Origin of the sequence: Vineibacter terrae (genome assembly GCF_008039615.1) — a bacterium.
Lineage (GTDB): Bacteria > Pseudomonadota > Alphaproteobacteria > Reyranellales > Reyranellaceae > Vineibacter > Vineibacter terrae.
Genome location: NZ_VDUZ01000025.1, coordinates 1 through 55054 on the forward strand (window position 1 = coordinate 1; position 55054 = coordinate 55054).

Sequence of the window (55054 nt, forward strand, 5' to 3'; positions counted from 1 at the left end):
CTCAACATGGTCGAGATCGAGATCGGCGTGCTGCGCGGCCAGTGCCTCGACCGCCGCATCGCAGACCGCCACACGCTCAACGCCGAAATCGCCGCCTGGGAGCGCCAGCGAAACGCGACAGCCGCTCGCATCAAATGGATGTTCACCACCCAACGCGCTCGCACAAAGCTCGCTCGCGCCTATCCAGACGCAGCCAAAGAGTCATAATCTCTGGGCACAGGTACTAGCCGCGGTTCACGTTGTCGACATAGCCCCGGTCGGGGCGGGTTGACAGCAGCCAAGGTTGCACCTTTGATCGCGGCTGGTGCATTCGGGGCAGCAACGAGCAGCTGGTCGGATTTGACTGGGATGCCCTGGTGCACCTGGAAGCCGCTGCATCCTCGCGGACCATCCGGCGCTCACGCTGATCATGATCGCCGATGGGCTGCCGCTGGGCGAAGGCATCTTGGGAGTTCCGGCACATGCCGTACGTCAATCGGGAAGCGCGAGATCGGCTGGATGCCGGCGGGTCGCCCAAGACCCCCGGCGAGTTGAACTACAAGATCACACGCCTCGTGGATGAATACCTGAGCCGCCAAGAGCTCAGCTACGCACGCCTCAACGAGGTCGTCGGCGTCCTGGAGTGCGCGAAGCTGGAGCTGTACCGGCGCGTGACGGCGCCATACGAGGACATCAAGATCGCCGAGGACGGAGACGTGTACGGCATCCTCAACTCGCCGAAGCTGCAGGCCAGGCCGAAATCCAGGGGCTGATCCGCCTTGAGCGCGACGCCGGAGCGGGATCAGCCGGCTGTCCGTGACGTGAGGTGTCACCCGCGGCGTGCCGCGAGCAGCCTGAGCGTCCGGTCGAGACTCTCCTGTGCCTTCTCGCGCTCCAGCGGCATCCGCTCGCGGGTCATTTCCTCCAGCGCCGCGCGGCAGGCCGCGGCCGCATCCTCCAGGCGTGCCATGTCGCGCTCCCGCTCGCCCAGCATCATCAGCGCGAGGCCGAGACTGGCCTGCGTCGTCGCCCATCGCAGCGGCACACGCTCGCGGCTGCTCTCCTGCAGCGCCGCGCGGTGGGCGGCCACCGCTTCCTCCAGGCGCGACACCCCTGTCTCGCGCTCGCCCAGCCGCGCCAGCGCAAGGCCGAGGCTGGCCTGGGTCATCGCCCAGTCCAGCGGCACGCGCGCGCGGGTGTACTCCTGCAGCGCGGCGCGGTAGGCCGCCACCGCGTCCTCGAGGTGTGTCGTCTCGCGCTCCCGTTCGCCCAGCAACATCAGCGCAAGGCCCAGATTGGCCTGGGTCATCGCCCAATCCAGCGGCGCCCGCTCGCGGGTCACCTCCTCGAGCGCGGCGCGGTGGACGGCGACGGCTGCCTCCAGCCGCGCCGTGCCACGCTCCCTCTCGCCCAGCCTGACCAGGACATTGCCGAGGCTGGCCTTCGTCGTGGCCCATTGCATTGGCACGCGCCGACGCCTGTGCTCCTCCAGCGCCGCGCGATAGGCCGCGGCCGCCTCCTCCAGGCGTGCCGTGCCGCTCTCGCGTGACCCCAGCATCATCAGCACGAGTCCAAGGTTGTTCTGTGTCTTCGCCCAGTCCAGGGGCACACGCTCTCGTGTGTGCTCCTCCAGCGCCGCGCGAAAGGCGACAACCGCTTCCTCCAGACGTGCGGTCCCGCTCTCCCGCATCCCCTGCAGTACCAGCGCGGTGGCAAGGTTGGTCTGCGTCCTCGCCCAGTCCAGCGGCAGGCGCTCGCGGTTGAACAGCTCCAGTGCCGCGCGATAGGCCGTAACCGCCTCTTCCACACGTGCCGTCCCGGTCTCCCGTTCCGCCAGCCGCATCAGGGCGGCACCGAGATTGGTCTGTGTTGCCGCCCACATCCGCGGCGCGTGCTCGCGGGTCAGCTCCTCCAGCGCCGCCCGGTAGGCCGCGATCGCCTCTTCCAGGCGTTCGGTCGCGCTTTCGCGCTCGCCCAGCCGCATCAGCGCGAGGCCAAGGTTGCTCTGTGTCATCGCCCAATCCAGCGGCACGCGCTTGCGGGTCAGCTCCTCCATTGCCGCGCGGAAGGCGACAACCGCGCCCAGCAGCCGCGCCGTTGCGGCGCGACCGCTGCGCCGGAGCGCGGCTGGCCGGCGATCAGGCCGATTCTGCCGCAGCGATCGCCATGCGGGACACGGCAATGGCGATCGGCGGAGGAGGCGCAGTAGGATGCCGGCGATGGAGCACATGGCGCACAGCGGAGCGCGACGGCAAACTGCCATGGCGCCCGATGCGCAGCCGCTGACAATGACGACGGCGACATCGATGCAGGGAGTAGCTCTGTCGTGATGTTCCGCCTGGGAGGGTCTTTTGCGCATGAACGCCTTGCGACCACGTCCGCGGAGCGGCAGATGAACCTGGATTTTTCTGAAGAGCAGAAGGCGTTGAAGGACCAGGTCCGGCGCTTTCTCGAGGCGCGCTGCACACCTTCCACGGTGCGCGCTGTGCTGGAAGGGCCGCTTTCGTTCGACCGCGCCCTCTACGAGGGCCTCGCCGAGCTCGGCGTGCTGGGCGCCGCGATCCCCGAGGAATATGGCGGGGTCGGCCTCTCCCATCTCGAGCTGTGCGTCGTGGCCGAGGAGCTCGGCCGGGCGCTGGCGCCGGTGCCGGCGGCGTCCTCCATCTATCTCGCCGCCGAGTTCCTGCTGCAGGCCGGCACCGAGGCGCAGAAGCGCGCCTGGCTGCCGCGGCTTGCCGCCGGCAAGGCGGTGGCGACCTTCGCCTTCGCCGAGGGGCAGGGCCGCATGACGCCCGACAAGGTGCAGGCGGTGGTGGCGGACGGGCGCCTGTCGGGCGTGAAGTCGCCGGTGCCCGACGGTGACGCGGCCGACATGGCTATCGTGCTGGCGCGCTCAGGCGGCGGCAGCGGCGCCGGCGCGCTCTCGCTGTTCGTCGTCGACCTGGCCGGTCCCGGTGTCAGCCGCGAGACGCTGAGCACCATCGACCCGACGCGCAGCCAGGCGCGCATCACCTTCGATGGCGCGCCGGCCGAGCCTCTGGGCGGATCGGGCGATGGCTGGCACATCACCACCCAGGTGATGGACCGCGCCGCCATCCTGATGGCCTTCGAGCAGGTCGGCGGCGCCGACCGGGCGCTGGAGATGGCGCGCGACTACGCGCTCGACCGCATGGCCTTCGGCCGTCCCATCGGCTCGTTCCAGGCGATCAAGCACATGCTGGCCGACATGTACGTCTCGGCCACGCTGGCGCGCTCGAACTGCTACTACGCCGCCTGGGCGCTGGCCTCTGGCGCCGTCGAGCTGCCCGTGGCCGCGGCGACGGCGCGGGTCTCGGCCACCACCGCCTTCCAGCACTGCGCCAAGAACAACATCCAGGTGCACGGCGGCATGGGCTTCACCTGGGCCTTCGACTGCCATCTCTTCTACCGCCGCTCCAACGCGCTGGCGCTGGCGCTGGGCTCGCTCTCGACCTGGGAGAGCCTGCTGATCGAGCGCATGAGCGCCGGCAACATCAACGCCGCGGCCTGACGGAGGCGGACATGGATTTCGACGACACCCCCGAGGAAGCCGCGTTCCGCGCCCAGGCCCGCGCCTTCATCGACGCCAACGCGCCCAGGCACCTGGCGCCCGAGCTGAAGCGCGCCAGCTTCGGCTCCAGCGCCGTGCAGAGCGAGGACCCGCTGCGCGCTGCCAAGGCCTGGCAGAAGAAGAAGGCCGAGGCGGGCTGGGCCTGCCTGCACTGGCCGAAGGAATATGGCGGCGGCGGCCGCTCACCCATCGAGCGCGTGATCTGGAGCCAGGAGGAGGGGATCTACAGCGCCCTCTCCGGACCCTTCGTGATCGGCCACGGCATGTGCGGCCCCACGGTCATGGCCTGGGCCGGCGAGGAGCAGAAGCAGCGTCTGCTGCCGCCGCTGGCCTCGGGCGAGGAGATCTGGTGCCAGCTGTTCTCGGAGCCGGCCGGCGGCTCCGACCTGGCCGGGCTGCGCACGCGCGCCATGCCTGCCGAGGACGGCTCCGGCGACTGGATCGTGAACGGCCAGAAGATCTGGACCAGCGGCGCCCAGCATTCCGACTGGGGCCTGCTGATCACCCGCACTGCCCCCGACGTGCCCAAGCACAAGGGGCTGACCATGTTCTTCCTGTCGATGCGCACGCCGGGCGTCGAGGTGCGGCCGATCAAGCAGGCCAACGGTCAGTCGGGCTTCAACGAGGTCTACTTCAAGGACGTGCGCGTCCCCGATGCGCAGCGCCTGGGCGCCGTCGGGCAGGGCTGGCAGGTCTCGCTGACCACGCTGATGAACGAGCGGCTGTCGATCGGCACCGGCATGTCGACCTATTTCCCCGAGCTGTTCCGCTTCTGCCTCGAGGCCGAGGTCGACGGCGAGCCGGCGGTGAACGATGCCGCGGTGCGCTCGCGGCTGGCCCAGTTCGCGGTGCGCCAGAGCGGGCTGAGGTACACCGGCATGCGCGCCATCACGGCCCTGAGCAAGGGCCAGACGCCGGGGCCGGAAAGCTCGATCGGCAAGCTCGTGGCCGGCGCCACGATGCAGGAGCTGGCGATGTTCGCGCTCGACCTGCAGGGCCAGGCTGGCGTCGTGTGGGACAAGGCGAGCCCGCAGGAGGGCCGCTTCCAGGCGCTGCTGATGCGCTCGCCGGCCACCCGCATCGAGGGCGGCTCGGACGAGATCCTGCGCAATATCATCGGCGAGCGCGTGCTGGGGCTGCCCGGCGACATCCGCGTCGACAAGGACGTGCCCTTCAAGGACATCCCCACCAGCGGCGGGGCCAAGTCATGAGCAGCGTCGCAAGCTATCCGTTGCCCAACAATTCCGTCGACCTGACCGGGCAGACCGCGCTGGTCACCGGCGCGTCGTCGGGGCTCGGGCTGCGCTTCGCCAAGGTGCTGGCAAGCTGCGGCGCCAAGGTGGCGCTGGCGGCGCGGCGCGTCGAGCGGCTGGAGGCGGTGGCGGCGGAGATCCGCGCATCGGGCGGGCAGGCCGAGCCGGTGGCGATGGACGCCACGGACGCCGGCCAGCTGGTGGCCGCCGTGGCCAGGGCCGAGCAGGCGCTGGGCCTGGTCACCATCCTGGTGAACAACGCCGGCATTCCCGACGCCCAGCGCGCGCACAAGATGCCGCTGGAGCTGATCGACCGGGTGATCGACATCAACATCCGCGCCCCCTACGTGCTCTCCTGCGAGGTGGCGCGCCGCCTGATCGCGGCCGGCAAGCCCGGGCGTATCGTCAACATTGCCTCGTCGGCGGCCTACAACTACCGCGGCAACGGCGCCGCGCTCTACTCGGTGAGCAAGGCCGCCGTCGTGCGCATCACCGAGGCGCTGGCGGTCGAGTGGGCCGCCTACGGCATCAACGTCAACGCCATCGCGCCGGGCGCCTTCGCTTCGGAGATGATGGACGGCATGCTGAGCCGCATGGGCGACATCACCGCCCACTTCCCGCGCAAGCGCCTGGGCGATCCGGCGCAGCTCGACTCGACCTTGCTGTTCCTGGTGAGCCCGGCCTCCGACGCCGTCACCGGCACCAGCGTCCGCGTCGACGACGGCCAGCAGGGCCGGTGAACGGCAACGGAGGATCAGCATGAGCGCATTCAAGGACAACCTTCTGGCCGGCAAGGTCGCGTTCGTGGCCGGCGGCACCAGCGGCATCAACCTCGGCATCGCGCGCCGCTATGCCGAGCTCGGCGCCAAGGTGGCGGTGGCCGGGCGCAATCCGCAGAAGGCCGCTGCCGCCGCCGGGTCGATCGGGGCGGGCGCGCTGGGCCTGTCATGCGACGTGCGCGACTACGGCGCCATCCGCGCCGCCCTGGAGCAGGCGGCCGGCACGCTCGGGCCGCTCGACATCGTGATCTCGGGCGCCGCCGGCAATTTCGTGGCGCCCGCGATGGGCATGTCGGCCAACGGCTTCCGCACGGTCGTCGATATCGACCTCAACGGCACCTTCAACGTGTTCCGCGCCAGCTTCGACCTGCTGCGCCGGCCGGGCGCGGCGCTGATCGCGATCACCGCCGGGCAGGCGATCAACCCGGCGCCGCTGCAGGCCCATGTCTGCGCCGCCAAGGCCGGCATCAACCAGCTGATCCGCGTGCTGGCGATGGAGTGGGGTCCGTCGGGCGTGCGCGTCAACGGCATCTCGCCCGGGCCGATCGCCGGCACCGAGGGCATGGCGCGCCTCACGCCCACCGACGAGGCGGCGCAGGCGCTGGCCGGCCGCATCCCGCTGCGCCGCTACGGCGAGATCGCCGAGGTGGCCGAGAGCGCCGTGTTCCTGGTGAGCGAGTCGGCCCGCTACGTCACCGGCGCGATCCTCGACTGCGACGGCGGCTCCCAGCTCGGCGACGCCAGCGAGCGCCGTGGCGTCGGCCTGATGTAGAAAATCCCCTCGCCCCGCGACAGCGGGGAGAGGAAGGGGCCCATCGCGAAGCGATGGGAAGGTGAGGGGTAGGAACGGCCAAAGCATGCGCGTGTAATTGACGTGCCATGTTGAGCTGCGCGCCACATGCCGGGATCGGGCAAGCCCTTTCCTCTTTGCCAGCCATTCGAAGGAGACCCGACGTGCCGCACAACTACGAAACCTTCCTGGTCGAGCCGCGCGGCGCCGTCCACTGGCTGACATTGAACCGGCCCGAGACGCTCAACGCCATCAACACGCGCATGGCCGGCGAGCTGGCCGACTATTTCGGCGGGCTCTATCACGACCGTTCCTGCCGCATCGTGGTGATGCGCGGCGCCGGCCGCGCTTTCTGCGCCGGCCTGGACATCAAGGCGGCGGCCGGCGAGGGCGAGAAGCCTTTCGGCGGCGGCTTCGGCTTCCAGGGCTACCTGGCGGACGTCTACCAGAAGATGCGCCGCTGCCCGCAGCCTATCGTCACGCTGGTTCATGGCGCCGCCTGCGGCGGCGGCTTCGCCTTCGCGCTGGCGTCCGATATCCGCATCGCCGGCGAGAGCGCGCGCATGAACGCCGCCTTCATCCGGCTCGGCCTGTCGTCCTGCGACATGGGCGTGAGCTACTTCCTGCCGCGGCTGGTGGGCCTCTCGGTCGCGTCGGAGCTGATGCTGACCGGCCGCTTCATCAACGCCCAGCGCGCGCTGGCGACGGGGCTGGTCAGCGAGGTCGTTCCCGACGCGCAGCTGGAAGCGGCGGCGCAGTCCTATGTCGACGAGATGCTGGCAGCCGCCCCGATGGGCCTGCGCCTGACCAAGGAAGGGCTGAACCTCGCCGTCGACGCGCCCGGCCTCGAGGCCGCCATGGCCATCGAGAACCGCAACCAGGTGCTGTGCGCCCGCAGCGCCGACTTCGCCGAAGGCATGCGCGCCTTCATCGAGAAGCGCCCGCCCGTCTACAAGGACGCATGACCCGCGGCGGCGGGTGGCGAGGGAACCCTTGCGGCTGGAGCCTTGATCCTCGAAGGATCCCTCGGTTCGTTCGGATCGAGGGAGATCGTTCCATGCTGACAGGCTCCTGCCATTGCGGCGCGTGCCAGTGGACCTTTGACGGCGATCCCGGTTCGGTCACGGCGTGCAACTGCACGCTCTGCCGCCGCTATGGCGCTCTGTGGGCCTACGACTACGAGAACGAGCGCATCCGCGTTTCCGGGCCCAGCGTGGCCTACACGCGCGCCGACAGTGCCGATCCGTCGCTCGAGATCCGCTTCTGCCCGACATGCGGTTGCGTGCTGTGCTGGCGGGGCCTGCGCCTGCAGCCGGACGGGCGCCGCCGCATCGCCGTCAATCTCCGTCTGGCGTTGCCGGAAGCGGTTGCCGATCTTCCCATCGACCATTTCGATGGACTCGACACGTTCGACGACCTCCCGCGCGATGGACGCTGCGTTCGCGACTTCTGGTTCTAGCGTGCCCGCTTCGCGCGGGAGCGGCCCGCTCGTCGCGCACAGGGAGCGGTGCGGCGCCGACATGAAGTCGTAACCATAGAGACACAGCGGCCGTTGGCTGCACAACCCAAATGGCGAAGAAAGTGCTTCATGGTGAGCTTGTCGAACCATGAAGCGCCGCACCACTGCCCGTTCCACGCCTTCATGGTTCGACAAGCTCACCATGAAGGCTACTCAAATCGCCGCGGCTAGCGAACATTCTCGAGGTCAGTAGTACAGAGCCTTACAGAGAGGCTGCATTTTTTCCTCTGTGCTCCTCTGTGCCTCTGCATCGGCACACGTGCACCGCACCTTTCTGCGACCTGCCTGCTTTAATCACTTGTCGGGCGCGCCTTGACATAAGTGAGCGCTTTCACTAGTTACGCCTGGGGGCATTGGAAACGGTATTCATTCATGCATCCGATTGGTGCACTTGATGGCAGCAAGGTACGCCCCGCCGGCCGACTGGAAGCAAACATCGCTGGGTAGCCTTCTCGACGGCACGGGCCGTGGTCTGCAGCCCGCCTCGGGACGAAAGACGCGAGCCGGTGAAAGAACCGTCTTTGTCGCCGGTGATGTTGCGCTGTTGCGGCTCGCATGCGTCTCGGTGATCGGATCGCGCCGGGTTTCCGCGGCCGGCGAGGAGACGGCGCGCACCCTGGCGCGAGCGCTTGTCGCAGACGGAATTGTCGTGATGTCGGGCCTGGCCGACGGCGTCGACAGCGCCGCGATGAAAGCTGCGATCGAGGCCGGCGGCCGCACGGTCGGCGTCATCGGCACGCCGCTCGACAAGGCCTATCCCGCCGCCAATGCGCGCCTGCAGGAACGTGTCTATCGCGAGCACCTGCTGGTCAGCCAGTTCGCATCGGGAGCGCAGGTCCGGCCCGGCAACTTCCCGGCGCGCAACAAGCTGATGTGCGCTCTGTCCGATGCCAGCGTGATCGTCGAGGCGGCGGACGGATCGGGCACGCTGCACCAGGCCGACGAATGCGTGCGGCTCGGGCGCTGGCTGTTCGTGGCGCGGGCCGTGCTCGACGATCGCACGCTGACCTGGCCCGCCAAATACGCCGCGTACGAGCGCTTTGTCGCTCTGGAGAACGCTTCACAGATCCTCGAGCATGTGAGGACCCGATGACGCTCATTGTTCATGCCTTCGGCGCCTATCGCACCGTTCTGACCGGTGGCCGCAACCGTGAAGAGCTGCAGATGTCCAGCGTCGTGAAGATCATCAAGAAGGACACGACCACGATCCGCGCCACCGACATGGTCGACCTCGACGGCCTGCCGGTGAAGCTCAGCTCCGGCAATCGCGCCGACGTGCTGCGCATGTTCGGCAAGTGGGGCGCCCGGCGCGTGCGATCGCTCGGTATCGCCGATGCCATCATCGTCGGCGTCCCCGGTTCCTCGCACACGATCGCGGACGGCAACTTCACGGCCGGCCGCATGGCGGCGGCAGTGGCGCAGTACGGTGGCGGCCGGGCGCGGCCCATCCTCCACTTCACCGAAGCCATGAAGCCGGCCCACCAGGGGAACAAGAAGGCGCGCGACATCGACTATCTCGGCACCGTGCTGGCCTGCACCGAGCAGCAGGTCGCGGGCAACGTGGTTCTCGTCGACGATGTCGTGACCACGGGCGCGCATATGGTGGCCTGCGCCAAGAAGCTGCGGGCGCTGGGCGCCACGGTCACGATCGCGTTGTGCGCCGCCCAGACCGTCAAGCTGGCGGTGCCGGAACCGCTCAACCTGCCGCCGTTCACGATCGGCAGCTGACCCTGGCAATCGCAGCGCCGTGGTGGCCTTGCCGCGGTTTCGCCACAAAGCCCCGCTGTCTTTTCCCAATCCGTGCCGGCGCCGACCATAATCGGCGACAACGCTGCGGCCAGGTCAAGAAAGATACGCAGCTGCGTTCCGCAGATTGCGAAGGGGAGGCGTTCATGCCGCGCTGGTTCGTTGCCGTGTTGGTTATCCTCGAAGTTGACGCAAGTATTGGTGCAGCCTGAGCTCAACCCTGCCCGGATGACCGTCCGGGTGGGCTATTGGCTTGCGCCACGTTGCAGGCGAGCGAGCCCGTGGAAGACTGGCATGGACCGCCGTCCACCTTGCATGTATTGCCGCGCGCCCACGAGTCTCGTGCGCGCCGAGCCGCATCCGGTGCTGGATCAGGGCTGGGAGCTGGTGAGCTTCCGATGCACGGCGTGCGGAAAGACAACCACGCGGACGAAAGCGCCGCCGTCACCGGTCGAGCCGGCGAGGAATGAGTGACGTGCCGCAGTTCGGACGAGGTGCGCGCAGCGACGCGCCGATGGTGCTTTTCCGGTCAATCTATGCGGTCAGGACCCGTGGGTGCGCCGCTCCAGCTCCGCGATCAGCCCGTCGAGGCCGTTCTTCTGGATGTAGGCGTTGAAGTCCGAGCGCCGCGTCGCGGCCATGCTCACCCCTTCGACGATCACGTCGGTGATCTTGCCGTTCTGCACTTCCCAGACGATCCGGACCGGCTGCGGATCGTTCGGCGTGATGATCTCGCTGTTGACCAGCTGCACGGCGCCATTGGTCGTCGTCTTGCCGACCTTGAGCGTCTGGCCGCTATACTCCTTGAAGCGATCGGCGTAGGCGGCGACCTCGGCCTTCTCCAGGGCCGCCAGGAAGCGCCGCTGCTGCTCCGGCGTGGCGCCTTTCCAATGCCGGCCCAGGACGGTGCGCCCGAATGCTTGCAGGTCGAAGGACTGGTTGAGCACCTCCTTCAGGGTCGCCCTGCGCTCGGCATCGGACGCGCCTGATTTGAGCACCTGCAGCATGCGGTTGGCGCCATTCCTGACGACATCGGCCGGATCGCTGCCGAGAGCTGGCGTTGCGGCCGCGAGGCTCACGAGCGCGACGCTGAGGACGCAAATGGTTGTACGCCGCGTCAACAGAGGGATGGACATACGCGACCTCCGGTGGAACGGGCATGATCCCGTTCAGCGCCGCGTCAACGCAGGCGATACGGCAACAGTTCCCCAGTCACCTAAACGTCACGCCCGACTGATTGCCGGCTCAGGTGCACGCATCCGCCCACGAGGGGCCGCGGCCGGGCTTTGGCGTTCCGCCGCTGCGGTCGCGTTTCCGTGGCTCCTCTCATCCGATTGGATGACGCGACCGGATTTTCCCGGTCTTAGAATGCGCCAACCATCGCAACGATGCTGACGACCTTCCTGCAGGCGCGAGGGAATGCTGGCACCCATGCGTGCCGCGTGTCGTCCGGGAACACGTGAGCATCTCACGCCCGGCTTGGGAAGTGTCCGGAAAGCCTGGTCAAGAGTGGCGGACTTCACCCGATACGGAAGATCGGACAGGAGGGACGCTCCATGGCAAGAGATGTGATCCTCGTCCCGCGTGGCGGCAGCCCCACGACCGACGCTGCCGTGAGGCGCAATCCCGCGCCAAGCAACAGAAACGAGCTGGCCCGTGAGTGGGCCGACCAGTATGTCGCAGCGATTCCCGACGTGCGGGGCTCTGCCGACGTGGGCGGCTCGAGCAGCTGGCAGGGGCTTGCTTCGGCCCTGACGACGCGGATCATCTCCGATCTGGCCCCGTCAGCCACCCTTTGCTTCCTCGGTGGCCCGCAGATGTCCTGCACGCCGGTCCCGGGGGTCAGCCTGGTCACCCGGACGGTTGCGCTCTGCAGCCCGAATATCACCCTCGACCCGGAGATCGTGTTCTACAACACGCGCGCCGCGTCTGGCCCGCAGCAAGGCAAGTCGCTGAGGGAGGTGGACGACGACGCCATCGCCAGAGGCAGCGCCGGACCGGCCCAGCTCCGGCGGGACAAGCGCAAGGCATATGACGACATCGGCGCTGCGCTTGCCGGAAAAATCCTGGCGGTCGAGCTGCTGCCGATCGAAGCTGTCGTTGAAATGTCCATCGCCAGGCAGCTGTGCGCGGACTGGCGGGTCATGGTCGGCGGGTACAAGAAGCCCCTGGCGCTGGATCGCATCGACGGAAGAACCCGTCTCTTCTTCCAGGGGGATGCTCCGGACAATTTCCAGTCCAGGACTCCCGGCACCGGCAGGCCGGGCTTTCTCGGCTCCAACAGCACCAAGGCCGAGACGGATGTTCCACCCTTCGATCAGAGCTCGGCCTTTCTTCTTCGCCTCGATCCCAACGGCACCGTCACCCAGATTGTCGGATGAGCAATCGCGGGACATGCTGGCAGGTGTGCGCCGGCAGACCGCAATGCCCTGCCCATCGGGCCCTGTCGTTCACGGCTCGATCCCGCCGAACACGCGCCAGCGGCGCAGCATTATCTTCTCGACTTCCAGGACGAGCATCAGCAGGACGCCTGAAGCGACGACCACCATGCCGTCGCCGATGGCGACCGGCCGGGTGTCGAACAGCTCGTGCATGATGGGCGCGTAGGTGAAGGCGAATTGCGCCACGACGACGGCCACGAGCGCGATCAGCACCGCGGGCGTGCCGAGCGCGCCGCGCAGCGTGATCGAGGTCATGTGCAGGTAGCGCACGTTGAACAGGTAGAAGATCTCGAACACCACGATGACGTTGACCACCATCGTGCGGGCCGTCTCGACGCCGAGGCCGCGCTGCAGCGCATAGAAGAAGATGGCCAGGCCGCCGGCCGTGAAGAGGGCCGACACGAAGAAGACCCGCCAGACCAGGAACGGCGAGAGCAGGGGCGCGTCGGCGGCGCGCGGCGGCCGGCGCATGACGCCGGGCTCGGACGGCTCGAAGGCCAGCACCAGGCCCAGCGTCACCGTCAGGATCAGGTTGATCCACAGGATCTGGGTCGGCGTCATGGGCATGGTGAAGCCGAACAGGATCGCCGCGATCACGGTGAGGGCTTCGCCGCCGTTGGTCGGCACCGTCCAGGCGATCACCTTGCGGATGTTGTCGTAGACCGTGCGCCCCTCATGCACGGCCGCCACGATGGAGACGAAGTTCTCGTCGAGCAGCACCATCTCGGAGGCTTCCTTGGCGGCCTCCGTGCCTTTGCGACCCATCGCGATGCCGACATCGGCCTGCTTGAGCGCCGGGGCGTCGTTGACGCCGTCGCCGGTCATGGCCACGACCGCGCCCGTCGACTGCAGCGCCCGCACGATGCGCAGCTTGTGCTCCGGGTTCGTGCGGGCGAACACGTCGGCCCGCGCGGCCAGCGGCGCCAGCGCCGTGTCCGATGTCTTGTCCAGGTCGGCCCCGGTGACGACATCGGGCGCCGTCATGAGGCCGAGCTGGCGCGCGATGGCCGCGGCCGTCGCGCCGTGGTCGCCGGTGATCATCTTGACGGCGATGCCGGCGGAGCGGCATTCGGCGATGGCCTGGATGGCCTCATCGCGCGGCGGGTCGATGAAGCCGACGATGCCGAGGAAGATCAGGCCCTGGTCCAGGTCGGCCATCGACAGCCGCCCGTCGCCGGCAGGCAGGGACTTCATCGCGAACCCCAGCACCCGCTCGCCGTGCGATGCCGCCTGCGCGATCTGCTCGGTCCAGTAGGCCTGATACAGCGGGCGGCCGCCCGAGACTGCCGCCTGGGTTGCGCACATGGCCAGCAGCCGTTCGGGCGCGCCCTTGACGAAGATCGCATGCTTGCCTCCGCCGGCAGCATGACGCGTCGCCATGAAGCGGTGCTGGGCGTCGAAGGGGATCTCGTCGCAGCGCGGCCATTCCGCGCGCACATGCCCGGGATTGAGGCCGGCCTTCATCGCCAGCGCGACCAGGGCGCCCTCCATCGGATCGCCCTCGACGCGCCACTGGCCGTCCGCCTGCCGCAGATGCCCGTCATTGCACAGCAGCCCCGACCGGATCAGCGACGCGGCGGCTTCGAGGGCAGCAACATCCTCGTCTCCCTCCTGTGCCGTCAGGTCGCCGACCGGCGTGTAGCCGGAGCCGCTGACCATGACGACGTGGTCGCTGGTGACGATGCGCCGCGCCGTCATCTCGTTGCGCGTCAGCGTTCCGGTCTTGTCGGAGCAGATCACCGAAGTCGCCCCGAGCGTCTCGACAGCGGGAAGGCGGCGGATGATGGCGTTGCGGGCGGCCATGCGCTGGACGCCGATCGCCAGCGTGATGGTGATCACGGCCGGCAGCCCCTCCGGCACGACGCCCACGGCCAGCGCGACCACCGCGATCAGCGCGTCCGGCCAGGGATAGCCGCGGGCCAGGGTTGCGAACGCGAACAGCAGGCCGGCGGCGGCGATCGCGACCCAAGTGAAGCGCTGCCCGAACCGGTTGATCTGGCGCAGCAGCGGCGTGGTGAGCGGCTCGACACCCTCGATCAGGGCGCTGATGCGGCCGATCTCGGTGTGGCGGCCGGTCGCCACCACGACGCCGGTGCCCTGCCCGCCGACCACGAGCGTGCCCGAGTATGCCATGCAGAGCCTGTCGCCCAGCGGCGCGTCCGCGGCGGCCGGCGCCTCCTGCTTCTCGGCGGCGACGGACTCGCCTGTCAGCATCGCCTCGTCGATCAGCATGCCGCGCGCCCGGATCAGACGCATGTCGGCGGGCACGCGGTCGCCGGCCTCGATGACGACGACGTCGCCGGGGACGAGATCGGCGACCGGGATGCTCGTGCGCTGGCCGTCGCGCCAGACGTTGGCGCGCGGCGAGATCATCTTCCTGATGGCGCTGAGCGCCTTCTCCGCCTTGTCCTCCTGGATGTAGCCGACGATCGCATTGATCGTCACCACGGCGATGATCACGGCCGCGTCGATGCGATGGCCCAGGATCCAGGCGGCGACGGACGCGGCCAGGAGGAAATAGATCAGCGTGTTGTTGAACTGCGCCAGGAAGCGCAGGACCGGATGCCGGCGCGGCGGCTCGGGAAGGGCATTGGGGCCGTGCGCGGCGCGGCGCGCGACGACCTCGCCGGCGGACAGCCCGCCAGGCACCGTCGCCAGCATGGCCAGCAGTTGATCGACGGTGACGGCGTGCCAGGCCCGCTCGGGGGTTTCGTCGCCTGTGGCCGATGGCGTCGTGCGCGTCAGCGTGCTCATGCGGATCAACTCGGTATCTCTGTGGCGGAGGCGATTTCTCGACGCGCTCCTGTCGAGCGCGCGCGTCATTTCGGCGGCCACCGGCACGGAACCAGGCTGCGGCTATGCGACGGCAGGTGGGCGTGATGGCAGTCGCTAGGAAGCCTGCAGGCTTCTCGGGGGACGGCGCAAGGGCGGGACCGTCTGGTCACGGCCCGACGGCGGCAGGTGCGCCAGGACGCGATCGTGCGGCGGATCGAGCCGGAGTCCGGCTGCCACCGGCGCCAATGCTTCCCCGCACGTTTCGCTGCTGTCTCCTCTCCCCGCAAGCGGGGAGAGGAAGGGGCCCATGCCGAAGGCATGGGAAGGTGAGGGGTAGGAACGATCAAGCCATGCGGCAAGAACAGGGACTGATCGCGCGTACCCCTCACCCTCCCATTGCTTCGCAACGGGCCCCTCCCTCTCCCCGCTGTCGCGGGGCGAGGGGTGATCGGCAGCGTATGCGACCGTGCCGGCGGTCGGTGGGCTCGACGTGACCGCGGCCATGGCCAGGGGCGATGCGGCCTGCTCCAGCAGGGCCAGCAGCACGGCAAGCACGCAGCCGATCAGCCGCAGGCGGCCAACCCGGCCCGCGTATTTGCGCTGTTCGCGACTGTTGGGGCGTGACCGCATGCTTCGACTGTCGCCCGGTGACCGTCCGATCGGTTGTCTTGCCGTGTGCGCCGGAAGCCTAGCGCATCGTGGTCGGCCGACCTTGATCCAGCTCAAGCCGAGGCCGGCCACCTCAGGTGTCGAACGTCGTGCCGTCCGAGCTCAGCTTCACCATGTCGCCGTCCAGCAGCACGTGACCGCTCGTCTCGAGTCCGGCCAGCGCCTTGTTCATGCGATCGACAGGCAGGTGTGTCTTGTTGAGGACGTCCTGGCGCGGAACGCGCCTGCCGCGCGGGAAGCTTCGCATCGCATCCAGGACCGCGGCTTCATCATACGTCATGTTCATCCCCCAATCGCCTGTCTGTCCCGACATCTCTCCCGCGCCGCCGGCCCGGTGATCTCGGCTGTCCTACTTGATGACCTCGTCGGCGGCGGCCAGCAGCGTCGGCGGCAGGGCGAGGCCCAGCGCCGTCGCCGCCTTCTGGTTGATGGCGAATTCGAAGCGGGTCGGCGCCTGCACGGGGAGCGTGGCCGGGTCTGCCCCCTTGAGGATGCGGTCGACATAGCCTGCCGACCCGCGGAAGATCTCGAGCGTATCCGGACCGTACGACATCAACCCGCCGTCGACGGCGAATTGCCGATAGACCGAGATGCCCGGCAGCCGGTTCGCCGCGGCGACTGCCGCGAGCTGCTGAAAATGGCCGCGCACGAACGCCTCGGGTCCGATGATCAGGCCCGCGCCAGGCGTGCTGGCCAGCACCGGTATGCGTATTGCAAGATCGTCGAGCGTTCCAACGACCATCGGCACGAGCTTCATGGCGACCGACCGCGGCACGGCGATGGCCTTCCGCAGGAAGCTCTCGTACCAAGGGTTGCGCTCGGGATTGTACAGCAGCGCGGCGCGATGGACGCCCGGGGCCGCCTCTCTGAGCAGCGCCGTCCATTTGTCGATCAGCTCGGGATTGACGAAGGTGAATCCGGTGATGTTGCCGCCCGGGCGCGACAGGCTCTCGGCGAACTCGAGGCCAACCGGATCGATGACCATGGCGCAGACGATCGGGATGGAACGGGTCAGCGTCGCCAGCGCGGCGACGGCCGGGGTGCCGCTGGCGACGATCACATCAGGCGCCAGCGCGACCAGTGCCTGTGCGTGCTGGCGGATCAGCGCCCGCCGGCCGGCGCCCCAGCGATAGTCGACATGGATGTTCTCGCCATCCTTCCATCCGAGGTCCTGAAGTCCTTGCCGGAAGGCCGCGATGCGCGCCGCGCTGTCGGTGTCATCCTGGGCACCCGACATCAGCACGCCCAACCTGCGCATGCCCTGCCGGTGCTGGGCGCGCGCCGCCAGCGGCATGACAAGCGACGCACCTCCAACCACGCTGATGAATTCGCGCCGCCGCATTGCCTTCTGCCCACAAGGAACTCGCGGTGAGCATATCTCTTTCGGCTTGCCGGGCATAGCCGGCACCGGCCGCCTTTCGCGGCAGCAGCGCCCGGGCGTGATGGCGGGCCGCCGGGATAGTGGCGCAGCGCGGTGCGATCGTCCAGGTGCGCGCCCCACGTAGCGCGATGCCCGTACGGGTGTATGATGCATGCGGGCGTAGCAAAGGGAACGGAACAGACCGGATCACCCGTCATCCCGACGCCGCTGCCGATGCGCGCGCCGTGCGGGAGGGAGAAACCACCATGAACCGCCGACTCGCGTGTCTCGCTCTGCTCAGCGTGGTGACATCGGTGGCCGCGATGGCTGGCCCCGCCCAGGCTGAGAAGCACGGCGGCGTTCTCAGGATCCAGCACATGGACACGCCGCCCAGCCCGTCGATCCACGAGGAGGCGACCGTCTCGGTGGCGGTGCCGTTCATGGCGGTGTTCAACAACCTGGTGATCTACGACCAGCACGTGGCCCGCAACAGCTTCGAATCGATCGTGCCCGATCTCGCCACCAGCTGGTCCTGGAACGCCGATGGCACGCAGCTCGCCTTCAAGCTGCGGCAGGGCGTGAAATGGCACGACGGCAAGCCGTTCACGGCCCAGGACGTGCGCTGCACGTTCGAGCTGCTGCTCGGCGCCGGCGAGCAGAAGCTGCGCCGCAACCCGCGCTCGGCCTGGTACACCAATGTCGAGAAAGTGACGGCGGACGGCGACTTCGACGTCACGTTCCATGTCAGGCACCGGCAGCCCTCGCTGCTGGCGCTGCTCGCATCGGGCTACACGCCGATCTATCCCTGCCATGTCTCGCCCGCCGAGATGCGGCGCAAGCCGATCGGCACCGGGCCCTTCAGGTTCGTCGAGCTGAAGATGAACGAGGGCGTGAAGCTCACGAAGAACACCGACTACTGGAAGCCGGGCCGGCCGTTCCTCGACGGCATCGAGTACACCATCATCCCGGACCGCTCGACCCGCATGCTGGCCTTCATCAGCGGCCGCTTCGACATGACCTTCCCCACCGACGTCACGGTGCCGCTGCTGGCCAACATCCGCAAGGATGCGCCGCAGGCGCAGTGCACCATGCGCGCCAGCGGCGTCAGCACCAACCTCATCGTCAACCGTGACGTGGCGCCGTTCGATGATCCGCGCATCCGCCGCGCCATGGCGCTGGCGCTGGATCGTCAGTCCTTCATCGACATCCTGAGCGAGGGCAAGAACGCGATGGGCGGCACCATGCTGCCGCCGCCGGACGGCGTCTGGGGGCTGCCGCCCGAGATGCTCAAGACCATTGTCGGCTACGGCGACGTCGCGAAGAACCGCGAGGAAGCGCAGGCGCTGATGGCGCAGGCGGGCTACGGTCCCGACAAGCGGCTGAAGATCAAGATCAGCACCCGCAACATCGCCACCTTCCGCGATCCGGCGGTGATCCTGATCGACCAGCTGCGGCATATCTGGATCGACGGTGAGCTCGAGATCATCGACACCGCGGTCTACTACAATCGCGTCTTCAAGAAGGACTACACCGTGGCGCTGAACCTCAGCGGCGCCGCCGTCGACGATCCCGACCAGAACCTGTTCGAGAACTACGCCTGCGGCTCGCTGCGCAACTACAACAACTACTGCAGCCCCGAGATGACCAGGCTGTTCGAGGCCCAGTCGCGCGAGACGGATTTCAGGAAGCGCCAGCAGATGGTGTGGGACATCGACCGCAAGCTGCAGGAGGACATCGCGCGCCCGATCATCTTCCATGGCACGGCCGCCGGCTGCTGGCAGCCGCACGTCAAGGGCGTCACCCTGATGGTCAACAGCATCTACAACGGCTGGCGCTTCGAGGACGTGTGGCTGGACAAGTAGCCAACACCTCGCCCCGCTAGGTTGGGCGTCATCCCTGGTGCAGCAACGGATCTCCCGAGGATAGGCTCCGTTCGCGGAAGATCTCTCGCTGCGTTCGGGATGACGGTAAGCGTGTGACTCGCTGATCTGCAATGGCGGATACTCGAGCAGTTCTGACCCGCTTCAGGACGCCAGAGCCGCAAGACCGTCCCAGAAGCTGCGCCTCAGAGGCGCTTCCGGTTCCTCTCGTCCGGCGCGTTGCGCTTCCTCTGGTGCGCCAGTTCGGCGGCCGGCGCGAGCCGGTACAGCGCGCCAGCGGGACCATCGGTGATGAAGTAGACAAGACCGGCGGCGTCGATGCGCACGTCGCGAATGCGACCAAGCTCGCCTTGTAGCAGGCGCTGGTCGGCAGTGATTCGCCCATTCTCGATCTCAAGTCTCACCAGCGCCTGTCCGGCAAGAGCGCCAATCCAGAGCCCTGTGACATCGTCAAGCCCTTCGAGAGCCAATCCCGACGGCGCAATCGCGGGCGTCCAGTGATGAACGGGCTGCTCCATGCCATCCTTGGCGGTTCCCTCGCCGATCGGCTCGTCGTCATACCCGACGCCATGCGTGATGACCGGCCATCCGTAGTTGCGGCGGGAGATGATCAGATTGAGCTCGTCGCCGCCTTTCGGTCCATGCTCGTGCGACCACAACTGACCGCTGGGCGCATGATAGGCGAGCCCTTGCGGGTTGCGATGACCATAGCTCCAGATCTCCGGCCTGGCTCCCGGCACCGAAACAAAGGGATTGTCCTCAGGCACCGAGCCGTCGGTGCGGATGCGAATGATTGATCCGGCATGATCGGCAAGATCCTGCGCACGCTCACCCTCCCAGCGATCACCTAGCGTCAGGAAGAGGTACCCGTCTTTCGTGACGGCGATCCGGCCTCCGAGCTGGGCGTTGCTTGGAGCGGGTGGCGAGCTTTCAAAGATGACCTGTTTTTTCCTGAGCCTCTGGCGCTGCTCATCGAGCTTGGCGCGCAGCACGCGGATCGTGGAGGACGCCTCGGTTCCATGCACATAGGACAGATAAACAATGCCGTTGTCGTGGAATCCTGGATCAACGGAAACATCGAGCAGGCCGGATTGTCCGCCAAACAGGACGGCAGGGACGCCGGCTACTTCGCGAACGTTCGACTCCGGCTCAAGCAGTTGAAGCCGGCCACGCCGTTCGGTGAGGAGAAGGGAGCCGTCTGAAAGAAAAGCGATAGACCAGGGAAACTCGAACGGGCCCGCGATCGGCACTGCCTCGAATTCCGGAGAAACATCCGGAACCGCGGGCACTCCTTCCTCGGTCACGCGGGCGAGGGAACCACCAAGCGGGATGGCGGCACAAATGAGGAATGCCGCCACATGGGATAGCCAATCGCGGCGAGCGCCAGGACAGTTCCCGTTCCGGGTCATTCCAGGCATCCCTCCATCTCGAATGTGGCGCAGCGACGAGAGACGGCGGGAGTTTGGCAGATCCGGCGATCACGACATTTGACAATTCCTTGACTGCCCGCAGGAAACGTCTCGTGGAAGGTGCGCGGTCCGTCTGCGCAATCGTGCGTCAAAGTTGGCGCCTGTGTGCGCAACAACCGGGACACCCTGCCTTTCGACTTCGCCCCGTCGGCTTGCTACATAACCATCGACCGGCCGCAACGATGCCGGGGGAGACACGCCATGACAGGCACCTTGCCGCCCGACATGACGGCGATCGCGGTCCGCGCGCCCGGCGGCCCGGAGATGCTCGAGCCGCGGCGGTTGCCGATGCCGGTGCCCGGCGCCGGCGAGGTGCTGATCAAGGTCGCGGCCGCGGGTGTCAACCGCGGCGACATGGTGCAGCGCCAGGGGCATTATCCGCCGCCGCCCGGCGCGCCCGACACGCCCGGCCTGGAGGTCGCGGGCGAGGTCGTGGCGCTGGGTGCCGGCGTGGCGCGCTGGCGCCCGGGCGATCGCGTTTGCGCCCTGGTCGCCGGCGGCGGCTATGCCGAATATTGCCTCGCGCATGCCAGCCACACCCTGCCGCAGCCCAAGGGGCTCTCGGCCGTCGAGGCGGCGTCGATGCCCGAGACGGTGATGACGGTGTGGACCAACGTCTTCGACGCCGGCCGGCTGCAGGCGGGGGAGACCCTGCTGGTGCATGGCGGCGCCAGCGGCATCGGCACGACGGCGATCCAGATGGCCAGGGCGCTGGGCGCGCGGGTCTTCGCCACGGCCGGCAGCGTCGAGAAATGCGCCACCTGCGAGAAGCTGGGCGCCGACCGCGCCATCAACTACCGCACCCAGGACTTCGTGGCCGCCGTCAATGCCTTCACCGACGGGCACGGTGTCGACGTCATCCTCGACATGGTGGGCGGCGACTATATCGAGCGCAACCTGGCCGCGGCGGCGCCGCTGGGCCGCATCGTCTGGATCGCCTTCCTCAAGGGCTCGCGGGCTGAGATCAACCTCGCGCCCATGATGCTCAAGCGCCTGACGCTGACCGGCTCGACCCTGCGCGGGCGGCGCATCGAGGAGAAGGCGGCGATCGCCTCGGCGGTCGAGGCGCGGATCTGGCCCCTGATCGAGGCCGGCCAGGTGAAGCCGGTGATCGAGGCCACCTTCCCCCTGGCCGACGCAGCGAAGGCGCACGTCCTGATGGAAGCCGGCACCCACACCGGCAAGATCATCCTGACGGCGTGACAGCCGCGGTCAGGACTTCCGATCATCGAGGGTGTTGAGCATCAGCGTCGAATGCGCGAACGCGCCTCCCGCTCTCATCTCCGCTGCCACCCAGACCGCTTCCATCAACTCCTGGGCCGACGCTCCCGCGCGCTGGGCTGCTTTGGTGTGCCCGGTTATGCAGTACGGACATTGCGTGACGTGCGCGACCGCTACTGCGATCAACTGCTTGGTCTTGGCCGATAGCGCGCCTTCCGAGAACACGGCCTTGCTGAAGGCTTGAAACGCGGCCTCCGTTTCCGGTGCGAGGCTTCGCCGCAGGTCAGCCAGCTCGCGTGTGGATTTCGGATAGATCTCTGCGCTCATGATGCATCTCCGATATGAGTGGCGCGGTGATGTCCTATGCCGCCGGCCGAAGGCCAAAGTCGTCCGGGTTGAGAATGAGGTCGGCAAGCGTGTAGCGGTCGAGCGTCGCGGTGAAGGCCGCCAAGGCTTCGCGAAGCGCGCCGCGCAAGCGGCAGCGCGGTGAGAGGATGCAGCGATTTCCCTCCGTGAAGCATTCGACCAGCGCAAAGTCCGGCTCCGTCATGCGCAGCACGTCGCCGAGCTTGATGCGCTCGGGGCGTTTGGCAAGCGCCAGTCCGCCCGACCGGCCGCGAACGGCCTTCAGGAAACCGCCGCGCGTCAGCTGATTGGCAACCTTCATCAGATGGGCGCGCGAAATCCCGTAAACGTCTGCCGTTTCCTCGATGGTGATCAGGCGATCACCCTGCGCCGCCGCGTACATCAGCACGCGCAGGGCGTAGTCGGAGAAATTGGTCAATCGCATCCGGTCGCTTCCTCGGCGCTGTGGTCGCATCGGCAATCGCGTAAAGATGCGCCGTCGAGATATCTTTTGCAAGAATGCGGCGCATGCAGGCGCAAGCTGTCGCATCCGTACGCCCGCTATAAAAGATATATTGACAATATATGTTTTTGGCTCGACCGTGAAGCGAAGGCGCGTCCTCCGTGCGCGGCCTCGGACCGGATCCGGTCGCGATCCCGGTCCCGCCGACCGCGCCAGATGCGACCCCAAAGGAGCTATCGCATCATGCCCCAGACCCAGCACGCATCAGCCGCAAGCGAGATCGACGTTCGAAGCCTTCCGCCGGCGCAGCGGCACGAGAAGATCTTCGAACGCGTGGACCAGCTCGTGCCGGGCGGTTCGTTCGTCCTCGTCAATGATCACGATCCGAAGCCGCTCTACTACCAGCTCGAGGCCGAACGCCCCCGGCAGTTTTCCTGGACCTATCTGGAACGAGGTCCGGCGGTATGGCGGGTGGAGATCGGACGCCTGCAGAAGGTGGCGTGAGTCTTCTGAGCGCCGATGCCGGCCGACCCGTCGGCCGGCACCGGTTCTACACGGAAGGAAGCAGCCGTGCCCGGCGTCACACTTTCCCGCTGGACGATGTCCTATTTCGCGACGGCGCTGGTCTCGCTGATCATCGCCGAATTGCTGATGACAGTCGGCTACGGCTATCCGAACGCGCCGATCCGATCCGCCGAATCACTGGTGCTGGTGCATCTCACCGCGCTTGGCTGGCTGAGCCTCCTGATGTGCGGCGCTCTGCACCAGTTCGTCCCTGTGCTCGTCGCGCGGCCATTGCACAGTGATGTCTTGCCGCTGCCGGCGCTGGCATGCCTCGTCGCTGGGCTTGCGGCGCTGGTTCTTGGCTTCCTGCAGATGGGGGGCCTGCTGTCCGCGGAAATGATCGGCTTTCCGGTGGCCGCGGTCCTGCTCGCCGTCGGCTTTGCCCTCGTCTTGTGGAATCTCGCCCGCACGCTGTGGGCCGCCCGGCCATTGCCGCTGCCGGCGCGCTTCGTGGCCATCGGTCTTTGCAGCATCGCGGCCACGGTCACGCTCGGGATCATCTTCGCCCTGGTGCTCGGCGGCGTGGCCGTCAATCCGCATCTTGTCGATATCACCGCCGAGGGCGTGCCCCTGCACGCGATCGGCGGCCTTGGCGGCTGGCTGACATTCACGGCGATGGGCGTGAGCTACCGTCTCCTCGCGATGTTCATGCTGGCACCTGAGCTCGACGGCCCGCGCACGCATATCGGCTTCTATTGTGGAGCAGCGGCGCTTGCGGTGGCCATCGTCGGCGGCGTCACGGCAATCTGCATCGGCGCAAGCCTGCCGGTGATCCTGGGCGCGTCCGGACTGCTCGGACTGTGCGCGCTCGTCCTTTATGGCGCCGACATTCTGCGTCTCTATCGTGCGCGGAAGCGCCGCGTGATCGAGCTGAACAGCCGGATGGCGGCGTTTGCCCTGGCCAGTCTCGCAGCCGCAGCGGTCGCGACCGCTGTGTTCGTCAGCCTCGGCGCTCTGGCCCGGCACATCGCCCCTGTCGTCTTTCTCGTCGTCTTCGGCTGGCTGTCGGGATTGGGGCTCGCCAAGCTGTACAAGATCGTGGCCTTCCTGACCTGGCTGGAGTGCTACGGCCCGATGCTTGGCAAGGCGCCAACGCCGCGCGTGCAGGATCTGGTGGTCGAAGCCCGCGCCGTCAGATGGTTCGTTCTCTATTTTCTCGCGACATGGGCCGCCACGGTCGCGCTGTTCTTCCAGAACCCGACCGCGTTCCAGGTTTGCACGGGTCTGATGCTGATCGCGAGCCTGTGCATCATTGGTCAGCTGGGGCGCATCCGCCGCCTGCTGGATGTGAACCCCACGATGCGCCTTCCGACGGGTGCGCGGCTGCCGCAGCTGCTGCGCTGCTCGGTCCAACAGAGGTAAGTCAAAGGAGACGGCCATATGACACGTTTTGTCGATGTCGACGTACGTCCGATCCTGCGCGCAGGCGGTGAGCCGTTCGACAAGATCATGGAGGCTGTGAACGCACTTCAGCCGGGAGAGGGGTTGCGTCTGTTCGCGACATTCAAGCCCACGCCCCTGCTGCATGTCCTGGGCGCCAAGGGCTTCGAGCACGAAGCGCGGGCGCTGGACGGTGGCGACTGGGAGGTTCTGTTCTCGCCATCGACCGCTCAGCGCCCGGATGCCGCGACGGATACCCTTGCCGGCGGCGATGATACCCCGTGGCCCGAGCCTCGCCAGCACATGGACAACCGGGATCTCGATCCGCCGGAGCCGATGGTCAGGATCCTGGTTGTGACGGAGAAGATGGCACCGGGCGATGTCCTCTCGGCGCTTCTTTGCCGCGAGCCGATTTTCCTCTTTCCCGAGCTCGCCAAGCGGGGTCATGCCTGGCGTGGTGGCTTCGAGCCGGACGGCGTGACCTACAAGGTCCTGATCCGGGTCGGGGCTGGCCGGGAGCCGGCGAAATGACGACGGCCACCGTCGCGCTCGACGAGCAGGTGAAGGAAGCGCTTCGCCTCGTGATCGATCCGGAGCTCGGCTACAACATCGTCGACCTCGGTCTCGTCTACGACGTTGCGATTGCGGACAGCGGTGTTGCCAACATCACGATGACGACGACGACGCGCGGTTGTCCCGCGACGAGCTACCTCCAGGCGGGCGCCCGCGACGCGGCGCGGTCTGTGCAGGGGATCGAATCCGTCGATGTGACGCTCACCTATGAACCGCCATGGACGCCGCAAATGATGAGCGTCGAGGCGAAGCGTCATCTCGGCATCGCCGATGGGGGCGGCTGGTGACGCAGGGTGAGCATCCGAAGTCCGATTGCAATTCCGCATCGCCGGTGGCCGAACTATGCGAGATCTTGCGGGCAAGCCTCAAAGCGCTTGCTGCGGCAGGGCAGGCCGACACGGCCTGCCGCCTCGCAGCACGCGCTTGCGCCGTATGGCGCAAGGAAGATCCGATGCAATGGGGCGAGTTCAACAGGTTGTTGCATCGGCTGAGCCCCATGACGGACGACGTCGGCACTCCGCCGCATGCGACGAGCAGGCAGAGCCGGCATGAAACCGAGCCGGCCTCACGGGACGGCAAGATGAGGTCGCCCCATGGTTGACGACAACGATGACAAGCGGGACCAGCACGGAGGAGATCAGGATCCCGCTGGTTCGCCGTCCTCGCTCCTGCCCATGCTGATCGCCGGTCTCTTGCTGATTGTCATCGGCATGGTCGTTGTCATGATCTCTGCATCAAGCGCCAGACAGACGATCGCCGAGGCGGCTTCTGCTTCTTGCCCGCTGGACAGGGAAGCTCGAGGGCAAGCAACGACTGCAGCAGTCGGCTGAGCTTCATGGGGGCCGGCTTATCGGCGCGTGAGATATCGGGCCGTCACGGACGCGACGAGGCCGAGCGACAGGAGCTTCACGCCTTCGATCGCGATATAGGCCTCGTGAAGGTTCGATGCCGGTGGCTGCTGACCGGCGATGATCAACCCGACTCGCTGATCGAGCACCGGAAGCAACCATGCTGCCTCCACCGCGACGAGGACGGCAGCGAGGCCGCCGCCAAGAATGGCGAGGCTGCTCCTGCGACCGGCGAGCAAGATGACGAGCAGCGATGCCGCCAGCAGCCACTCGGCTTTGCTGAAGATCGCGAATGTGTGGCGGCCGACATCGAGGGCCACCGGGAGGGACAGGCTCGGCGCCAGGAATTTCGCGGGCGTCGCCAGAAAGGAAACGCCCACGAGAAGGCCAATCCAGAACATGGTGAGCGCGAAGCCGATGCAGTCGATGCTCGGGTTTCGGAGCGGCTCACCATTGCTGTCTTTTGTGTGGCGCATCGGTCCCTCAGCGAGTCCGGGGCAGGGGCAGGCGTCCCTCGGGGTGCAATCGCAGGGGCGCCTTTTCCAGAAGGCCCAGCACGACCTGCAGGGCCATCGCAAGCGCACCGTAGATGAACACCACGTCACCGAAGGTGCGCACCCAGCGCAGGGTCTGCAGGATGTCCTGCTGCATGAAGGCCTCGCTGCGCGCGTACCATAGGCCCTGGGTGGCGCTGGCATGGAACTGCATGAAGCCGATCGGCAGCAGGCTGGTGAAGATCATCAGCACCAGGCCGGCATTGAGCCCCCAGAAGGCCGATCTCATCAGGCCCTCGCTGAAGACGACATGCGGCCGGATATAGCGCAGCACCAGCAGCGTGAAGCCCAGCGCGAGGAAGCCGTAGACCCCGAAGAGCGCGGAGTGCGCGTGCACTGGCGTGGTGTTCAGGCCCTGCACATAGTACAGCGAGATCGGCGGGTTGATCATGAAGCCGAAGACGCCGGCGCCCAGCATGTTCCAGAACGCTACCGCGACGAAGCACAATAGGGGCCACTTGAGATTGGCCATCCACGGCGCCCGCTCCTTCAGCCGCCAGTTCTCAAAGGCCTCGTAGCCGAGCACGATCAGCGGCACGACCTCGAGCGCGCTGAAGCTCGCGCCCACCGCCATCACCGGCGTCGTGGTGCCTGCGAAGTACAGGTGGTGGAAGGTGCCGGGGATCCCGCCCAGCATGAAGAGGGAGGCGGAGACCAGGCTGGCCGCCGTCGCCATCGGACGCGACACCAGACCCAGGGTCGAGAAGATGAAGGCCAGCGCTGTGGTCGCGAACACCTCGAAGAAGCCTTCGACCCACAGGTGAACCACCCACCAGCGCCAATACTCCATCATCGACAGATGCGTGCGTTCGCCGTAGAAGAAGCCAGCGCCGTAGAACAGGCCGATGGCCACGACCGAAGCCGTGAGCAGCGCCAGCAGGTTCTTGTCGCTGCCCGGCGCCTTGAGCGCAGGCACCATACCGCGCAGCATCAGCACGAGCCAGAAGGCGATGCCCGCGAACTTGCCGATCTGCCACAGGCGGCCGAGATCGACGTACTCGTAGCCCTGGTGGCCGAGCCAGAAGTTCAGCTCCTTGGGCATGACCTGGGCTATCGCCAGGTAGTTGCCCGCGAAGGAGCCGACAACCACGATCACCAGTGCCCAGAACAGGATGTCGACGCCGAGCTTCTGGTGCCTGGGATCCTTGCCGCCGTTGATCAGCGGCGCCAGGAACAGGCCCGCGGCCAGGAAGCCGGTGGCGATCCAGAACAGGGCGCTTTGGATGTGCCAGGTGCGCACCAGCGCATACGGAAACCACTGCGACACGTCGATGCCGTAGAATTTCTGCCCCTCGACCGTGTAGTGCGCCGTGAAGCCGCCGATGAAGACCTGGAACACGAACAGCGCGACGACAAGGAACAGATATTTGCCCAATGCGCGCTGCGAGGGCGTCAGCGCGAAGGTCGTCAACGGGTCGCTGGCGGCCGCGGCCGGCGGCGGTTCGTCGTGTCGGCGCAGGAATGCCCAGCCCCAGATCAGGAAGCCGACGCCGGCGAGCAGGACCACGACGCTGGCGATCGACCAGACGATGTTCTCGCCGCTGGGCTGGTTGCCGATCAACGGCTCATGCGGCCAGTTGTTGGTGTAGGTGACATGCAGGCCGGGACGTTCCGTCGCCGCGGCCCAGGCGGTCCAGAAGAAGAAGCGCGTCAGCTGCGTGCGCCGCTCGGCGCTGGGCAGGGTGTTCTCCTTCATCGCAAAGTGCTCGCGGCTCTGGCGCAATTCCGGCGCGTCGGAGAACAGACGCTCGTAGTAGGCCCCGGTCTGCGTGACTGCTTGCGCGCGCCGTTTGGAGATCCTGAGCACACCCGCTTCGTCGGTGCGATTGGCGCGGTACTCGGCGCGCAGCTGTTCGCGCAGCGCAGCCTGCTCGGGCGTGTCCAGCGCGGCATAGGGACGGCCATATGCCTCTTGCGCCGCCAGATCGAGCCAGGCCGTCAGCTCACGGTGCAGCCAGTCTGCGGTCCAGTCGGGCGCCTGATAGGCGCCGTGTCCCCAGATCGAGCCCAGCTGCATGCCACCCACGGACTGCCAGGCGGTCTGGCCATCGAGAATGTCGTCCTTGGTGAACAGCTCTGCGCCATCGACCGTCACCACCTGCTGTGGGATCGGTGGAGCCTCTCGATAGACCTCGCTGCCGTAATAGCCGAGCAACGAGAAGGTGACCACCAGCACAGCGATCAATGCGAACCAGGGTTTGCGATACGGGCCCATGGCGAGTTCTCACTTTCCCACACTGGATGCGTCAGGCGTTTGCGGGCTTGGTCCCGCGTTGCGGATTTGATGCTGTTTTGCAGGAGAACGGTGTTTCACCTGGTCTATGGCGGAAGCAGGAGCAGCGTCGGCCCGTCCCGAGCCCTCTGTTCACACTCAACTCCCGCCACCTGTGCGCATTTGCATTCTTTCATCCTGTGCAACCTGCAGGCGACCAGGTCAGTCGTCACGCTGCTGCAATAAGATATATAGAGAATATATCTTATCATCCTGGACTCGGCAATTCTCCTCGAAGGAGGCCATTTGACGCAGAACAGCGGGTGATGCCGTCGCGATGCGGCGCGCGCAGCTCGCCATCAAGGCAGTCTCCATGGGAAGAGGGCGCGGCGCCTCGATTGTGTAGCCGTTGCGACGGGATCAGTCGATGCTGGTGCGGGTCAGTCGTTGGACACACGGCCTGATCGGCGTGTGCGTGCGATGGCGGTCCAGGACGAACCACCGTCGTGGAGGTGTCGTCGATCTCTCAGACCCAGTTTTCCACGCGTACGCCGGGCATGCGGGCGAATTCGCGCATATTGTTGGTGACGACGATCAAGCCTTCGCTGCGGGCATGGCCGCCGATCTGCATGTCATGCGGGCCGCGGGGCGTTCCCATGCGTTCGAGCTCGGCCCGCAGCTGACCTTAATGCGCCGCCGCCTTTTCGCCGAACGGGAGCACCTCCAGGCGCGCCGCAAAATACTCGATGGCGGTCAGGTTCGCGGCGCGGCGGGCCGATTTCTCGGCGCCATAATGCAACTCGCCCAACGTAATGCTCGAGATGCACAGCTGATCGGCAAGCATGTTGAACTTTTCTCGCAAGGCCGGCGGATAAGCTTTCAGCACGTAGATACAGATGTTGGTGTCGAGCATGTAGGCGAGCATCAGAACCGCTCGCGCGGCTCGGGCTCCGGCTGCCGGCGCCCGGTCATGAAATCCTCGCTGGCCCGGGGGCCGTTGAGGAACAGATCATCCCACCGCCTGCCCTTGGGTACGATCACACGGCTTTGGCCGATCTTCAGGATGTCGACGTGATGCACGTCGTCGGGGAAAGCGACGGCCTTGGGCAGGCGCACGGCCTGAGTGCGGTTGCTGATGAACACCGTCGAACTGGTCACAGTTAGGCCGCCGTTTGTATATCCCTTAGGGATATACAACCTGGTGCCTCCGTGAGCCTGATGCAACCGAGTGCTGAACGGTCCACGCCAAAAATCCATTGGGCGGTCGGTCGGACCTATGATATGTCGATATCTCTGGACGAATAGACAGAACATATGGAAGATATCGCTATCGACCGCTTGGCATCGCTTGCGCAGCCCACGCGGCTGAGTGCGTTTCGACATCTGCTCGCTGCCCATCCCGGCTCGGTGCCGGCGGGCGAGCTGGCCCGTGCCTGCGATGCGCCCCACAACACCATGTCGACGCATCTGGGCGTGCTGATGCGCGCCGGACTGATCAGTGTCGAGCGCAGCGGGCGTTTGATGAACTACCGGGCGGACGTGAAAGCGTATCGCCGGCTGGTCACCTTTCTCGCCAGCGACTGTTGCAACGGTCGACCGGACCTGTGTGGCGATATCGCACGAGTCATCCTGCGCGATGACGAGAGCAGGGAGCCGTTCATGATGCCGGCCTTCAACGTCCTTTTCCTGTGCACGCGAAACGCCGCGCGCTCGATCATCGCCGAGGCGCTGCTTGAGAAGATCGGCGGCGGCCGCTTCAACGCCTATTCCGCCGGGTCGGAGCCGGCCGACCGGCCGATGCGGGAAGTCGTGGAGCGATTGAAGACTCTCGGCCACGACATCTCGAAACTGCGCTGCAAGTCCTGGAACGAGTTCAGCGGGCCCACCGCGCCGCGCATGGATTTCGTTATCGCGCTTTGCGACACGCCGCAGGGTCAGAAATGCCCGGACCTCGGCGAGAAGTTCGTGACCGCCGCCTGGCCGCTGCCCGATCCGGCCGACTTCAATGGGTCGCCGACCGAGCGCGCGATCTTGCTCAACGAGCTCTACGGGATGGTGCGCCGCCGCCTGGAGGCTTTCACGAGCCTGCCGTTCGCCTCGCTCGATCGGATGGCGCTGAAGAAGCGACTGGACGAAATCGGCGACACCGTTCGTGCCGCGCCATAGGGAGAGAGCGATGCGTGTCGGCATCAATGGCATGGGACGCATGGGCAGGCTCGCCTTGCGCGCGGCGCTGGGCGGCGTGCGCCGAGCGGATGGCGATCCGCGTGCGGCCAACCGGCTCGACGTCGTGCATCTGAACGAAATCAAAGGCGGCGCTGAAGCCACCGCACACCTGCTGGAGTTCGACAGCATCCATGGACGCTGGCGCGCGGACTTCGGTGTCGAGGACGACAGCTCCATCCGCATCGACGACAAATCCCTTGGCTTCACCTCTGCAATGCAGCCGGGTGACGTGCCGTGGGGCGACCTTGGCTGCGACATGGTGCTGGAATGCACCGGCAAGTTCCTCAAGCCGTCCGAGCTCGAATCCTATTTCCGGCGCGGCGTGAAGCGCGTGATCGTGGCCGCTCCGGTGAAGGATGACGCAGCGCTCAATGTCGTGGTTGGCGTCAATCATGGGCTTTACGATCCCGCCCGCCACCGGTTGCTGACCGCGGCGTCGTGCACGACCAACTGCCTCGCGCCCGTGGTCAAGGTCGTGCACGAGGCGATCGGCATCCGGCATGGCCAGATCACCACCATCCACGATCCCACCAACACCAATGTCGTGGTCGATGCGCCGCACAAGGATCTGCGCCGCGCCCGTTCGGCCATGACCTCGCTGTCGCCGACCACCACCGGCAGCGCCAGCGCCATCGCGCTGATCTATCCCGAACTCAAGGGCAAGCTGAACGGCCACGCCGTGCGTGCGCCGGTGCTGAATGCGAGCCTCACCGACTGCGTCTTCGAATTGCAGCAGCCCACCAGCGAAGAAGAGGTCAACACGCTGTTCGACAATGCCACACGCGATGGGCTGGCGGGCATCCTGGGCTTCGAGGGGCGGCCGCTGGTTTCAGCCGACTACTGCAACGATACGCGCAGCTCGATCGTCGATGGACCCAGCACGCTGGTGACGGATGGCACGCTCCTGAAGGTGTACGCCTGGTACGACAACGAGATGGGCTATGTCTGCCGCATGGTCGATCTCGCCAACCTCGTGATCGACGCGCAGGCGTGATGGCCGCCGCAATACGCCACTACCTGATCGTGACGGCCTCATACTGGGGCTTCACCCTGGTCGATGGCGCGTTGCGCATGCTCGTGCTGCTGCACTTCTTCAGGCTGGGCTATTCGCCTTTCACGCTGGCCTTCCTGTTCCTGCTGTACGAGCTCGCGGGCATCGTCGCGAATCTCTTGGGCGGCTGGCTGGCGACGCGTTTCGGCATACCGCGCATGCTGGCGGCCGGGCAGGGACTGCAGATTGCCGGCCTCGTCATGCTGTCGGCGCTTGATCCCGGCTGGACGGCGGCGGCGTCGGTGGCGTGGGTCGTCGCAGCCCAGGGCATCGCGGGGCTGGCCAAGGATTTCACCAAGACCGCCTCCAAGTCGGCCATCAAGGCGACGTCCGCCGAAGGCTCCGGTCAGCTTTTCAAGTGGGTGGCGTGGTTCACGGGTTCGAAGAACGCCATGAAGGGGATCGGCTTCTTCGTCGGCGGCCTGCTGCTGGATCTTGTCGGCTTCAAGCCGGCGCTGTGGCTGATGGGCGCCCTCATCGGGCTGATCTTCGTCGCGGGCCTGCTTTCCCTGCCGCGCCAATTGGGCAAGGCCAGGTCGTCGACGACAGTGCGTGAGTTCCTGTCGAAGTCGCGCGGCGTCAACCTGCTGGCGGCTGCCCGCATCTTCATGTTCGGCGCGCGCGAAGTCTGGTTCGTCGTTGGCCTGCCGGTGTTCCTGTACGCCGCCGGTTGGAGGTTTGTCGAAGTCGGCGCCTTTCTCGCCGCCTGGACGATCGGCTATGGCGTGATCCAGGCGGCGGCGCCAGCCGTCGTCGCGCGCAGCGCCGATGGCCTCAGCCGCGAAGTGCCCAATGCCCGGCTATGGGCGGGCCTGCTCGCCGTCGTGCCCCTGGCATTGGCGCTGCTGTTGCGCGACCCGGGCCTGTGGCATCCCGACATCGTGGTGATCGCGGGTCTTGCCCTGTTCGGGGTACCGTTCGCCATCAACTCTTCGCTGCACTCGTACCTGATCCTGGCCTATGCCGGCTCGAAGAAGGCGGCCGAGGATGTCGGCTTCTACTATGCAGCGAACGCGACCGGGCGTCTGATCGGCATTCTCCTGTCCGGCGCGCTCTATCAGGCCGGCGGCATGTCGGCCTGCCTGTTCGGCTCGGCCGCGATGCTGATCGCGTGCTGGCTTGTCACTTTCCTTTTGCCGGTGCGGATAGAGGGCGGACCTCAGGGACGCGGGCGCGACGCTGCGCCCGCCGATGCCCTTTGACCAGTCATCGACAATTCGATAGTTAGTGAACTATGAAAGCAACTGAAGTCGTCCCTGCCTTGGCGGCGCTGGCTCAGGAAAACCGCCTCGACGTGTTCCGGTTGCTGGTGCAGGCGGGTCCCGATGGCATGGCGGCGGGCCACATCGCCGACAGGCTCGGCCTCGTGTCCGCGACGCTGTCCTTTCACCTGGCCCAGCTCAAGCACGCCGGCCTGGTCACGGTCCGCCGTGACGGGCGTTCGCTGATCTATGCCGCCGACTACGCGCGCATGAACGGCCTCATCGGCTTCCTCACCGAGAATTGTTGCAGGGGCCACGCGGCGATGCAGGCGGCGGCCTGCGCCCCCGTGCCGGCACGCAAGGCCCGGCGTCGGGAGACATCGGCCCGGACATGAGCAGGGCGGGAGCGTCGGCTTTCGACTACCTTTCTCCGCTTGCGGGGGGCGATCGCATATGGCGTCGTTCCCCCTCTCCCCGCTGCCGCGGGGCGAGGAGACAGCACCGGTGCTCCCATAGGCGATCACCCTGCGCAAGCGGCGGAAGATAGAAGACGTCGCTGACAGTCACGACTCACCGATAGCCGATGCCGGACGCCGACAAAAACTTCAGCCGGGTGCTTGACGGTTCCATGATTCGACAATTATAAAAATATCGGACGTATGGGACCTGACGGTTGGAGAGCGCCGTGACCGAGGCAAGGACCGTGGCGATCCTGGGTGCCGGCCCTGTCGGGTTGGCCGCTGCCGCGCAGGTGCTGGAGCGCGGCATGCAACCGATCGTGCTCGAGGCCGGCCCCGAGGCGGGACACGCTGTGCGCCAGTGGGCCCACGTTCCCCTGTTCTCGCCGTGGGAATACTGCATCGACAAGGCATCCGGGCGCCTGCTCGCCGAGGTGGGCTGGAATGCGCCGCCTTCCGGCGACTATCCGACCGGCGGCGAGCTTCTTGCGCACTACATCGAGCCGCTGGCGACGCGCACCAGGCTCAAGGATCACATCCGGCTGTCGAGTCGCGTGACCGCGGTGGCGCGCAGGGGCTTCGACAAGATGAAGAGCAACGGCCGCGCCTTCGAGGCCTTCACCATCCGCTACCAGAACGGCAAGGGCCCGGAGTCTTTGAAGGCCGACGCGGTGATCGACGCTTCGGGCACCTGGTTCTCGCCCAATCCCGCCGGCGCCGACGGGCTGCCGGCGATCGGCGAGGAGGAGCTGCGGGAGCGCATTGCCTACGGCATGCCGGACGTGCTGGGGGCCGCGCGCAACCGATACGCCGGCAAGACGGTGGCGGTGCTGGGCGCCGGCCATTCGGCCGTCGGCACGCTGATTGATCTCGCCCGCCTGGCCGAGCAGGCATCCGGCACGCGCGTGATCTGGCTCATGCGCGGCGAAGATCCAAGGAAGGCATTCGGCGGCGGTGCCAACGACAAGCTCGTCGCGCGCGGCGCGCTGGGGCAGGCCCTTGCGGCCCTGGTCGCGAGCGGCCGGGTCGCAGTCGAAACCGGCTTCAAGGTCTCTCACCTCTCGCAGGAGGGAACGCAGATCCGGGTGGCCACCGGCAAGGCAAGCTGCTGCCGCGCCATCACGGTCGACGCGCTGGTGGTGGCGACGGGCCTGCGTCCTGATTTCAGCTTCCTGCGCGAGGTGCGTCTGGCGCTCGATCCGGCGGTGGAGTGCCCGCCGGCGCTGGCACCGCTGATCGATCCCAACATCCACAGTTGCGGCACCGTGCGGCCGCACGGCGCGCGCGAGCTGGCGCACCCCGAGCCCGGCTTCTACGTCGCCGGCATCAAGAGCTACGGCCGCGCTCCGACCTTCCTGATGCTGACCGGCTACGAGCAGGTGCGCTCCATCGTCGCCGACATCGCCGGCGACCGGGAGGCTGCCGAGAGGGTCGAGCTGGTGCTGCCCGAGACCGGCGTCTGCTCAGGACCGGGACCGGTGGCAGGCCTCGGCGGATCCATCGATGCGGAGGCCGGCTGCTGTGGCGGCCCGCCGCCGACGGCGGCCGGGCCAATGGTGAGCGGCTGCTGCGTCGCCGATGTCAGAGCCAAGGAGGAAGGCAAGGCGGGTTGCGGCGCATGAGGCTGGCATGCGGCTATGCTGGCTGGCTGTCGATCCACTGAGCCGAGAGTCAGATTGCCAATGAACCGGGACCGTCTCTTCACGATCATCGTGCTGGGCTCGACCCAGACGCTTGCCTGGGGGTCGACGTATTACCTGCCGGCCGTCCTGGCGGACGAGATCGCCCGCGACACCGGCGTGTCGACCACGTGGCTGTTCGCCACCTTTTCGCTGTCGCTGATCATCTCCGCGCTGCTGGGGCCGCGCGCCGGGCGCATGATCGACCGCGGCAGCGGCAATTCCGTGCTCGCCGCATCGAACCTGCTGTTCGCGGCTGGTCTCGTGCTGCTGGGATTCGCGAACTCCCTGATCGCCCTGCAGGCCGCCTGGATCGTGCTGGGCGTCGGCATGGGGATCGGGCTCTACGATGCCGCGTTCGCCGTGCTCGGGCGCATCTACGGCACCACCGCCCGCGGCGCCATCACCGGCATCACCCTGCTTGCGGGCTTCGCCAGCACGATCGGCTGGCCGCTCACCGCCTGGGGTGCCGGCACGATCGGCTGGCGTGACACGTGCCTTGCATGGGCGGCATTGCATGTGCTCGTGGCGCTGCCGGCGAACTACTGGCTCCTGCCGCGCCCCGTCATCGACGCCGCGGTCGAAAAACGCGTGGCGGACCAGGTCGTGCCGATCGATCGACCGATGGTCCTGCTGGCCTTCGCCTTTGCCGCCGCATGGGTCGTCACGGCTGGCATGGCGGCGCACTTCCCGCGCATCCTCGAGGCCACCGGCGCCACGCAGACGCAGGCCATTGCCGCCGGTGCGCTGATCGGTCCGTCGCAGGTTGCCGCCCGCCTCCTGGAAGCGGGACTGATGGCACGCTTTCATCCGCTTGTTTCGGCTCGGCTCGCCGCCCTCACGCATCCGATCGGCGCGGCCGTGCTGCTGCTCGCCGGCGGTGGCGTTGCGTCGAGCGCCTTCGCCGTCCTGCACGGATCGGGCAACGGCATCCTGACCATCGCGCGCGGCACGGTGCCCCTCGCCCTGTTCGGGCCGGAGAACTACGGCTACAGGCTGGGCCTGATCGGCTTGCCCTCGCGCTTCCTGTCGGCGCTCGCACCGCTCGGCTTCGCCGTGCTGCTGGAGCATATCGGCGCGCAGATCCTGGCCGTGTCGGCAGGGCTCAGCCTCGCGGCCCTCGCGGCGCTCTGCCTGCTGCGTCGCCCTGCGCCGGAACCCCTCTGTGCCGAGTGAGCACGCCGTCCCGTCACGCGCCGTGCCCTCGGGCGCGGCGCTGGTCGCGATCGTCTGCGCCGCCCAGGTGCTCGTGCAGATCGGCGCCTTCTACTGGCCGGCGTTGCTGCCGGGCATGATGCAGCGCTGGTCGCTCACCAACAGCGAGGCGGGCTGGATAACTTCGGCCTTCTACGCGACCTACATGGTCTCGGTTCCGGTGCTGGTGACGCTGACCGACCGCATCGACGCCAGGCGCATCTATCTGATCGGCGTCGGCTGCACGGTGATCGCCCATCTGCTGTTTGGACTGCTGGCGGATGGCTTCTGGTCGGCGCTGGCGCTGCGTGGGCTCGCCGGGATCGGCTGGGCCGGCACATACATGACCGGGCTGAAGCTCCTGGCTGACCAGGTCGATGCGAAAATGATGTCGCGCGCGGTGACCGGGCATGCCGCCAGCATTGGCATCTCGGGCGCGCTCTCCTACCTGCTGGGCGATCTGATCGCACAGCACTTCGGCTGGCGGATCGCTTTTGCCAGCGCCGGCGTGACCGCCGCCATCGCCTGGATCGCCGTCGCCGTCGCGGTTCCAGGCCGTGCACCGATCGCGAAGCCTGCCGGACCAGGCTCCCGCCTGTTCGACTTCCGCCCTGTGCTGCGCAACCGATCAGCCTTCGCATACTCGCTCGCCTATTGCGTCCATACGCTGGAGATGAGCGCATTGCGCGGCTGGGGCGTGGCCTTCCTCGCCTTCGTGGCGGCGAGCACCGGCGAGACGGGCGAGCTCCTGTCGCCGACGGTGGTCGTCACCGTGCTGGGCCTGCTCGGCACGGTGATGAGCGTCGTCGGCAACGAGGCCTCGATCCGCTTCGGACGCCGCCGCTTGATTGCGGCGGCGATGCTGCTCTCGATCGCGGCCGGCGCGGTCATCGGCTTTCTGGGCTCGACCGGCTACTGGCTCGCGGTCGTGCTGGTGGTGGTCTACGGCATGATCATCTGGCTCGATTCGTCGTCGCTCACCGCGGGAGCGGCCGGCGCTGCCGATCCGGCGCGTCGCGGCGCCACCCTCGCTGTGCATTCGATGCTGGGCTACGCTGGCGGGTTCATCGGGCCCCTGGCGATCGGGTGGACGTTGGACCTGGCGGGGGGCATGTCGCGCCTCGCCTGGGGCTTGGCCTTCGCCATCGTCGCCGCGTTCATGGCCGTGGTGCTGGTCATTTTTGCCTGGCTGCGACCCGACGAGCTGCAAGGCGATCGCGGGCGGCGATAATCCGACTCGCTGCCAACAATCGACGCTTCGGCTTTGACCGCCTTGCCATACCAAAGCGTGCTGGATTTTTTATCGTCGCGCGCAGTGGGATTCTCGCTGGCGTGGACCAGTTCGCTCGCCAAGCAGCAAGGGCCTGAGTGCTCGATCGCATTCGAACGAAGGCCCAGGCCTTCGGAGAATCACTCTTGTCCTTGGGTCCCCGCAGCGTTGCGCTGGCGGGCTGGAGGTAGTGTCGATGACGGCCATGTCGTCACCGACGTGGACGCCGTCACCCTCGCCCGCCGGGTAATCCCAGGCAGGTTCACCATGGCCGTTTCGCCCTATCAAGCGGCGGATCGCCTCGGCGATATCGGCGCGCGGTATTTGATACTGCCGCGCCAGCACCCAAGCGAGCTCGCAAAGGGAATGCAGGCAGATGGCGACCATATCGGCGTTTTCCAACGCTTCGATCGCCACTTTGCTCTGTGCCTCACCGTCCGCGACGATCGCGCGCAACAAGATATTCGTGTCTGCCGTGATCTTCATTGTCTGCCGGTGCCGGCTGCCGCGCCTGCTTCGGTGATCGCCTCGTTGATTTCATCGATCGACAACCGCTTGCCGTTGCCCTTGTGCCTCAGCAGGCCGTGCAGCTCCCGAAACGAGCCTTGTGGCCTTTCAGCCTTCAATTCCGCCCGGCCGTTTGGCAGCAGGTCCAGCCTGACCTTGCCGCCCGGCTGGATGCCGAGATGCTTCAACACCTCTTTCCTGAAGGTGACCTGGCCTTTTGCGGTGACAGTGAGTGTAGCCATGATGGATCCTCCATTATCCATGTAAGTCCTTTACGTGGCGGATAAGGGTCGGTTGGTGGCGCATCCTTAACTGCATACTCCGTCCGGTATGGCATTTAACCAGGCATAGACAAGCGGTTACGGGGGTCGAGGCATGGCTTCCGAGGCTGTGTGAGGGCGGTTATGGATCGTCTCTCCCTCAAGGCTTTCTCCGGACTGGTCGAGCCCACCTCACCATGTTGCCTTTCCGTTCTTGTCCTCAGATAAAGAAAATGATATGAGATCAAGGGCGAATTGTGAGGGGGTGTCGGTGCTGCGCACATTTGTCGTGAGGCGTGCCGGATGGCAGAGGCGCGGCTGGCGTCTGCCCGGAACGAAAGCAGACGTTCCAGCCTGGGTTTGCGTATTTTTCGACGTTTGCGTCACGCCCTTTTGAGGCGTGATTTTTGTAAGTCCTTGATTCCACTGATGGCCCCACGGCAAGGGCGGGCGATGCGGATTGCGGGGTCGTTCCCTATCTGTACGGGAGAGGGCGAAGGGGTATGATGCTGCCATGTCCCTGATCCACGAAACCGACCACGGCACGCCGCCGTCGAAGGCCACGACATCCGTCACGCTGCGCGTCGACGGCATCGATGTCACCGTGCCCGAGGGCACCTCGGTGATGCGCGCCGCGATGGATGCCGGCATCAAGGTGCCCAAGCTCTGTGCCACCGATTCGCTGGCTGCGTTCGGCTCCTGCCGGCTGTGCCTGGTCGAGATCGAGGGCCGCGCCGGCACGCCGGCCTCGTGCACCACGCCGGTGGCGCCGGGCATGGTGGTGTCGACGCAGACCGAGCGGCTGAAGAAGCTGCGCCGCGGCGTGATGGAGCTCTACATCTCCGACCATCCGCTCGACTGCCTGACCTGTGCCGCCAACGGCGATTGCGAGCTGCAGGACATGGCCGGCGCGGTCGGGCTGCGCGAGGTGCGCTACGGCTACGTTGGCGAGAACCACCTCGACGCGGCCAAGGACGAGTCGAACCCGTATTTCGCCTTCGACCCGGCCAAGTGCATCGTCTGCTCGCGCTGCGTGCGCGCCTGCGAGGAGGTGCAGGGCACCTTCGCGCTCACCATCGACGGCCGCGGCTTCGAGTCCAAGGTGGCGGCCGGCATGGACCAGCCCTTCCTCGATTCGGAGTGCGTGTCGTGCGGCGCCTGCGTGCAGGCCTGCCCGACCGCGACCTTGATGGAGAAGTCGGTCATCGACATCGGCCAGCCCGAGCATTCGGTGGTCACCACCTGCGCCTATTGCGGCGTCGGCTGCAGCTTCAAGGCCGAGATGCGCGGCACCGAGGTTGTGCGCATGGTGCCGTACAAGGACGGCCACGCCAATCACGGCCATTCCTGCGTCAAGGGGCGCTTCGCCTGGGGCTATGCCACGCACCGCGAACGCATCCTCAAGCCCATGGTCCGCGAGAAGATCTCCGATCCCTGGCGCGAGGTGTCGTGGGCGGAGGCGATCGGCCGCGTGGTGTCGGAGTTCCGCCGCATCCAGGCGCAGCATGGCCGCGGCGCCATCGGCGGCATCACCTCCTCGCGCTGCACCAACGAGGAGACGTTCCTGATCCAGAAGCTGGTGCGCGCCGGCTTCGGCAACAACAACGTCGACACCTGCGCCCGCGTCTGCCACTCGCCCACCGGCTATGGGTTGAAGACCACGTTCGGCACCTCGGCCGGCACGCAGGATTTCGATTCGGTCGAGCACTGCGACGTCATGGTCGTGATCGGCGCCAACCCGACCGACGGCCATCCCGTCTTCGCCTCGCGCATGAAAAAGCGACTGCGCGAGGGCGCCAAGCTGATCGTGATCGATCCGCGCCGCATCGACATGGTGCGCATGCCGCACGTGCAGGCGTCGCATCACCTGCCGCTGCGGCCCGGCACCAACGTCGCGGTGCTGACGGCGCTGGCGCATGTGATCGTGACCGAGGGCCTGGTGGACGAGGCTTTCGTGCGCGAGCGCTGCGAGCCCGACGACTTCGCCGCCTGGGCCGCCTTCGTGGCCGAGGAGCGCAACAGCCCCGAGGCGGTGGCGAAGATCTCGGGCGTGCCGGCCGAGCTGATCCGCGGCGCCGCACGGCTCTACGCCACCGGCGGCAACGCCGCGATCTACTACGGCCTGGGCGTCACCGAGCACAGCCAGGGTACGACCGCCGTCATGGCCATCGCCAACCTCGCGATGGCGACCGGCAATATCGGCCGGCCGGGCGTGGGCGTGAACCCGCTGCGCGGCCAGAACAACGTCCAGGGCTCGTGCGACATGGGCTCGTTCCCGCACGAGTACTCGGGCTACCGCCACGTGTCGGACGACGCCACGCGCGCGGTGTTCGAGACGATGTGGGGCGTGACGCTCGACCACGAGCCGGGGTTACGCATTCCCAACATGCTCGACGCCGCGGTCGACGGCTCGTTCAAGGGCCTCTACATCCAGGGCGAGGACATCGTGCAGTCCGATCCCGACACGCAGCATGTCGTGGCCGGCTTCAAGGCGATGGAATGCGTCGTCGTGCAGGACCTGTTCCTGAACGAGACCGCGAATTTCGCCCATGTCTTCCTGCCCGGCTCCAGCTTCCTGGAGAAGGACGGCACTTTCACCAATGCCGAGCGGCGCATCAACCGCGTGCGCAAGGTGATGCCGCCGCGTAACGGCCTGGCCGACTGGGAGATCACCGTCGCCATCGCCCACGCGATGGGTGTGGCCGGCATGGACTACACTCATCCGTCACAGATCATGGACGAGATCGCGCGCACCACGCCCACCTTCACCGGCGTGTCCTACGACAAGCTCGATGCCGTGGGCTCGGTCCAGTGGCCGTGCAACGAGGCGGCGCCGCAAGGCACGCCCGTGATGCATGCCGGCGGCTTCGTGCGCGGCCGCGGCAGGTTCATCATCACCGAATACGTGCCCACCGACGAGCGCACCGGGCCGCGCTTCCCGCTGCTGCTGACCTCGGGGCGCATCCTCAGCCAGTACAATGTCGGGGCGCAGACGCGGCGCACCGCCAACGTGATGTGGCACGACCAGGACCTGCTGGAGATCCACCCCCACGACGCCGAGCAGCGCGGCGTGCGCGACGGCGACTGGGTGCGGCTGGCCAGCCGCGTCGGCGCCACGACCTTGCGCGCCAAGGTGACGGACCGCGTCGCGCCCGGCGTGGTCTATACCACGTTCCACCACCCGCTGACGCAGACCAACGTCGTGACCACGCAGTATTCGGACTGGGCGACCGACTGCCCCGAATACAAGGTGACGGCGGTGCAGGTCACGCCGTCCAACGGCCCCTCCGACTGGCAGCGCGAGTACCGCGAGCTGTCGGTGCAGAACACCCGCATCGCTGCCGATGCCGCGGAATGAGCGTCTTCATCTCCTCTCCCGCTGCGCGGGAGAGGAAGGGGCCCATGGCGCGAAGCGCAATGGGAAGGTGAGGGCCCAGGGACGAGGCGCCGCGTGCGGGGGCCCTCACCCGTCGGCCGCTACGCGCCCGCCGACCTCTCCCGCTTGCGGGAGAGGTGAAGACCCATGACTCTCCCGTCGCCCCTGCACCGCGTCGAGCGCACGGCGTGGCGTTCCGGCATGCCGGGCCGCGGCGAGCGCGGCATCCCGGAGGAGACGGCGGTGGCCTTCACCTACAACCGCACCGCCCATGCCGTGATGATGGCGACACCCGCCGACCTCGAGGATTTCGCCATCGGCTTCAGCCTCAACGAGGGCATCATCGCCAGCCCGGCCGAGATCAGCGAGCTCGAGGTGGTGGCGCTCGACAAGGGCATCGAGCTGCGCATGACCCTGGCCGACCGCCAGGCCGATGCCTTCCTCGAGCGGCGGCGCTACCTCGCCGGCCCCACCGGCTGCGGCCTGTGCGGCATCGAGAGCCTGGACGAGGCGGTGCGCAGCCCGCCGCCGGTGACGGGCGGGATCGGCGTGCCGGCCGCCGAGATCACGGCGGCGCTGGCGGCGCTGCCGGCGGCCCAGGCGCTCAACCGCCAGACCGGCGCTGTGCACGCCGCGGGCTGGTGGGCGGTCGGGCAGGGGCTCATTGCCGTGCGCGAGGATGTCGGCCGCCATAACGCGCTCGACAAGCTGGCCGGCGCGCTGGCGCGGGCCCAGCGGGCCGCCGCCGGCGGTATCGTGCTGCTGACCAGCCGCGTCTCGGTCGAGATGGTGCAGAAGGCGGCTGCGATGGGCGCCGCGGTCGTGGTGGCGGTGTCGGCGCCGACCGCGCTGGCAGTGCGCATGGCCGATGCCGCCGGCATCACCCTGGTGGCGGTGGCGCGCGCCGACGGGTTCGAAGTGTTCACGCACCCCGCGCGGATCGGGGCGGAGGCCCAAGCCAGTGTCGCCTGACAAGCTCGTCTACATGGCCAACCAGATCGGCAAGTTCTTCGCCCACCAGGGCGAGGCCAAGGCCGTGGCCGGCATCGCCGACCACATCGCCAAGTTCTGGGACCCGCGCATGCGCGCCGCCATCCAGGCCCATGCCGCATCCGGCGGCGCCGGGCTGGACCCGCCGGTGCTGCAGGCCGTCATGATCCTCCCCACCGCAGGTGGGGAGGTGCCCCGAAGGGGCGGAGGGGAGCCGACGAGGTCTTTGTAACTGAGACCACGTGGGCTCCCCCTCCGGCCTTCGGCCACCTCCCCCACGCTGCGCGCGGGGGAGGGAGCTCAGGCCAGCCCGCCCTGGTATCGCCACCAAGCGCACCTACATAGGAGCGTCATGGACACTCTCTCGACCCTCGCGCTGAGCCTGGGCGCCGGCTGGGCGAGCGGCCTCAATCCCTACGCCACGGTGCTGATGCTGGGCCTCGCCGGGCTCAGCGGCCTGGTGGGCCTGCCGGCCGACCTGCAGGTGCTGCAGTCGCCCTGGGTGCTGGGCGCGGCGGGCGTGCTCTATGCCATCAACTTCTTCGCCGACAAGGTGCCGGCGGTCGATTCGGTCAACGACTTCATCCATACCTTCCTGCGCGTGCCGGCGGGCGCGGTGCTGGCGGCCGCTGCGGCCGGCCAGCTCGATCCCACCGTCACCGTCATCGCCGGCCTGGTGGGCGGCACCCTGGCGGCCGGGGCGCACGCCACCAAATCAGGCATGCGGGTGCTGGCCAACACCTCGCCGGAACCCTTCAGCAACATCGCGCTGTCCTTCGTCGACGATATCTTCGCGGTCGGCATCCTGTGGGTGGCGATCAAGTTCGCGCTGATCTTCTTCGGGCTGCTGGCCGTTGGCCTGATCGTGATGGGCTGGCTGCTGCCCAGGATGATCCGGCTGCTGGCCGGCCTGTTCCGCCGCTTCACGGGCCGCGATGCTCGACAAGGTCCGCCGGTAGGGCTACAGGGGCCGTCATGGTGACCCAGGCCCGACCGCGACAGCCCGATGTCTGGCTGTTCGATCTCGACAACACCCTCTACCACACGCGCTGCGATCTGTTCGCGCAGACCGACCGGCGCATGGGCGACTACATCTCGCGCCTGCTCGAGGTGCACTACGACGACGCCAAGCTCATCCAGAAGGGCTACTGGCGCAAGCACGGCACGACGCTGCGCGGCCTGATGATCGAGCACAAGATCGAGCCCACGGCGTTCCTCGACTACGTGCACGACATCGACTACTCGCCGGTCGAGGCCAGCCCGCGGCTGGACGCGCAGCTGGGCCGCCTGCCGGGCCGCAAGATCGTGTTCACCAACGGCACGGTGCGGCATGCCGAGCGCGTGCTGGAGCGGCTGGGCGTGACGCCTCATTTCGAGGCCATCTACGACATCGTGGCGGCCGCCTACGTGCCCAAGCCGGAGATGGTGATCTATCGCGACGTGGTCGGCCGCTACGGAGTCGATCCGGCGCGCGCCATGATGCTCGACGACATCGCGGCCAACCTCAAGCCGGCGCATGAGCTGGGCATGGGCACGGTGTGGATCCGCACGCCCGAGAGCCAGGCGCGCGTCGCCGGACAGCAGCTGGACCACATCCACCACCAGACCGACGACCTGGTCGAGTGGCTCGACGAATGGCTCGGCCGTCCGGCGGCAGTGTGAGAGCAACACCTCGGAGGCAGCGGATGAAACTTCTCAGTCTGGGCGCCGGCGCGCTTGGGGGCTACTTCGGCGGACGGCTGCATCAGGCGGGCACCGACGTCACCTTCCTGGTGCGCGCGGCGCGGGCCGAGAAGCTCAAGGCCGAGGGCCTGCGTATCCAGAGCCCGCGCGGCGATGCGGCGCTGACCGTGAAGACCGTGGGCGACGGCGCGCTGGGCGGGCCCTACGATATCGTGCTGCTGTCGTGCAAGGCCTATGACCTCGATTCGGCGATGGACGCCATCGCGCCCGCGGTCGGGGTCGACACCGTGGTCGTGCCGGTGCTCAACGGCATCCGGCACCTCGACGCGCTCGACGTGCGCTTCGGGCGCGAGCGTGTCGTGGGCGGCGTGGCGCGCATCGGCGCCACGCTGTCGCCCGACGGCGCGGTGGTGCACAGCAGCCCGTTCGCGGCCATCAGCACCGGCGAGCGCGACAAGGGCCGCGCGCCGCGGCCGGTGCTGGTCGAGCTCGCCGAGGCGCTCAAGCGCGCCGGCGTCGACGGCGGCCTGCATCCCGACATCATGCAGGACATGTGGGACAAGTGGGTGATGCTGGGCACGCTGGCGTCGCTGACCTGCGCCTTCCGCGCGCCGGTGGGCGACATCCTGGCCACCAAGGATGGCGAGGCGATCGTGCGCGAGACCATCGCCGAATGCAGCCAGGTCGCGGCGGCTGCCGGCCACGCGCCGTCGGAGGCGGCGCTGAAGATGGTCGAGGGCATCATGCTGACGCGCGGCTCGATGTTCGCGGCCTCGCTGCTGCACGACGTGGAGCGCGGCGGCCGGGTCGAGGCCGACCACATTGTGGGCGACCTGCTGGCGCGGGCGGCGGCGGCCGGTATCGCGACTCCCAACCTGCGCTTCGCCTATGCGCACCTGCAGGCCTATGAGCGGCGCCGCGCGCGCGAGCGCGCCGGCGAGGCGCTGTAGTTTCCTCCCCAACGCAGTTGGGGAGGTGCCCCGAAGGGGCGGAGGGGAGGCGACGTGGTCCCAGTTATGAAGACCTCGCCGGCTCCCCCTCCGGCCTTCGGCCACCTCCCCCAACTATGTTGGGGGAGGACGAGAATTCACGGCAGGTGCTTGCTGAAGAATTCCAGCGTGCGGCCGTAGGCGGTCTTGGCGGCGGTGACGTCGTAGCTGCCGCGCTCGTCGCAGTGGAAGCCGTGGTCGGCCGGGTAGTCGTAGATGGTCACGTCCTTGTGCAGCGCGCGCAGCTCGTTGACGTGGGTCATCGGGATGTGCGCGTCCTTGTCGCCGAAATGCAGCATGGTGGGACACTTCGGCTGTTCGGCCTTGGCGCCGTGGATGCCGCCGCCGTAGTAGCCGACCGCGACGTCGACCGGCAGGCGGCAGGCGCTGAGCCAGGTGATGGTGCCGCCCCAGCAGAAGCCGGTGATGCCCACCTTCTTGGCGCCGCGCGCCTTGAGCGCGTCGATCGCGGCCTGCACGTCGGCCAGCGGCTTGTCGACGCCCAGGCCCATCACGTGGCCGCGGCCCTCGGCGATGGTCTCGGCGGTGTAGCCCAGCTCGATGCCGGGCTTGATGCGGTCGAAGAACTGCGGCGCCAGCGCGACATAGCCGTCGGCCGCCAGCCGGTCGGTGACGGCCTTGATGTGATGGTTGACGCCGAAAATCTCCATCACGACGATCACGTGGCCCTTGGGCGTGCCGGCCGGCGTCGCCAGATAGCCGCCGATCTCGTTGCCGTCCGTGGCCTTCAGCCGAATGGTCTCAGCCATGCGCTCCTCCTGGAAAGGGACGCGGGACAGTACAATTATCTTGTCCCGCTCCGCACGAATCCGTTTGAGCATGGCCGGGCTGCGCCGGTAAACGGCGGCCATGTACATACCGGCGCATTTCGACCTCAAGGACCTCGCCGCGGCGCAGGCCCTGATGCGCGCCCGCTCGTTCGCGACTCTCGTGAGCACGGGCGAGGACGGCGCGCCCTTCGTCACGCACCTGCCGCTGCTGCTGCAGGACGATGCGGCCGCGCCGCATGGCAGGCTGATCGGCCACGTGGCGCGGCCCAACCCGCACTGGCGGCTGTTCGATCGCGGCGCGCCCAGCCTGGCCGTGTTCCACGGTCCGCACGCCTACATCTCGCCCAACTGGTACACCAGCCCGAACCTGGTCCCGACGTGGAACTACACGGCCGTGCACGCCTACGGCACGCCGCGGATCCTCGCCGACAGCAACCAAGCGCTGGCCGTGGTCGAGCAGCTCGCCGCTTGGTTCGAGGCGTCGCTGCCGCAGCCCTGGAGCACGGCCAGGCTGCCGCCGGGCAACGCGCTGGCGCAGATGCGGGGCATCGTCGCTTTCGAGATGCCGATCGAGCGGCTCGAGGCCAAGGCCAAGGTCGGCCAGAACCGGCTCGCGGCCGATCAGCGTTCGGCCGCCGACGCGCTCGCGGCGCAAGGCGGCGAGGACAACACCGCGATCGCTGCGCTCATGCGGGGCACGCCGCGTGGATGACGTCGCCTAGCAGCCGGTAGCTCTGCGCCTGCGCCGAGCTGGCGCGCCAGGCCAGGCCGATGGTGCGGCTGGCGTCCGGCCCGGCCAGCGGCCGCGTCGCGATGCGCGTGCCGCGCAGGGCGCCGGCGCGCACCGCCAGCATCGGCAGCAAGGTCACGCCCAGCCCTGAATCGACCATGTGGATCAGCGTCGACAGGCTGGTCGCCTCGACCGCCTGGCCGGTGGCGCTGCGGCCCAGGCCGCAGGCCGACAGCGCGTGCTGGCGCAGGCAGTGGCCGTCGGCCAGCAGCAGCAGGGTCGCGCCCGCCAGCGAGTCGGGCGACACGGTCTGCTGCCGCAGCAGGGCATGGCCCTCGGGCGCAGCGACGACGAACGGATCCTCCAGCACCGGCAGTGTCGTGAGCCGCGGCAGGTCGTAGGGCAGGGCCAGCACCGCCACGTCCAGGGCCCCGGCCGACAGGCGCTCGATCAGGCGTGCGGTCTGGTCCTCGACCAGGAACGGCTGCAGCGCCGGGTAGCGCGCGCGCAGCTGCGGCAGCAGGCTCGGCAGCAGATAGGGGCCGATGGTCGGGATGATCCCGATCCGCAGCGGCCCGCTCAACGGCTCGGCCAGGCCGCGCGCGACGTCGACCAGGTCCGCGGCCTCGGCCAGCAGCCGGCGGGCGCGCACCACGATCTCGGCCCCGACCACCGTCAGCGCCGCCGTGCGCCGGTCGCGCTCGATCAGCATCGCACCCAAGGTCGTTTCAAGCTCCTTGAGCCCGGCGCTCAAGGTCGACTGGGTCACGAAGCAGCGCTGCGCCGCGCGGCCGAAATGGCCCGTATCCGCGATGGCGACGAGATACTGCAGCTGGCGCAGGCTGGGCAATCCTTTCATCGAAATTTCCGATCACCATGACCAATTCAATTCATTGGATAATACATTGTATTGCGATTAATTATCAAGTGTCCCTGGAGGACACACGAAACCAGCCCTTCGAAGGAGCAAACCATGCTGACTGTTGGCGACAAGCTGCCTGCGTTCGACCTCAAGGCCGTCGTCTCGACCGATCCGAAGACGGCGTTCACCGACATCTCCGATCGCAGCAACGGCGGGAAGTGGCGCGTGATCTTCTTCTGGCCGAAGGACTTCACCTTCGTCTGCCCGACCGAGATCGCGGCGTTCGGCAAGCTGAACGGCGACTTCGCCGACCGCGACGCAGTGGTCTACGGCGTCAGCACCGACAGCGAGTTCGTGCACCTGGCCTGGCGCCAGAACCATCCCGACCTGAAGGCGCTGCCGTTCGCGATGCTGGCCGACATCAAGCGCGAGCTGTCGAGCGCGTTCGGCATCCTCGACAAGCAGGAAGGCGTGGCGCTGCGTGCGACCTTCATCGTCGACCCCGAAGGCGTGATCCGCTTCGTGTCGGTCAATGACCTCAGCGTCGGCCGCAATCCTCAGGAGGTCCTGCGCGTGCTCGACGCGCTGCAGACCGACGAGCTCTGCCCCTGCAACTGGCAGAAGGGTGACGCGGTGCTGAAGCCCGCCGCCTGATGCCATGGACGCCGGCTCCGGATCTCCTTCGCGGGCCGGCGTCCTCTCCCCCTCCCTGCAACATCATCCGATCCGGAGCCGCACCATGTCCCTGGAGAACCTGAAGAACGCGCTGCCCGACTACGCGCGCGACCTGAAGCTCAACCTCTCGAGCCTGGCGGCTGAGCCGTCCCTGACCGTGCAGCAGCGTGCGGGAACCTTCGTGGCGGCGGCCCTGGCCAGCCGCAACGACGCGACGCTGCGCGCTATCGTGGCCGAGTTCGCGCCGCAGCTCTCATCCGAGGCGCTGAACGGCGCCAAGATCGCGGCCGCGATCATGGGGATGAACAACATCTACTACCGCTTCGTTCACCTCGTGGGTGGCGACTATAAGACGCTGCCTGCCAAGCTGCGCATGAACGCGATCGCCAAGCCCGGTGTCGAGAAGGTCGATTTCGAGCTGTGGTCGCTTGCCGTCTCGGCCGTGAACGGCTGCGGCATGTGCCTGGAGGCGCACGAGCACGAGCTGCGCAAGGCCGGCTTGGGCGCCGAGCAGATCCAGGCCGCGGTGCGCATCGCCGCGACCGTCCACGCCATCGCCGTGACGTTGGAGGGCGAGCACGCCCTGTCTGAAGCTGCGCCGGCCCTGCCGACGGCAGCCTGAGCATCAATCCGACATCAGCCAGCCAATGGAGGAGCCAGCCATGTCGTCATCCGAGCGGCCGTGGTCGGCAATGACCGCGAGAGCGCGCAGCGCGATCTGTTCGAGGCCATCGAGCGCGGCGACTATCCGCGCTGGCGGATGTGCGTGCAGGTGATGCCGGAGAAGGACGCCGCCAGCTACCGCTTCAATCCGTTCGACCTCACCAGGTGTGGCCGCATGCCGACTACCCCCTGATCGAGGTCGGCGTCATGGACTACACGTTGAAGCGGAAGTGGAAGATGTCGCCGTCCTTCACGACGTAGTCCTTGCCTTCCAGGCGCATCTTGCCGGCGTCCTTGGCTCCCTGCTCGCCGTTGCAGGCGACGAAATCGTCGTAGCCGATGGTCTCGGCGCGGATGAAGCCCTTCTCGAAGTCGGTATGAATTGCGCCCGCGGCCTGCGGCGCCTTGCTGCCGCGCTTCACGGTCCAGGCATGCGCCTCCTTGGGCCCGATCGTGAAGAAGGTCACGAGATCGAGCAGTTCGTAGCCGGCCGCGATCACGCGGTTGAGGCCGGTGTCGTGCAGGCCCAGCGATTCGAGGTAGTCGCCCTGGTCGGCAGCCGGGAGCTGCGCCACCTCGGCCTCGATGGCCGCCGAGATGATGACGAAGGGTGCGCCCACCGATCTGGCGTATTCGGCCGCCTTGGCGCTGACCGCATTGCCGGCGGCGGCCGAGCCTTCGTCGACATTGAGCACGAACATCTGCGGCTTGGCCGTCAGAAGCTGCATGCGGCGCACCGTCGGCAGCTCCTCGTTCGAGAACGCGACCGTGCGCGCCGGCTTGCCTTCGCGCAGCGCCGCGACGATGCGCTCCATGATCACAGCTTCAGCGCCGGCTTCCTTGTCGCCGCTCTTGGCCTTCTTCTGCAGGTTGGGCAGGCGCTTCTCCAGGCTTTCGAGATCGGCCAGCATCAGCTCGGTCTCGATGATCTCGGCATCGCGCACCGGATCGACATGGCCCGCGACATGCGTGACATCGCTGTCCTCGAAGCAGCGCAGCACCTGGGCGATGGCATCCACCTCGCGGATGTTGCCCAGGAACTGGTTGCCCAGGCCCTCGCCCTTGCTGGCGCCCTTCACCAGGCCGGCGATGTCGACGAATTCCAGCTGGGTCGGCACGATCTTCGCCGACCCTTCGACCTTGGCCAGGATTTCCAGGCGCGGGTCCGGCACTGACACGCGCCCGACATTGGGCTCGATGGTGCAGAAGGGATAGTTGGCCGCCTGCGCCGCCTGGGTGGCGGTCAGGGCGTTGAAAAGCGTCGACTTGCCGACATTGGGCAGGCCGACGATGCCGCAGTTGAAGCCCATGGGAAGAGGATATCCGGGTCGGAGAGGTGGCGAGGCCGATATAGGACGCGGCGCGCGAGGTCAACCCATCGCCCCTTACAGGACGTGGTAAACATGCCCACAATGCAGGTCCGACGGATATCCAGCGTACGCGAAGGGGTGTGGGATGCGTGTTGTGACGACGGTGCCGCAAGACGATCTGCGTAATACTGCCGCAGTCGCCCGCCAGGCGGAGGCAGCCGGCTTCGATGGTCTGATCACCCTGGAGAACCGCCACGATCCGTTCCTGGCACACGCCGTGGCGGCGCTGGCGACAGAGCGGATCGAGCTGGGGACCGCGGTCGCGATCGCCTTTCCGCGCAGCCCGATGGTGGTGGCCAATGCCTGCTGGGATCTGCAGGTCACCTCGCGCGGCCGCTTCGTGCTGGGCCTGGGGCCGCAGATCCGGCCGCACAACGAGAAGCGCTTCAGCGTGCCGTGGTCGGCGCCGGCGCCGCGCATGCGCGACTACGTGAACGCGCTGCGCGCCATCTGGACCGCCTGGGAGAAGGGCACGAAGCTGGATTACCGCGGCACGCACTACACTTTCACACTGATGACGCCCAACTTCGTGCCGCCGTCGCGCGGCTTTCGGATGGTGCCCATCACCCTGGCGGCGGTCGGCGAGCACACGCTGCGGCTGGCAGGCGAACTGGCCGACGGGGTGCGGCTGCACTCGTTCTGCACGCGGCGCTATCTCGAGGAGGCTGTGCTGCCGCGTCTGCACGAAGGGCTGGCGCGCAACAATCGCAGCCGCAGCCAGCTCGAGATCACCGGCGGCGGCTTCATTGCCACTGGACCCGATGCGGCGTCGGTGGCCAAGGCGGTCGAGTTCGTGCGCATGCGCGTCGCCTTCTACGGATCGACCCCGGCCTACTGGCCCGTGCTGGAGCTGCATGGGCTGGGTGATCTGGCGCGCAAGCTGAACGCCATGTCGAAGCAGGGCCAGTGGACCGGGATGACCGCCGCCATCCCGGATGATGTGGTGCATCTGTTCGCCGCCGTCGGCACGCACCAGGAAATCGCCGGCGTGGTGGCGCAGCGCTTTGGGGGACTGGTCGATACGATCTATGCCAGCGCCAACTCGGCGATGCAGTCGGACCTGCCGCCGGATGTGCTTCAGGACATCCACAAGCTGCCGACGGCGTTCACGGGCTATGTGACGCCGTGGTGACGGCTCAGCCTTTCTTGTCAGGCTTCTCCGGCGGCGGGTTCACCAGATATGCCACGCGGCTCATGAACTTCTCGTCGTCGACCTTGCCGCCGCTCGCCAGCAGCGGCGCCTCGCTGGCAATGGCGTCCAGCACCTTGGGCAGCCAGCTCTCGCGCTCGGCCTTGCTGAAATCCTGCAGCACATAGCCGTAGACAAGGTCCTTGTGGCCGGGATGGCCGATGCCGATGCGCACGCGTCTATAGTCGTTGCCCAGATGCGCATCGATGTCGCGGATGCCGTTGTGGCCGCCGGCACCGCCGCCCGTCTTGACGCGCACCTTGCCGGGCGCGAGGTCGAGCTCATCGTGGAAGACGACCACATCGCTCAGCGCGATCTTGTGGAAGCGCGCGGCTTCGCCGACCGACTGGCCTGAATCGTTCATGTAGGTCATCGGCTTGAGCGCCAGCGCCCGCTGGCCGTCGAGCGTGCCCTCGGCGACCTCACCCTGGAAGCGCTTGCGCCATGCCGAAAAGCCATGGCGGCGGACCAGCAGGTCCACCGCCATGAAGCCGACATTGTGGCGCTGCGCTGCGTGCCTGGGCCCGGGATTGCCGAGCCCTACGAGCAGGAGCATGGCAGCGTCGGAACCGGATCGGTCCGCCTACTTCTTGGTCGGGGCAGCAGCCTTCGCGGCTGGCGCCGCTGAGGCCGCCGGCGCCGCGCCAGCGGCCGGGGCGGCGCCACCGGCAGCCGGTGCCGCAGCCGCCTGGGCAGCCTCGGCCTCGCGACCCACGGTCGGCGGCGCCACCGACGCGATGGTGGCGTTCTTCTCGCGGCTGACGACGCGCACGCCTTCCGGCAGGTTCAGCGAGGACAGGTGCACCGAATGCCCGATCTCCATGCCGGTCAGGTCGACCTCGAAGAAGTCCGGAATCTGGTCGGCGCGCGTACGCACCGTGATGGCGTGGCGGATCACGTTGAGGATGCCGCCGCGCTTGATGCCCGGCGAGGCAGTCTCATTGCGGAAATGCACCGGCACGTCGACGGTGATGATCGACCCGGCGCCCAGGCGCAGAAAGTCGAAATGAACCGGCCGGTCGGTCACCGGGTCGAGCTGCACGTCGCGTGGCAGCACCTCCACCTTGGTGCCCTCGACATCGATGGCCATGCGATGGGTCAGAAAGCCCTCGCCGGTCATGATGCGCAGCAGCTGCTTGGGCTCCACCGAGATAGGCAGCGGGGGCTGCTTGTCGCCATAGATCACGGCCGGGATCAGGCCGTCGCGACGCGCGGCCCGGGCGCCCCCTTTGCCGGCCCGGTCCCGCTTCTTCGCGGCAATCGTGGTCAAATCGGACATCGTCCGTCTCTCCTCAGGGCGCCGCAGCGCCGTTTGCCGGATCGGGACGACCCCGATCCTTCCGTCGCGAGCCGGCCTCCAGGGGTGCCGCGCCCGCGGGTACGCCAAAATCGAGGCCGCCGGCGCAAGCCGGCGGCCACAGTCACTACGCTTCTACGCCACGCAAACCTAGTCGAACAGGCTCGAGACCGAGGCCTCTTCGCTGATGCGCCGGATCGCTTCGGCCAGCAGCGGCGCGATGCTGATCTGGCGGATGTTCTGCGACACCCGCACCGCCTCGGTCGCCGGGATGCTGTCCGTGGTGACGAGCTCGGTGATGGGCGACGCCGCCACCCGGGCCACCGCGCCGCCCGACAGCACGCCATGCGTCACATAGGCGGAGACCGCCTTGGCGCCGGCATTCTTCAGCGCCACGGCGGCATTGCACAGCGTGCCCGCCGAATCGACGATGTCGTCGACCAGCATGCAGGTGCGGTTGCGGACGTCGCCGATGATGTTCATCACCTCGGAAACACCCGCGCGTTCGCGGCGCTTGTCGATGATCGCCAGGTCGGCGTCAAGCCTCTTGGCCAGAGCCCGGGTGCGTACCACGCCGCCGACATCCGGCGACACCATCACCAGGCTCTCGCCGTTGTAGCGCTTGCGCACGTCGTCGGTGAAGGTCGGGCCGGCGAAGAGGTTGTCGAGCGGGATATCGAAGAAGCCCTGGATCTGGCCGGCATGCAGATCCATGGTCAGCACGCGGTTGGCGCCGGCCGTGGTGATCAGGTTGGCTACCAGCTTGGCCGAAATCGGCGTGCGCGGGCCTGATTTGCGATCCTGGCGGGCGTAGCCGTAGTAGGGGATCACCGCCGTGATGCGCCGGGCCGAGCTGCGGCGCAGCGCGTCGATGGTGATCAGCAGCTCCATCAGGTTGTCGTTGGTGGGGAACGACGTGGACTGGATGACGAACATGTCCTCGCCACGTACGTTCTCCAGGATCTCGACAAACACCTCCAGGTCGGAGAACCGGCGGATATTGGCCCGCACCAGCGGCAGCCCCAGCGCAGCTGAAATCGCCTCGGCCAGCGGCCGATTGCTGTTGCCGGTCAGGATCTTCATCTCGGCTTCCCCCGACGCGGCGCGTCGGACTCACGTAAGATCTTGAAATAACACGATTTTTCGCCCCCGGGCCGGAAGCGGCGGGCGGAACATACCGGCCTTTGCACCGACTCGCAACTGAATCGCTGGAAACGCACAGTTGCGTGACTGGCGGCGGCTCCGCCAGGTCGTGGCCTTTGCCTGAATGGCCGGGCCGGCCGGGTCACCGTTTGAACACTTCTCAGCGCGAACCAGAGGTCACGATAATCGCGATGAGGTCGTGCCGCGACCGGAGACTACAGAAGGAGGCCAGGACATGAGCCGAGAAGCGCACTCCCCTGACGCGCTCGTGGAAGCCAGACGCCGGTTTCTCGCTTCCTGCGGCAAGTTCGCGGTGGCCACCCCACCCACCGTTGCCCTGATGCTGTCGGCAGCCGAGCGGAACTACGCCGTTGCTGCTTCCGGCAATGGCGGCGGCTCAGTTCCCAGGCAGAACAATCAAGGAAACAACGGTTTCGGCAATGGCGGCGGCGATGGCGTGCCAGGCCAGTCGGGCAACAACCCATCGCCCAACGCGGGCGGGAAGCGCGACGACATCAGCCGCTGAGCGTCATATCCGCTGAGCGTCGAATCTTGTCCTTGGGCCGGCAGGCGACTGCCGGCCCAAGTCGTGTGCGTCACCGCCGCCAGCCGCGCGGATGGGCCTCGCTTCTGAGCAGCCGGGCTATCCAGTCACCGGCGTCACGCTTGCGCAGGAAGCGTGATGCGTGGTGCAGGCGGCGTTGCAGCAGCGGACTTTGCTGTCCGTACAGTCCCGCCATGCGGTGCGGTGCGAAAGCTGATTGCACGTTGGCCAGAGGTGTTCCCCAGCCGGCCAGGGCGGGCACGCGGTGTTGCAGCAGACAACGTTGCACCTGCAGCCGGGCTGCGACGGCAGGTGCGCCTGGCAGCTTCCAGGGAGCATCCAGCAGCCTGTGTGCCAGCAGCGCGTACGCGTGAAGTGGTGTCCGCAGGCGATGCCGGGTCAGGCTGCCGGCGACGAAGGTCCAGTCGACTCCTGGAGCGTCGTCACGGGTGAAGGACGCAAACTCATGCAACTGGCGCAATTCGAACGCACCGCG

The 55054-nt window shown here is 67.4% G+C and carries 55 protein-coding genes and 3 pseudogenes (1 of these 58 cut by a window edge); 37 read left to right on the forward strand and 21 right to left on the reverse strand.

Annotated elements, in window-relative coordinates:
- Both FHP25_RS20910 and FHP25_RS20915 read left to right on the forward strand, forming a co-directional pair.
- Positions 1-207 (forward strand): annotated as a pseudogene (locus tag FHP25_RS20910) (IS630 family transposase); the annotation flags it as partial.
- A 254-nt stretch (positions 208-461) separates the two neighbouring features.
- Positions 462-752 (forward strand): DUF6899 family protein, encoded by a 291-nt coding sequence (locus FHP25_RS20915; protein WP_147848910.1) that lies wholly within the window; start codon positions 462-464, stop codon positions 750-752.
- Between the two features lie 56 nt (positions 753-808).
- Here FHP25_RS20915 and FHP25_RS20920 read toward each other — a convergent pair whose 3' ends face one another.
- On the reverse strand, positions 809-2338 hold the full coding sequence (locus FHP25_RS20920) for a tetratricopeptide repeat protein (protein WP_147848911.1): 1530 nt from the start codon (positions 2336-2338) through the stop codon (positions 809-811).
- A gap of 33 nt (positions 2339-2371) precedes the next feature.
- Here FHP25_RS20920 and FHP25_RS20925 point away from each other — a divergent pair, with 33 nt between their 5' ends.
- The 8 genes from FHP25_RS20925 to FHP25_RS20960 all read left to right on the forward strand — a co-directional run bounded on the left by FHP25_RS20925 (position 2372) and on the right by FHP25_RS20960 (position 9637).
- Positions 2372-3508 (forward strand): acyl-CoA dehydrogenase family protein, encoded by a 1137-nt coding sequence (locus tag FHP25_RS20925; protein WP_147848912.1) that lies wholly within the window; start codon positions 2372-2374, stop codon positions 3506-3508.
- Between the two features lie 11 nt (positions 3509-3519).
- A complete protein-coding gene (locus tag FHP25_RS20930; RefSeq protein ID WP_147848913.1) occupies positions 3520-4779 on the forward strand; it encodes an acyl-CoA dehydrogenase family protein in 1260 nt (419 codons plus the stop codon).
- Complete coding sequence (locus FHP25_RS20935; protein ID WP_147848914.1) at positions 4776-5561, forward strand: SDR family NAD(P)-dependent oxidoreductase; 786 nt, start codon at positions 4776-4778, stop codon at positions 5559-5561. Before FHP25_RS20930 ends, FHP25_RS20935 begins: the two co-directional genes overlap by 4 nt.
- Before the next feature lie 19 nt (positions 5562-5580).
- Positions 5581-6372, forward strand: a complete 792-nt coding sequence (locus FHP25_RS20940) for an SDR family oxidoreductase (protein WP_147848915.1) — start codon at positions 5581-5583, stop codon at positions 6370-6372.
- Positions 6373-6554: 182 nt separating this feature from the next.
- Entirely contained in the window at positions 6555-7355 is an 801-nt protein-coding gene (locus tag FHP25_RS20945; RefSeq protein ID WP_218578484.1) for an enoyl-CoA hydratase/isomerase family protein, read from the forward strand.
- Between the two features lie 92 nt (positions 7356-7447).
- Positions 7448-7849 (forward strand): GFA family protein, encoded by a 402-nt coding sequence (locus FHP25_RS20950; RefSeq protein ID WP_147848917.1) that lies wholly within the window; start codon positions 7448-7450, stop codon positions 7847-7849.
- Positions 7850-8381: 532 nt separating this feature from the next.
- A complete protein-coding gene (locus FHP25_RS20955; RefSeq protein ID WP_408068538.1) occupies positions 8382-9002 on the forward strand; it encodes a DNA-processing protein DprA in 621 nt (206 codons plus the stop codon).
- Positions 8999-9637 (forward strand): hypothetical protein, encoded by a 639-nt coding sequence (locus FHP25_RS20960; protein WP_147848919.1) that lies wholly within the window; start codon positions 8999-9001, stop codon positions 9635-9637. Before FHP25_RS20955 ends, FHP25_RS20960 begins: the two co-directional genes overlap by 4 nt.
- A gap of 560 nt (positions 9638-10197) precedes the next feature.
- Here FHP25_RS20960 and FHP25_RS20965 read toward each other — a convergent pair.
- Entirely contained in the window at positions 10198-10791 is a 594-nt protein-coding gene (locus FHP25_RS20965) for an MlaC/ttg2D family ABC transporter substrate-binding protein (RefSeq protein ID WP_147848920.1), read from the reverse strand.
- Between the two features lie 420 nt (positions 10792-11211).
- Here FHP25_RS20965 and FHP25_RS20970 point away from each other — a divergent pair, with 420 nt between their 5' ends.
- A complete protein-coding gene (locus FHP25_RS20970) occupies positions 11212-12036 on the forward strand; it encodes a hypothetical protein (RefSeq protein ID WP_147848921.1) in 825 nt (274 codons plus the stop codon).
- A 69-nt stretch (positions 12037-12105) separates the two neighbouring features.
- Here the strand turns inward: FHP25_RS20970 and FHP25_RS20975 are convergent, their stop codons facing one another.
- The 3 genes from FHP25_RS20975 to FHP25_RS20985 all read right to left on the reverse strand — a co-directional run bounded on the left by FHP25_RS20975 (position 12106) and on the right by FHP25_RS20985 (position 16882).
- The gene (locus FHP25_RS20975; RefSeq protein WP_147848922.1) at positions 12106-14850 is read right to left on the reverse strand and encodes a cation-transporting P-type ATPase; all 2745 of its coding nucleotides are present in this window, start codon (positions 14848-14850) and stop codon (positions 12106-12108) included.
- A 763-nt stretch (positions 14851-15613) separates the two neighbouring features.
- Positions 15614-15820 (reverse strand): hypothetical protein, encoded by a 207-nt coding sequence (locus FHP25_RS20980; RefSeq protein ID WP_147848923.1) that lies wholly within the window; start codon positions 15818-15820, stop codon positions 15614-15616.
- A gap of 69 nt (positions 15821-15889) precedes the next feature.
- Entirely contained in the window at positions 15890-16882 is a 993-nt protein-coding gene (locus tag FHP25_RS20985; protein WP_178133669.1) for an ABC transporter substrate-binding protein, read from the reverse strand.
- Between the two features lie 284 nt (positions 16883-17166).
- Between FHP25_RS20985 and FHP25_RS20990 the strand changes: the two genes are divergently transcribed.
- A complete protein-coding gene (locus FHP25_RS20990; protein WP_147848925.1) occupies positions 17167-18762 on the forward strand; it encodes an ABC transporter substrate-binding protein in 1596 nt (531 codons plus the stop codon).
- Positions 18763-18965: 203 nt separating this feature from the next.
- On the opposite strand, the gene FHP25_RS20995 is transcribed toward FHP25_RS20990, so the two are convergent.
- Positions 18966-20138: a PQQ-dependent sugar dehydrogenase gene (locus tag FHP25_RS20995; RefSeq protein WP_178133670.1), complete on the reverse strand. Its 1173-nt coding sequence runs from the start codon at positions 20136-20138 to the stop codon at positions 18966-18968.
- A 312-nt stretch (positions 20139-20450) separates the two neighbouring features.
- On the opposite strand from FHP25_RS20995, the gene FHP25_RS21000 reads away from it, so the two are divergent.
- Positions 20451-21452, forward strand: a complete 1002-nt coding sequence (locus FHP25_RS21000; RefSeq protein ID WP_147848927.1) for an NAD(P)H-quinone oxidoreductase — start codon at positions 20451-20453, stop codon at positions 21450-21452.
- 9 nt (positions 21453-21461) lie between these two features.
- On the opposite strand, the gene FHP25_RS21005 is transcribed toward FHP25_RS21000, so the two are convergent.
- Positions 21462-21797, reverse strand: coding sequence for a carboxymuconolactone decarboxylase family protein (locus FHP25_RS21005; RefSeq protein ID WP_147848928.1), 336 nt, complete (start codon positions 21795-21797; stop codon positions 21462-21464).
- 34 nt (positions 21798-21831) lie between these two features.
- On the reverse strand, positions 21832-22260 hold the full coding sequence (locus FHP25_RS21010; protein WP_147848929.1) for an RrF2 family transcriptional regulator: 429 nt from the start codon (positions 22258-22260) through the stop codon (positions 21832-21834).
- Between the two features lie 261 nt (positions 22261-22521).
- On the opposite strand from FHP25_RS21010, the gene FHP25_RS21015 reads away from it, so the two are divergent.
- The 5 genes from FHP25_RS21015 (at position 22522) to FHP25_RS21040 (ending at position 25625) form a co-directional block, all read left to right on the forward strand.
- Entirely contained in the window at positions 22522-22782 is a 261-nt protein-coding gene (locus tag FHP25_RS21015) for a DUF2249 domain-containing protein (protein WP_147848930.1), read from the forward strand.
- Positions 22783-22797: 15 nt separating this feature from the next.
- Positions 22798-24204: a hypothetical protein gene (locus tag FHP25_RS21020; RefSeq protein ID WP_218578485.1), complete on the forward strand. Its 1407-nt coding sequence runs from the start codon at positions 22798-22800 to the stop codon at positions 24202-24204.
- A gap of 18 nt (positions 24205-24222) precedes the next feature.
- Entirely contained in the window at positions 24223-24753 is a 531-nt protein-coding gene (locus tag FHP25_RS21025; RefSeq protein ID WP_147848931.1) for a DUF2249 domain-containing protein, read from the forward strand.
- Entirely contained in the window at positions 24750-25082 is a 333-nt protein-coding gene (locus tag FHP25_RS21030; protein WP_147848932.1) for a metal-sulfur cluster assembly factor, read from the forward strand. The genes FHP25_RS21025 and FHP25_RS21030 overlap by 4 nt, the downstream gene beginning before the upstream one ends.
- A gap of 306 nt (positions 25083-25388) precedes the next feature.
- Positions 25389-25625, forward strand: coding sequence for a hypothetical protein (locus tag FHP25_RS21040; protein WP_147848933.1), 237 nt, complete (start codon positions 25389-25391; stop codon positions 25623-25625).
- A gap of 17 nt (positions 25626-25642) precedes the next feature.
- Here the strand turns inward: FHP25_RS21040 and FHP25_RS21045 are convergent, their stop codons facing one another.
- From FHP25_RS21045 to vapB, 4 genes and pseudogenes are all read right to left on the reverse strand, one after another.
- Positions 25643-26119, reverse strand: a complete 477-nt coding sequence (locus tag FHP25_RS21045) for a hypothetical protein (RefSeq protein WP_218578486.1) — start codon at positions 26117-26119, stop codon at positions 25643-25645.
- Positions 26120-26126: 7 nt separating this feature from the next.
- The gene (locus FHP25_RS21050) at positions 26127-28412 is read right to left on the reverse strand and encodes a nitric-oxide reductase large subunit (RefSeq protein ID WP_147848934.1); all 2286 of its coding nucleotides are present in this window, start codon (positions 28410-28412) and stop codon (positions 26127-26129) included.
- Between the two features lie 523 nt (positions 28413-28935).
- Positions 28936-29334: pseudogene (vapC, locus tag FHP25_RS21055) on the reverse strand (type II toxin-antitoxin system tRNA(fMet)-specific endonuclease VapC).
- Positions 29334-29567: a type II toxin-antitoxin system VapB family antitoxin gene (vapB, locus tag FHP25_RS21060; RefSeq protein WP_147848935.1), complete on the reverse strand. Its 234-nt coding sequence runs from the start codon at positions 29565-29567 to the stop codon at positions 29334-29336. The pseudogene vapC and the gene vapB overlap by 1 nt, the downstream one beginning before the upstream one ends.
- 156 nt (positions 29568-29723) lie before the next feature.
- Here vapB and FHP25_RS21065 point away from each other — a divergent pair, with 156 nt between their 5' ends.
- The 7 genes from FHP25_RS21065 to FHP25_RS21095 all read left to right on the forward strand — a co-directional run bounded on the left by FHP25_RS21065 (position 29724) and on the right by FHP25_RS21095 (position 37450).
- Positions 29724-30575, forward strand: coding sequence for an arsenate reductase/protein-tyrosine-phosphatase family protein (locus tag FHP25_RS21065; RefSeq protein WP_147848936.1), 852 nt, complete (start codon positions 29724-29726; stop codon positions 30573-30575).
- Between the two features lie 10 nt (positions 30576-30585).
- A complete protein-coding gene (locus tag FHP25_RS21070; protein WP_147848937.1) occupies positions 30586-31629 on the forward strand; it encodes an ArsJ-associated glyceraldehyde-3-phosphate dehydrogenase in 1044 nt (347 codons plus the stop codon).
- Complete coding sequence (arsJ, locus tag FHP25_RS21075) at positions 31629-32888, forward strand: organoarsenical effux MFS transporter ArsJ (RefSeq protein WP_147848938.1); 1260 nt, start codon at positions 31629-31631, stop codon at positions 32886-32888. The genes FHP25_RS21070 and arsJ overlap by 1 nt, the downstream gene beginning before the upstream one ends.
- 32 nt (positions 32889-32920) lie before the next feature.
- Positions 32921-33283: an ArsR/SmtB family transcription factor gene (locus tag FHP25_RS21080; protein ID WP_147848939.1), complete on the forward strand. Its 363-nt coding sequence runs from the start codon at positions 32921-32923 to the stop codon at positions 33281-33283.
- Positions 33284-33573: 290 nt separating this feature from the next.
- On the forward strand, positions 33574-34968 hold the full coding sequence (locus FHP25_RS21085) for an NAD(P)-binding domain-containing protein (RefSeq protein ID WP_147848940.1): 1395 nt from the start codon (positions 33574-33576) through the stop codon (positions 34966-34968).
- Between the two features lie 60 nt (positions 34969-35028).
- Complete coding sequence (locus FHP25_RS21090) at positions 35029-36201, forward strand: MFS transporter (protein WP_147848941.1); 1173 nt, start codon at positions 35029-35031, stop codon at positions 36199-36201.
- Entirely contained in the window at positions 36191-37450 is a 1260-nt protein-coding gene (locus FHP25_RS21095; protein ID WP_147848942.1) for an MFS transporter, read from the forward strand. The genes FHP25_RS21090 and FHP25_RS21095 overlap by 11 nt, the downstream gene beginning before the upstream one ends.
- Before the next feature lie 69 nt (positions 37451-37519).
- Here FHP25_RS21095 and FHP25_RS21100 read toward each other — a convergent pair whose 3' ends face one another.
- Complete coding sequence (locus FHP25_RS21100; protein ID WP_147848943.1) at positions 37520-37975, reverse strand: PIN domain-containing protein; 456 nt, start codon at positions 37973-37975, stop codon at positions 37520-37522.
- Positions 37972-38238, reverse strand: coding sequence for an AbrB/MazE/SpoVT family DNA-binding domain-containing protein (locus FHP25_RS21105; RefSeq protein WP_147848944.1), 267 nt, complete (start codon positions 38236-38238; stop codon positions 37972-37974). Before FHP25_RS21105 ends, FHP25_RS21100 begins: the two co-directional genes overlap by 4 nt.
- A gap of 532 nt (positions 38239-38770) precedes the next feature.
- Between FHP25_RS21105 and fdhF the strand changes: the two genes are divergently transcribed.
- The 6 genes from fdhF to panE all read left to right on the forward strand — a co-directional run bounded on the left by fdhF (position 38771) and on the right by panE (position 45255).
- Positions 38771-41614 (forward strand): formate dehydrogenase subunit alpha, encoded by a 2844-nt coding sequence (gene fdhF, locus FHP25_RS21110; protein ID WP_147848945.1) that lies wholly within the window; start codon positions 38771-38773, stop codon positions 41612-41614.
- Between the two features lie 165 nt (positions 41615-41779).
- The gene (gene fdhD, locus FHP25_RS21115; protein WP_147848946.1) at positions 41780-42604 is read left to right on the forward strand and encodes a formate dehydrogenase accessory sulfurtransferase FdhD; all 825 of its coding nucleotides are present in this window, start codon (positions 41780-41782) and stop codon (positions 42602-42604) included.
- Positions 42594-42854: a formate dehydrogenase subunit delta gene (locus FHP25_RS21120; RefSeq protein WP_178133672.1), complete on the forward strand. Its 261-nt coding sequence runs from the start codon at positions 42594-42596 to the stop codon at positions 42852-42854. Before fdhD ends, FHP25_RS21120 begins: the two co-directional genes overlap by 11 nt.
- A 120-nt stretch (positions 42855-42974) precedes the next feature.
- Positions 42975-43604, forward strand: a complete 630-nt coding sequence (locus tag FHP25_RS21125; RefSeq protein ID WP_147848948.1) for a DUF4126 domain-containing protein — start codon at positions 42975-42977, stop codon at positions 43602-43604.
- Positions 43598-44284, forward strand: coding sequence for a pyrimidine 5'-nucleotidase (locus FHP25_RS21130; RefSeq protein WP_147848949.1), 687 nt, complete (start codon positions 43598-43600; stop codon positions 44282-44284). Before FHP25_RS21125 ends, FHP25_RS21130 begins: the two co-directional genes overlap by 7 nt.
- 23 nt (positions 44285-44307) lie before the next feature.
- Complete coding sequence (panE, locus tag FHP25_RS21135) at positions 44308-45255, forward strand: 2-dehydropantoate 2-reductase (RefSeq protein WP_147848950.1); 948 nt, start codon at positions 44308-44310, stop codon at positions 45253-45255.
- A gap of 137 nt (positions 45256-45392) precedes the next feature.
- On the opposite strand, the gene FHP25_RS21140 is transcribed toward panE, so the two are convergent.
- Positions 45393-46064 carry a dienelactone hydrolase family protein gene (locus tag FHP25_RS21140; RefSeq protein ID WP_147848951.1) on the reverse strand — a complete coding sequence of 224 codons (672 nt, stop codon included), beginning with the start codon at positions 46062-46064 and terminating at the stop codon, positions 45393-45395.
- A gap of 100 nt (positions 46065-46164) precedes the next feature.
- Here FHP25_RS21140 and FHP25_RS21145 point away from each other — a divergent pair, with 100 nt between their 5' ends.
- On the forward strand, positions 46165-46797 hold the full coding sequence (locus FHP25_RS21145) for an FMN-binding negative transcriptional regulator (RefSeq protein ID WP_147848952.1): 633 nt from the start codon (positions 46165-46167) through the stop codon (positions 46795-46797).
- On the opposite strand, the gene FHP25_RS21150 is transcribed toward FHP25_RS21145, so the two are convergent.
- The gene (locus tag FHP25_RS21150) at positions 46772-47674 is read right to left on the reverse strand and encodes a hydrogen peroxide-inducible genes activator (protein WP_147848953.1); all 903 of its coding nucleotides are present in this window, start codon (positions 47672-47674) and stop codon (positions 46772-46774) included. The genes FHP25_RS21145 and FHP25_RS21150 overlap by 26 nt on opposite strands.
- A gap of 114 nt (positions 47675-47788) precedes the next feature.
- Here FHP25_RS21150 and FHP25_RS21155 point away from each other — a divergent pair, with 114 nt between their 5' ends.
- The 3 genes and pseudogenes from FHP25_RS21155 to FHP25_RS41920 form a co-directional block, all read left to right on the forward strand.
- A complete protein-coding gene (locus FHP25_RS21155; RefSeq protein ID WP_147848954.1) occupies positions 47789-48331 on the forward strand; it encodes a peroxiredoxin in 543 nt (180 codons plus the stop codon).
- 85 nt (positions 48332-48416) lie between these two features.
- Complete coding sequence (locus tag FHP25_RS21160) at positions 48417-48974, forward strand: carboxymuconolactone decarboxylase family protein (protein ID WP_147848955.1); 558 nt, start codon at positions 48417-48419, stop codon at positions 48972-48974.
- 57 nt (positions 48975-49031) lie between these two features.
- Positions 49032-49228, forward strand: a pseudogene (locus tag FHP25_RS41920) (catalase); the annotation flags it as partial.
- On the opposite strand, the gene ychF reads toward FHP25_RS41920, so the two are convergent.
- Entirely contained in the window at positions 49228-50325 is a 1098-nt protein-coding gene (ychF, locus tag FHP25_RS21170) for a redox-regulated ATPase YchF (protein WP_147848956.1), read from the reverse strand. The pseudogene FHP25_RS41920 and the gene ychF sit on opposite strands and share 1 nt — an antisense overlap.
- Before the next feature lie 145 nt (positions 50326-50470).
- On the opposite strand from ychF, the gene FHP25_RS21175 reads away from it, so the two are divergent.
- A complete protein-coding gene (locus tag FHP25_RS21175; RefSeq protein WP_147848957.1) occupies positions 50471-51517 on the forward strand; it encodes a TIGR03617 family F420-dependent LLM class oxidoreductase in 1047 nt (348 codons plus the stop codon).
- A 4-nt stretch (positions 51518-51521) separates the two neighbouring features.
- Here FHP25_RS21175 and pth read toward each other — a convergent pair whose 3' ends face one another.
- The 3 genes from pth to FHP25_RS21190 all read right to left on the reverse strand — a co-directional run bounded on the left by pth (position 51522) and on the right by FHP25_RS21190 (position 53954).
- Positions 51522-52130 (reverse strand): aminoacyl-tRNA hydrolase, encoded by a 609-nt coding sequence (gene pth, locus FHP25_RS21180; RefSeq protein WP_147848958.1) that lies wholly within the window; start codon positions 52128-52130, stop codon positions 51522-51524.
- 27 nt (positions 52131-52157) lie between these two features.
- Positions 52158-52853, reverse strand: a complete 696-nt coding sequence (locus tag FHP25_RS21185; RefSeq protein ID WP_147848959.1) for a 50S ribosomal protein L25/general stress protein Ctc — start codon at positions 52851-52853, stop codon at positions 52158-52160.
- 168 nt (positions 52854-53021) lie between these two features.
- Entirely contained in the window at positions 53022-53954 is a 933-nt protein-coding gene (locus tag FHP25_RS21190) for a ribose-phosphate pyrophosphokinase (RefSeq protein ID WP_147848960.1), read from the reverse strand.
- A 295-nt stretch (positions 53955-54249) separates the two neighbouring features.
- Between FHP25_RS21190 and FHP25_RS21195 the strand changes: the two genes are divergently transcribed.
- Positions 54250-54540: a hypothetical protein gene (locus tag FHP25_RS21195; RefSeq protein WP_147848961.1), complete on the forward strand. Its 291-nt coding sequence runs from the start codon at positions 54250-54252 to the stop codon at positions 54538-54540.
- 70 nt (positions 54541-54610) lie between these two features.
- Here FHP25_RS21195 and FHP25_RS21200 read toward each other — a convergent pair whose 3' ends face one another.
- Positions 54611-55054, reverse strand: partial view of a nucleotidyltransferase domain-containing protein gene (locus FHP25_RS21200; RefSeq protein ID WP_178133673.1) — the final stretch only. It continues 687 nt past the right edge of the window; 444 of the gene's 1131 nt are visible here — the last part of the coding sequence; its start codon lies beyond the right edge, outside the window; its stop codon occupies positions 54611-54613.

Excerpts from the sequence above, each read along its gene's own strand:
- FHP25_RS20915 (WP_147848910.1), top strand. The coding sequence starts at position 462 with ATGCCGTACGTCAATCGGGAAGCGCGAGATCGGCTGGATGCCGGCGGG.
- FHP25_RS20920 (WP_147848911.1), bottom strand. The coding sequence starts at position 2,338 with ATGCGCAAAAGACCCTCCCAGGCGGAACATCACGACAGAGCTACTCCC.
- FHP25_RS20925 (WP_147848912.1), top strand. The coding sequence starts at position 2,372 with ATGAACCTGGATTTTTCTGAAGAGCAGAAGGCGTTGAAGGACCAGGTC.
- FHP25_RS20930 (WP_147848913.1), top strand. The coding sequence starts at position 3,520 with ATGGATTTCGACGACACCCCCGAGGAAGCCGCGTTCCGCGCCCAGGCC.
- FHP25_RS20935 (WP_147848914.1), top strand. The coding sequence starts at position 4,776 with ATGAGCAGCGTCGCAAGCTATCCGTTGCCCAACAATTCCGTCGACCTG.
- FHP25_RS20940 (WP_147848915.1), top strand. The coding sequence starts at position 5,581 with ATGAGCGCATTCAAGGACAACCTTCTGGCCGGCAAGGTCGCGTTCGTG.
- FHP25_RS20950 (WP_147848917.1), top strand. The coding sequence starts at position 7,448 with ATGCTGACAGGCTCCTGCCATTGCGGCGCGTGCCAGTGGACCTTTGAC.
- FHP25_RS20960 (WP_147848919.1), top strand. The coding sequence starts at position 8,999 with ATGACGCTCATTGTTCATGCCTTCGGCGCCTATCGCACCGTTCTGACC.
- FHP25_RS20965 (WP_147848920.1), bottom strand. The coding sequence starts at position 10,791 with ATGTCCATCCCTCTGTTGACGCGGCGTACAACCATTTGCGTCCTCAGC.
- FHP25_RS20970 (WP_147848921.1), top strand. The coding sequence starts at position 11,212 with ATGGCAAGAGATGTGATCCTCGTCCCGCGTGGCGGCAGCCCCACGACC.
- FHP25_RS20975 (WP_147848922.1), bottom strand. The coding sequence starts at position 14,850 with ATGAGCACGCTGACGCGCACGACGCCATCGGCCACAGGCGACGAAACC.
- FHP25_RS20980 (WP_147848923.1), bottom strand. The coding sequence starts at position 15,820 with ATGACGTATGATGAAGCCGCGGTCCTGGATGCGATGCGAAGCTTCCCG.
- FHP25_RS20985 (WP_178133669.1), bottom strand. The coding sequence starts at position 16,882 with ATGCGGCGGCGCGAATTCATCAGCGTGGTTGGAGGTGCGTCGCTTGTC.
- FHP25_RS20990 (WP_147848925.1), top strand. The coding sequence starts at position 17,167 with ATGAACCGCCGACTCGCGTGTCTCGCTCTGCTCAGCGTGGTGACATCG.
- FHP25_RS21000 (WP_147848927.1), top strand. The coding sequence starts at position 20,451 with ATGACAGGCACCTTGCCGCCCGACATGACGGCGATCGCGGTCCGCGCG.
- FHP25_RS21005 (WP_147848928.1), bottom strand. The coding sequence starts at position 21,797 with ATGAGCGCAGAGATCTATCCGAAATCCACACGCGAGCTGGCTGACCTG.
- FHP25_RS21010 (WP_147848929.1), bottom strand. The coding sequence starts at position 22,260 with ATGCGATTGACCAATTTCTCCGACTACGCCCTGCGCGTGCTGATGTAC.
- FHP25_RS21015 (WP_147848930.1), top strand. The coding sequence starts at position 22,522 with ATGCCCCAGACCCAGCACGCATCAGCCGCAAGCGAGATCGACGTTCGA.
- FHP25_RS21020 (WP_218578485.1), top strand. The coding sequence starts at position 22,798 with ATGCCGGCCGACCCGTCGGCCGGCACCGGTTCTACACGGAAGGAAGCA.
- FHP25_RS21025 (WP_147848931.1), top strand. The coding sequence starts at position 24,223 with ATGACACGTTTTGTCGATGTCGACGTACGTCCGATCCTGCGCGCAGGC.
- FHP25_RS21030 (WP_147848932.1), top strand. The coding sequence starts at position 24,750 with ATGACGACGGCCACCGTCGCGCTCGACGAGCAGGTGAAGGAAGCGCTT.
- FHP25_RS21040 (WP_147848933.1), top strand. The coding sequence starts at position 25,389 with ATGGTTGACGACAACGATGACAAGCGGGACCAGCACGGAGGAGATCAG.
- FHP25_RS21045 (WP_218578486.1), bottom strand. The coding sequence starts at position 26,119 with ATGCGCCACACAAAAGACAGCAATGGTGAGCCGCTCCGAAACCCGAGC.
- FHP25_RS21050 (WP_147848934.1), bottom strand. The coding sequence starts at position 28,412 with ATGGGCCCGTATCGCAAACCCTGGTTCGCATTGATCGCTGTGCTGGTG.
- FHP25_RS21065 (WP_147848936.1), top strand. The coding sequence starts at position 29,724 with ATGGAAGATATCGCTATCGACCGCTTGGCATCGCTTGCGCAGCCCACG.
- FHP25_RS21070 (WP_147848937.1), top strand. The coding sequence starts at position 30,586 with ATGCGTGTCGGCATCAATGGCATGGGACGCATGGGCAGGCTCGCCTTG.
- arsJ (WP_147848938.1), top strand. The coding sequence starts at position 31,629 with ATGGCCGCCGCAATACGCCACTACCTGATCGTGACGGCCTCATACTGG.
- FHP25_RS21080 (WP_147848939.1), top strand. The coding sequence starts at position 32,921 with ATGAAAGCAACTGAAGTCGTCCCTGCCTTGGCGGCGCTGGCTCAGGAA.
- FHP25_RS21090 (WP_147848941.1), top strand. The coding sequence starts at position 35,029 with ATGAACCGGGACCGTCTCTTCACGATCATCGTGCTGGGCTCGACCCAG.
- FHP25_RS21100 (WP_147848943.1), bottom strand. The coding sequence starts at position 37,975 with ATGAAGATCACGGCAGACACGAATATCTTGTTGCGCGCGATCGTCGCG.
- FHP25_RS21105 (WP_147848944.1), bottom strand. The coding sequence starts at position 38,238 with ATGGCTACACTCACTGTCACCGCAAAAGGCCAGGTCACCTTCAGGAAA.
- fdhF (WP_147848945.1), top strand. The coding sequence starts at position 38,771 with ATGTCCCTGATCCACGAAACCGACCACGGCACGCCGCCGTCGAAGGCC.
- fdhD (WP_147848946.1), top strand. The coding sequence starts at position 41,780 with ATGACTCTCCCGTCGCCCCTGCACCGCGTCGAGCGCACGGCGTGGCGT.
- FHP25_RS21125 (WP_147848948.1), top strand. The coding sequence starts at position 42,975 with ATGGACACTCTCTCGACCCTCGCGCTGAGCCTGGGCGCCGGCTGGGCG.
- FHP25_RS21130 (WP_147848949.1), top strand. The coding sequence starts at position 43,598 with ATGGTGACCCAGGCCCGACCGCGACAGCCCGATGTCTGGCTGTTCGAT.
- panE (WP_147848950.1), top strand. The coding sequence starts at position 44,308 with ATGAAACTTCTCAGTCTGGGCGCCGGCGCGCTTGGGGGCTACTTCGGC.
- FHP25_RS21140 (WP_147848951.1), bottom strand. The coding sequence starts at position 46,064 with ATGGCTGAGACCATTCGGCTGAAGGCCACGGACGGCAACGAGATCGGC.
- FHP25_RS21145 (WP_147848952.1), top strand. The coding sequence starts at position 46,165 with ATGTACATACCGGCGCATTTCGACCTCAAGGACCTCGCCGCGGCGCAG.
- FHP25_RS21150 (WP_147848953.1), bottom strand. The coding sequence starts at position 47,674 with ATGAAAGGATTGCCCAGCCTGCGCCAGCTGCAGTATCTCGTCGCCATC.
- FHP25_RS21155 (WP_147848954.1), top strand. The coding sequence starts at position 47,789 with ATGCTGACTGTTGGCGACAAGCTGCCTGCGTTCGACCTCAAGGCCGTC.
- FHP25_RS21160 (WP_147848955.1), top strand. The coding sequence starts at position 48,417 with ATGTCCCTGGAGAACCTGAAGAACGCGCTGCCCGACTACGCGCGCGAC.
- ychF (WP_147848956.1), bottom strand. The coding sequence starts at position 50,325 with ATGGGCTTCAACTGCGGCATCGTCGGCCTGCCCAATGTCGGCAAGTCG.
- FHP25_RS21175 (WP_147848957.1), top strand. The coding sequence starts at position 50,471 with ATGCGTGTTGTGACGACGGTGCCGCAAGACGATCTGCGTAATACTGCC.
- pth (WP_147848958.1), bottom strand. The coding sequence starts at position 52,130 with ATGCTCCTGCTCGTAGGGCTCGGCAATCCCGGGCCCAGGCACGCAGCG.
- FHP25_RS21185 (WP_147848959.1), bottom strand. The coding sequence starts at position 52,853 with ATGTCCGATTTGACCACGATTGCCGCGAAGAAGCGGGACCGGGCCGGC.
- FHP25_RS21190 (WP_147848960.1), bottom strand. The coding sequence starts at position 53,954 with ATGAAGATCCTGACCGGCAACAGCAATCGGCCGCTGGCCGAGGCGATT.
- FHP25_RS21195 (WP_147848961.1), top strand. The coding sequence starts at position 54,250 with ATGAGCCGAGAAGCGCACTCCCCTGACGCGCTCGTGGAAGCCAGACGC.